We start from the raw sequence: 50,217 nt of genomic DNA on the forward strand, positions 1-50,217 counted from the left end.
CGGGTCCGCGGTCCTCCGGGTCGGGGCCCGCGCGACGGGCGTGGGCCGGGCGCGCCGAGCTGTGGCGGTCCGCCGTGGCGGCATCACCCACCGGTCCGCTCCGGCCGCGGCCGCCTTCCCGCGCGGCCCTCGTGGCGCGGGAGGCGAGGCCGTGACGCCGCCGCCGGGGGCCGTCCTGGCCGGCGGACCGAAGCGGGCCACCGGCACGGGCCCGCGGGCCGTCCGGGCGACCGGGCCGGTGGGCGACCGGGCCGTCCGGGCAGGAGGGCGGGCGCCCGCGCGGGCCGATCGCGCACGGTAGGGGCCCGAGGCGGTCCGACGGGCCCGTACCGTGTCCCCGCCGGGCGGATGGCGGCGTCAGGGCCCGCCCCGACCAGGCGGCCGCGCCCCGGCCCGAGCTGACCGGGGGCCGTGCCGGAGCCCGCCCCGGCCAGGCGGCACACCCGAGCCCGCGCCGACCGGTCCGCGACCGGACGCCGACCGTCCCGCGGCCACTCCGCAGCCGCCCCGCAACCGCCCCCGGCGCCCGGGCCTCGCGCCATGCCGCCGGGCGCGCCGGTGGGCGCCAAGCCCACCGGCGCCCCGCTCAGCTCAGCCGCTCGATGACCATCGCCATGCCCTGCCCGCCGCCGACGCACATCGTCTCCAGGCCGAACTGCTTGTCGTGGAACTGGAGCGAGTTGATCAGGGTCGTGGTGATCCGGGCGCCGGTCATGCCGAAGGGGTGGCCCACGGCGATGGCGCCGCCGTTGACGTTCAGCCGGTCGATGTCGATGCCCAGGTCGCGGTACGAGGGGATGACCTGCGCGGCGAACGCCTCGTTGATCTCCACCAGGTCGATGTCGCCGATCGAGAGACCCGCGCGGGCCAGCGCCCGCTCGGACGCCTCGACCGGGCCGTAGCCCATGATCTCGGGGGAGAGGCCGGAGACGCCGGTGGACACGACCCGGGCGAGCGGCGTCACGCCCAGCTCGCGCGCCTTGGTGTCCGACATGATCACGAGCGCGGCGGCGCCGTCGTTGAGCGGGCAGGAGTTGCCCGCGGTGATGAGGCCGTCCGGGCGGAAGGCGGGCTTCAGGGCCGCCACGCCCTCCAGCGTGGTGCCCGCGCGCGGGCCGTCGTCCTTGGCCACGACCGTGCCGTCGGGCGTGGTCACCGGGGTGATCTCGCGCTCCCAGAAGCCGTTCTTGATGGCCTCCTCGGCGAGGTTCTGGGACCGTACGGCGAACTCGTCCATCTCCTCGCGGGTGATCCCCTTGAGCCGGGCGAGGTTCTCGGCGGTCTGGCCCATCGCGATGTAGGCGTCCGGGACGAGCCCGTCCTCGCGCGGGTCGTGCCAGCCCTCGCCGCCCTGCTCGGCGCGCGCCGCGGTGCGGGCCTCGGCCTCGGCGAAGAGCGGGTTGTGGGTGCCCTCCATGTCGTCCGTGGTGCCCTTGGCGAACCGGGAGACCGTCTCCACGCCCGCCGAGACGAACACGTCGCCCTCGCCCGCCTTGATGGCGTGCAGCGCCATGCGGGTGGTCTGGAGGGACGAGGAACAGTAGCGGGTGATGGTGCAGCCGGGCAGGAAGTCCATGCCGAGCTGCACGGCGACGATCCGCCCGAGGTTGTGGCCCTGCTCGCCGCCGGGCAGGCCGCAGCCGAGCATGAGGTCGTCGATCTCGCGCGGGTCGAGCTGAGGGACCTTGGCCAGCGCCGTACGGACGATCTCGGCGGCGAGGTCGTCGGGCCGTACGTCCTTGAGGGAACCCTTGAAGGCGCGGCCGATGGGCGTACGGGCGGCGGAGACAATCACGGCTTCGGGCATCACGGCTCCAAGGTGCGCGTTGGGAACGCTGGGCTGCCAGCGAAGTTACCCGTAGGTACGACAAGGGTCACGGTGCGCGGGCTGTGATGCGGAACTCTTTTCTAAGCGCCCGCTCAGTCGGGTCCTACCCGTTCGTCCGCCGTTCACGCGTCTCGCTTTCCGGGCGCGCCCCGGGCGTCCCGGGAACCCTCGAAAACCCCGTGCCCGGCCCCGTACGCCCCGGTCGGCGGCCGCCGGGCGGCTCAGGCCGGGTCAGGCGCTCAGGCCCGGTCGGGCGCGGCTCAGGCCCGGGACGCGTCCGCGCGGGCCGGAGCCGCCGCCTCGGCGGGCAGGCCGTGCCGGTGCCTGCGGCGGCGCAGCAGCCGCGCCCACGGGCCGCGGGCCGCCGTCACCTCGGTGCCGCCCTCGGCCGCGGCCTCGGCGGCGGCCTGGGCCACCGGCAGCACGCCCGCCTCCGGGGCCGCCTCGTCCGCCGCGTCCGGCCACAGGCCGAGCGCCGCGCACAGCGACGGCAGCAGCACGGCGGCGACCGTCGCGTACCCCTCGGCCGACGGGTGGTAGCTGTCCGGACCGAACAGCTCGCGCGGGCGCGCCGCGAACTCCGGCCCCAGCAGGTCGCCCAGCGACACCGCCCGCCCGCCCTCCCCGACCACGGCGATGGTCTGCGCGGCGGCGAGCTGGCGGCTCAGCCGCCGGGCCACCCAGCGCAGCGGCTGGTAGACGGGCTCGATGGTGCCCAGGTCCGGGCAGGTGCCCACGACCACCTCGCTGCCCGCGGCCCGCAGGGTCCGTACGGCCTCGGTCAGCAGCCGTACGGACCGGGCGGGCGGGACCCGGTGGGTGACGTCGTTCGCGCCGACCATGATCACGCAGAGGTCGGGGACGCGGGGCCGGAACCCGTCCTCGCCCGCCGCCGACAGGCCGCCGGCCGGCAGCGGGCGGGACTCCGGCCGGCCGGCGGACTCCGGCGGCCCGCCGAGCAGCAGGCCGCCGTACGCCGACCGGCCGCCGGCGGACGCCCCCGGCGCCGCGACCCCCAGGCCCGGCGCGGCCCGGTCCGGCCCGCCGAGCAGCAGCCGGACCTGCCGCTCCAGGTCGTCCGACCGGGCGCCGGAGACCGCCGCGTTCCGCAGGTCGACCGGGCGCTCCGCGACCGCCGCGAGCCCGGTGGCCAGCAGCGCGCCCGGCGTCTGGCCCGGCCGGGCCACGCCCTGCCCGGCGGCCGTGGAGTCGCCGAGGAAACCGAGCAGCAGCGGAGGCTGCCCGGTGCGGCGGGCGAGGGCGTAGCCGTAGCGGCCGTCGGCGTCGGGCGGCGGCGCGTCGGGCTCGCCGATCACCCGCCTGGCCAGGGACATCTCGGTCACGAGCAGCGCGGCGGCGGCACCGCCGAGCAGTCCGATGCCGCCGCCTCCGTAGGCCGCCGCGGCCGCGATCCGCCGTGCGGCCCTCGCCCTGGACATCGACATGGCCCGCCGCCTTCCCCTCGGGACTGGTCCCGGCCGCTGGGTGGTCGTTCTGCGGTGCTGCCGGGACTGACGATTGTCGGGCCTATGGTGCTATTCCTGCTATGCCCGTGAATCAGCTGGTGTGGCGCCGCCGCGCCGGGCGCGTTCCGCTCGCCCGCGCGTGCGCTCGCTTCGGCCGTCGGCCCGCGCGTACGCGTCCGTCCGACCGCCGGCCCGCGCGTACGGCCGCGGGCCCCGCCCGCACCGCCGGCGCCGTACCGCCGAACCCCGCCCGTACCTCCGCACACCAGACGAGCCGCCCGCGCGCGGCGGCGGGGCAATAAGCTGACATGACGGGCCCGCGGCGGCGGCCGCCCCGACCGCGGAGATCCCGCGGTGACCCGGACCGGGAGCAGGCGTGCGGTACTACGAATCCATGATCGAACTGGTCGGCAACACCCCGCTGGTCAAGCTCACGAGCGTCACCGGTGACATCCAGGCGACGGTCCTGGCGAAGGTGGAGTACTTCAATCCGGGCGGATCGGTGAAGGACCGCATCGCGGTGCGGATGATCGAGGCGGCGGAGCGCTCGGGTCAGCTGTGCCCGGGCGGCACGATCGTGGAGCCGACCTCGGGCAACACCGGTGTGGGCCTGGCCATGGTCGCCCAGCGCAAGGGCTACGGCTGCGTCTTCGTCTGCCCGGACAAGGTCTCCACCGACAAGATCAACGTGCTGCGCGCGTACGGCGCCGAGGTGGTCGTCTGCCCGACCGCCGTCGCCCCCGAGCACCCCGACTCGTACTACAACGTCTCCGACCGCCTGGTCCGCGACATCCCCGGCGCCTGGAAGCCCGACCAGTACAGCAACCCGGAGAACCCGCGCTCGCACTACGAGAGCACCGGGCCCGAGCTGTGGGAGCAGACGGACGGCCGGATCACGCACTTCGTGGCGGGCGTCGGCACGGGCGGCACCATCACCGGCACCGGCCGCTACCTGAAGGAGGTCAGCGGCGGCCGGGTGCGGGTCGTGGGCGCCGACCCGGAGGGCTCGGTGTACTCGGGCGGCTCCGGGCGGCCGTACCTGATCGAGGGCGTCGGCGAGGACTTCTGGCCCACCGCCTACGACCGCGACGTGGCCGACGAGATCGTGGCCGTCTCCGACAAGGACGCCTTCCAGATGACGCGGCGCCTGGCGAAGGAGGAGGGCCTGCTGGTCGGCGGCTCGTGCGGGATGGCGGTCGTGGCCGCGCTGCGCGTGGCCAGGCCGCTCGGACCGGACGACGTGGTGGTCGTGCTGCTGCCCGACAGCGGCCGCGGCTACCTGTCGAAGATCTTCAACGACGAGTGGATGGCCGACTACGGCTTCCTGGAGGAGGGCACCCCGGCCCGCCGCGTCGGCGACGTGATGCAGGGCAAGGAGGGCGGCCTGCCGTCCCTGGTGCACATGCACCCGGACGAGACGGTCGGCGAAGCCATCGAGGTGCTGCGCGAGTACGGCGTGTCGCAGATGCCGATCGTCAAGCCGGGCGCCGGGCACCCGGACGTGATGGCCGCCGAGGTCATCGGCTCGGTGGTCGAGCGGGAGCTGCTGGCGGCGCTGTTCGCGGGGCGCGCGGCGCTGACGGACCCGCTGGAGAAGCACATGAGCCCGCCGCTGCCGCACGTCGGCTCGGGCGAGACGGTGGAGGACCTGATGGCGGTGCTCGGCGAGTCGGACGCGGCGATCGTGCTGGTGGAGGGCAAGCCGACGGGCGTGGTGAGCCGGCAGGACCTGCTGTCGTTCCTGGCGAAGACGTCCCGCTGACGCCGGTTCCGTACGCGTCGCGCGTGCGGAACCGGGGTACGGGAAGCGGAGAGGTCCGTACGGGCCGGAAGGCGCGACCGGGGAACGCGACCCGGGAGTGCGACCGGGAGGGCACAGCCTGGGGAGTGCGACCCGGAGGGTGCGGCCCGGCCGCCCTGGCAGCCGGACGCCCTGGCGCCCGGCAGCCCTGGCGTCCGGCAGTCCTGGCACGGCACGGCCGGAATCTCACGATCCGCCAGAAACCGGCGCCCGGCGCCCGCAAAGCCGCCCGGAACCGCCCCGCAATCCCCCGGCCGGGTGATGCGGAAGCCCTGCTCACGGCAGTTTCGACAACCGGTACGTACGTGTCACGTCCTCGCAGCACGGACTTAACACAGGTCCGGCAGATTAGTGGGCGTCGGAAAGGACGACACCGACACCCGAAGTGCGGCGCCAAGGACCTCCGGAGCGGCTCCCGGACCTCCATGGGCGCCCGGACGCGGCAGGTCGGATCTGAACCCGCCCCGCGTCCCCTCGCGGGGACCGCCGTCGTCCCGCCCTCGGTGCTCACACCGGGGTGCGGCGGTCCCCGCGACATCCTCTTTCCTCCCGTGGCCGGGAGGCCGGTAAACCGGGCTCCCACGGAGCCGGGGCAACCGAGACCCATCCGTGATCCGGGCAGGATTCTGCGACGGCCTGCACGACCCGCGCGGGAGCGCGCCCGTGCCACGCGCGGGGACCGCGGAGCGGAAACCCCTCGGACCGCGCGGGAAGCGAACCCCGAACCCCCGAACCCCCCGCGTCAGTCCTCGGACCGCCTGCCGCGCCGGAACCACGGGAACCCGCCGCTGGCGTGCACCGCGTTGACCCCGAAGATCCCGGCCCAGGTGACCAGCAGCCCGGCCAGCCCGGCGTTCACCGCGCCGATGGCGGACAGCGGGATGGACAGCACCAGCGAGACGGTGACGAAGCCGAACCGCTCGCCGACCCCCATTCCCTCGCCCTGCCCGGCCCGGCCGCCGGCGACCTGCGGCCGGCCGCCGCGCGCGGCCGTCATCTGCTGCTCGGCCAGCTGCCGCCGCACATGGCGGTCGGCGGTGTCGTCGAACCGCTTCTCGACCTTCTCCAGGAAGGCCTCGACCAGCTCCGCCTCGTACTCCGGCCCCAGCTCCTTGCGGGTCGCCAGGGTGGCGTCGAGTTCCTTCTTCAGCTCCGTGTCACGGGCGTCCATGGCGTCGACGGTACGGGCGCGCGGCCGGGCTTGTAACGGGGGCTAGCACCCCTATCGGCGCGGTGCTGCCCCCCGTCCCGGGCCGCGGGCACCGGTACGCGCGTGGCCGCCGGTGGGCCCGTTCAGGTTCGTGGGGCACGATGTGTGGCGTCGCGGGGGAGCGGCCCGCGGCCCCGACGTCGCTGAGAAGGAGCTGTCCATGCCCACACCTCTGCTGCCGGCCCTCGCCGGATCCGGCGACGGCGCCGCGTACGCCCCGTACGGCGACGCCCCGGACGCGCTCACCGTGGCGGGCCGCACCGCCTCGCGCGAGGAGCTGCTGGGCGCCGCGGGCGCGGTCGCCGCCCGGATCGCCGGGGCGCCGGTGGTGGCGGTGCGGGCCACGGCGAGCCTGGAGACGGTGGCGGCGGTGGTGGGCGGCCTGCTCGCCGGGGTGCCGGTGGTGCCCGTACCGCCCGACTCCGGGCCCGCCGAACTGGACCACATCCTGCGCGACTCCGGCGCCGCGCTGCTGCTGGGCGCGGCCGAGGACGCGGGGGCGCCGGGCGGCGCTCCGCACGGGGCTCCGGACGGGGTGGAGTACGTGCCGGTGGACCCGGCCGAGCGGGCCGCGTGGTCCAAGCCGGAGCCGGACGCGGACACGACGGCGTTCATCCTCTACACCTCGGGCACGACGGGCGCGCCCAAGGGCGTGCTCATCTCGCGCGGGGCGGTGGCCGCGGGCCTGGACGCGCTGGCCGACGCCTGGGCGTGGACGGCCGAGGACACCCTGGTCCACGGCCTGCCGCTGTTCCACGTGCACGGCCTGGTGCTTGGCGTGCTGGGCCCGCTGCGCCACGGCAGCCGCCTGGTGCACACCGGCCGCCCCACCCCGGCCGCCTACGCGGCGGCGGGCGGCAGCCTCTACTTCGGCGTGCCCACCGTCTGGCACCGCGTCGTCCAGGACCCGCCCGCCGCCCGCGCCCTGTCCGGCGCCCGGCTGCTGGTCTCCGGCAGCGCGCCGCTGCCCGCGCCGGTCTTCCAGCAGATGGCGGACCTGACCGGCCACCGCCCGGTGGAGCGGTACGGCATGACCGAGACCCTGATCACCCTCTCGGCCCGCGCGGACGGCGACCGCCGCCCGGGCTACGTGGGCACGCCGCTGACCGGCTTCGAGACCCGCATCGCCGCCGAGCCCGGCGCGGACATCGGCGAACTCCAGCTCACCGGCCCCACCCTCTTCAAGGGCTACCTGAACCGCCCGGAGGCGACCGCCGACTGCTACACCCCGGACGGCTGGTTCCGTACGGGCGACATTGCCGCGATCGAGCCCGACGGCTTCCACCGCATCGTGGGCCGCGCCTCCACCGACATGATCAAGTCCGGCGGCTACCGCATCGGCGCGGGCGAGGTCGAGAACGCCCTGCTGGCCCACCCGTCCGTCCGCGAGGCGGCGGTGGTCGGCGCGCCGCACGACGACCTGGGCCAGCAGATCGTGGCGTACGTGGTGGCCGACGGCGTGACCGAGCAGGACCTGATCGACTTCGTGGCCGCCCACCTGTCGGCCCACAAGCGCCCGCGCAAGGTCCGCTTCCTGGACGCGCTGCCGCGCAACGCCATGGGCAAGCCCCAGAAGAAGCTCCTGCCTCCGGCCTGACGGCCGCCCCGGCCTGACCCCCTTGGTCGGTCTCCCCGGCGCGCTCCGCGGAATGTCTGATTCCCGCTGTTGGAGCAACGGAATCTGTTGCCGTCCGTGTCTCCCTTCCTTACACTCAGTGACAGATGGGCTTTCGTCCTACCCGTAACCGGGAAGAACAGGTGGGGGAAAAGATGGCGGAACGCGCGTGGGAGGCCGACCCCTCCGCGTCATTAGCACGGCGGCTCGGGAAATCCGCGGCCGAACTGGGCGCCACCGGCGGCCGTAACGGCTGCCCCGACATCTGGCAGCTCGACAACGGCGATATCGCGGTCATCGGCCGCGACCTGACCGGCAGCTACGAGCCCCGCCTGCCGGAGGGCGTCACCATCGCCGCGGACGAGCGGCTGGTCATCATTCCGGGAATCATGCTGAGCGCCGCGAAACCGGATATCCCCGATGCTCAGGCTTGACGGTCTCGACGGTCTCGGCATCGGCACGGCGCGCGGCGAAGTCCTCGATCTCGACACCTACCAGCGCGACTTCGAGGAGCGCCAGTGGGCGATCGACGGCCAGGACTCGTGGAAGCTGGAGCGGCAGCAGACCTTCAAGGAGCCCGGCTTCGACAGCTGGGAGGCGTTCGCCCGGGGCGACTGGGACAAGGCGCTCAGCCTCATCGAGGACGAGCGCGACTACCTGCGCGAGTTCTCCCGGGAGGTGGAGCGGCACCGCGTCACCCTGTACCGGGTGCGCGTGGTGGAGGAGCCCGTCACGCCGTACCTGCAATGGGAGCTGTGGCTGTTACGGCTGCGCGAGCAGTGCGGCGAGCTGATCAGGGTGGTGGGTCCCGAGCACGTCCGGGACCTGGAGCGCGGCGAACCCCTGCCCGAGCTGCTGACTCTCGGGGACCGTACACTGTACAAGATCCTGTACACGGACCAGGGAATCCTCGACGGAGCGGTCCGGTTCACGGACGCCCGTACGGTCGCCCGGTGCGCGGAGCTCACCAGAGAGCTCTATGAGGCGGGCGAAGACCTGAGTTCCTATTTCGACCGCAAAGTAGCGCACCTGCCGCCCCCACATCCGGAGTAGCAGATCAACGAGGGAAACGAGCGAAAAGAAGACCACGGCACCCATTCCGAGCTCTCGGGTTCCGCGGGCGATGTCGTGCAGGCCCGGGACGTCAGCGGTGGTGTCCATTTCCACCACGGCGGCCGTCCCGGGCAGCCGGACAACCCGAAGCCGCGGCAGCTGCCCGGAGACGTACGGGAATTCGTCAACCGTGCCGACGAGCTCCAGCGCCTCAACGCCGTCCTGACCGACGACGGCGGCGAGCCGCTCGTCGTCTCGGTGTACGTCATCGCCGGCACGGCGGGCGTCGGCAAGACGTCCCTGGCGCTGCGCTGGGCGCACCAGGCGCAGCAGTACTTTCCGGACGGCCAGCTCTACGTCAACCTGCGCGGCTACGACCCGGGGACGCCGGTCACCGCGCAGGAGGCGCTGCACCGGTTCCTCACCGCGCTCGGCGTGCCGCCGCGCGGCATCCCGGCCGACCAGGAGGCCGCCGCCGCCCTCTACCGCTCGCTGCTGGCCGGCCGGCGCATGCTGGTCGTCCTGGACAACGCCGCGACGGCCGCGCAGGTCCGCCCGCTGCTGCCGGGCGCCGCGGGCTGCCTGGCCGTCGTCACCAGCCGCAGCACCCTGTCCGGCCTCGCCGTGCGCGACGGCGCCCGCCGGATCACCCTGGGCACGCTCACCGAGACGGAGGCCGTCGCGCTGCTGCGCGCCGTCACCGCCGACTACCGCCCCGCGGACGACAGCGAGAAGCTGGTCGAGCTGGCGCGGCTGTGCGCCCGCCTGCCGCTGGCCCTGCGAATCGCGGCCGAGCGCGCCGCCAGCCGTCCGCACCTGCGGCTGGACGACCTGATATCCGATCTGCGGGACGAGTCGGCGCTGTGGGACGCGCTGAGCGTGGGGGACGACGAGGAGGCCGAGGCGGTGCGCACGGTGTTCGCCTGGTCCTACCGCGCGCTGTCCGCGGACGCCGCGCACCTGTTCCGGCTGCTGGGGCTGCACCCCGGGCCCGAGTTCAGCGCGTCGGCCGCCGCGGCGCTGGCCGGGGTGCCCGCCGGCCGGGCCCGGCACCTGCTGGACGTCCTGGTCGGCGCCCACCTGCTGGAGCAGACCGCGCCGGACCGCTACGAGTTCCACGACCTGCTGCGCGCGTACGCGACCGACCAGGCGCGGCACGAGGAGCCGGCCCAGGAGCGGGAGGCGGCCCAGCGGCGGGTCCTGACCTGGTACCTGCACACCGCCGACGCCGTCCAGACGCGCGTCAATCCCGCCGAGGCCCACATCCCGCTGGACCCGGCGGAGGACGGGGTCACGCCGTCGGCCTTCTCGGACTACGAGGAGGCCATGAGCTGGTACGAGCAGGAGCGTGTCAACCTGCTCGCGGCCGTCCGCGCCGCCGAGGCCGCGGGCCTGGACCGGATCGCCTGGCAGCTCCCGGCCGTGCTGCGCAGCGTGCACATGCTCGTCAACCCCTTCGAGGAGTGGCTGACCATGGGCCGCATCGGCCTGGCGGCCGCCCGCAGGCTGGGCGACCGCGTCGGCGAGGCCGAGCTGCTGGAGAGCCTGGGCATGGCCTGCACCCAGTCGCACCGGCTGGCGGAGGGCGAGGAGTACCACGAGGCCGCTCTGGCCGCGCGCCGCGAGACCGGCGACCGGCTGGGCGAGGCGCTGGCGCTGAACGACCTCGGGCTCATCTGCCTGCGCGGGCGGCGCCTGGCCGAGGCCCGCGCGCGCTTCGAGCAGGCCAGGGAGGTCTTCGGGGAGATCGGCGCCGTGCACTGGGAGGGCGTCGCGGCGTCGAACCTGGCCGAGGTCACGTACGAGTCGGAGGAGCTGGCGCAGGCCGCCGAGTGCGTCCGGCAGGCCCTGGCCATCCACCGGGAGCGGGGGGACAAGGGAGAAGAGGGCAACGCCCTGCGCATACGGGCCGCCATCCAGCGGGAGAGCGGCGAGCCGGAGGAGGCGCTGCGGTCCGTGCAGGCCGCCATGGACATCGCCCACGACCACCGCAACCTGGTGTGGGAGGGCTACTGGCTGCTCGAACTGGGCCGGACCCAGCAGGCCCTCGGCCGCGCCGAGGACGCCCTGGTCTCCTACCAGCGCGCCGCCACCCTCCAGCGGCGCCTGGGCGACCGGACCCGCGAGGCCCGCGCCTGGCACGCGGCCGGCGCGGCGTACGGGCAGCTGGGCCGCCACGAGGAGGCCGCCGACTTCCACCGCAGGGCCGCCTCGGTGCACCGCGAGCTGGCCGACGACTGGCCGCTGGCCCACGCGCTCGACGGCCTGGCCACCGCCCTGCACCACGGCGGCAAGGAGGAAGAGGCGCGAGCGCACTGGGCCGAGGCGCTCGACCTGCTCGCCGCCTGGGACGACCCGCGTGCCCGGCCGATCCGGGTCCGTATCCAGGACCGGCTGGACGAGGCGCCGCGGGACTGAGCCGCCCGGCCGGCGCCCCGCGCTCGCCCCGGCACGGGCCACAGGGGCCGGTCAGCCCAGGCTCCGGGCGGGCCGGACGAACGGCGGCCGGTCCGCGGGCGGGTCCACCGGCTCGGTCTCCACGACCCACAGCGGGCCGTCCGCGCACGCCACCCGCACCGTCCCGCCGCCGCCCGGCGGGGCGGTGGTGCCGGTGCGCAGCAGCGCCACCCAGCGGCCGTCCACCTCGGCCAGCGGCCCCGGCGGACCCGGCACGCCGAACTGGAACGTACGGACCTGGTTGTGCACCTCGCGCGCGGTGCGGGACCAGTCGACGAACGAGAAGTCCTCCTCCATCCACCCGGCGTAGCTGGCCCCCGCCTCGTCCTGCGGCTCGCCCGGGAAGCCCGCGGCGACCCGGTCCAGGGCTGTCGCGAGCACGTCCCGCGACACCTGGTCCAGCCGCCGCAACAGCCCGTCGGGGTCCAGCTCGTCGCCGATGGGCACCCCGCCCCGCGCCGCGATCACCGGGCCGGTGTCGAAGGTGTCGTCCATCCAGTGGACCGTGACGCCGGTCTGCGCGTCCCCGTTGCGGATCGCCCAGTGCACCGGGATCGGCCCGCGGTACCTCGGCAGCAGGGACGGGTGCACGTTGACGGCGCCCAGCCGGGCCACCGCGCGCACGCGCTCCGGCAGCCGCCAGGGGAAGCCGTTGCACACGATCAGGTCGGGCCGGTAGCCGGGTAACGCGCGCAGCAGACCCGCCGCGCTGCCCGGCAGCAGCAGGTCCAGGCCGGCGGGCAGCGCGCCGACCAGATCCCCGGCCGATTCCACGGCGTACGGGTCGGTGGGCCGCCGCGGCCGCAGCGAGCGGGCGTAGGCGTAGGCGACCGGGAGGTGCCCGGCGGCCTCGCAGGCGCGCCGCACGACGGCGAAGCCGCTCGCGGACGGTGCGAGTACGACGACGCGTAACTGGTCCGTCATGGCTCCCCCCGGTCAGGCGTCACCGATCCGCCGCTGTCACCCTGTGCCGGCGCACGACCCTACTGTGTCGCGGGCCGAAGCGGTGTGTCGAGCGACGGCGGCGCCGGGTCAGGGGAACAGCGTGGCGCCCAGCGGGCGCCGCCGGTCGAAACCGGGGAGTATCAGGAAGGTCGCACTGGCGGTGGTGGTGGTGAATCCCAGCAGCGCGTCGGAACTGTCCATGTGGGTCAGGGTCTTGGTGAAGGTGCGCAGGTCGTTCTGGAAGCTGGTGAACAGCAGACCGGGGGCGGGCTCGTCGGTGCTGTAGGAGCGGCGGAGCATGAGACCGACGCCGATCACGTTGGAGTGGGCTCTGCGGACGTGGGCGTCTGCCGGGATGAGGTAGCGCCCGTCCGGCGTCTTGGCGCCGAGGTCCGGGTCCGAGGCGGCGGTGCCGCCGGAGAGGGGGACGCCGGTGGCCCGGTGCCGGCCGACGACCGCCTCCTGGTCGGCGACGGACAGCGTGGCGAACCGGGTCAGGTCGAGTTCCATGCGGCGTAGTACGGCGATGGTGCCGCCGGCGACCGGGGCCGGCCCGGTCAGCCACAGGTCGCGTTGCTGCTCGGCGGTGGTGTTCGGCCCCACGATGCCGTCGACGAAACCGAGCAGGTTCCGGGGCGCGGAAAGGCCCTCGGCCACGGGGACGTTCGCGCCGCGGCGCCCGGACTGCCGCCAGCGTTCGCGTATGCGGTCACCAGCCCGGTCCGCAAGCGCGGCGGCGGCGACCGGTAATACCAGGGCGTCGCTCGCGCAGATCTGTATCAGCAGGTCGCCGCCGCGCGCCTGCGGGGCGATCCGCTCGCGGGAGAACCGCGGGAGGTCGGCCGCGCCGGGCAGGGCAGGACCGGCCGTGCGCACCAGTCGGGGGCCCACCCCGATCGTCACGGTGAGATCGCCCGGCGGCAGGCCCATCAGCCGCGCGTCGGTCCCCGCGGTGAGCCTGGCGACGGCCTGGCCGAGTTCGGCCAGTAACGGGCCGACGGCCACGTCGGCGCCGACGTCGGCCACCACGGCCAGCAGGTTGTGCTGGGCCGGCTGCGGGAGGGTGACGCCCGCCTGATGCCGGCCCGTCGGCGGCACCGGTGTGGCGGAGACGGGCGCGTCGCGCCGGTCCGGCCGGGCGGAATGCGATTCGCACCCGGCGGTGAGGCCGACGGCCACCATGGCACCGGTGGCATCGAGGAGGGCGCGGCGTGACGGGTGGCGATCGGCTCGACGCATGGCATGGAGAGTGCCATAGCGGCTCCGCCGGGGGCGAACCCGGGCGTCCTTCAGCCGGGTCGGGCCGCCCGGCTTTCCGAGCCGGGTCGGAAAGCCCGGTTCGCGGGGTGCAACTGCCCTGAATGGACGCGGAATTCGGGCCATGCGAAACTGGGATCATGCCTCGATTAGGTCTTCGCAAGATCGTTGCGGTGCTGGGCACGCTGACGGTGCTGGGGACACTGACCCTGGTGACGGGATGCGGCGCCGACGACGACGGACCGGACCGGGGCCGGCGGCCGTCCGGCGCGCACGTGACGATCCACGTGCCGGCCGACGCCCCGATGATCTCGGCCGCGGTGTCCCTCGCCCACCCCGGTGACCTCGTGCTCGTCGCACCGGGCGTGTACCACGAGTCGGTGAAGATCGGCACGGCCCGGGTCACCCTGCGCGGCGAGTCCCGGGACAAGGTCGTCATCGACGGGCGGCTGCGGCAGCCGAACGGTGTCGTCGTCGCCGCGCCCGGGGTGGCCGTGGAGAACCTGACCGTGCGGAACAACACGCAGAACGGGGTACTGGTCACCGGTTCGGCGAAGGCGGTCGCCGGACTGCCGGGGCGCAGCGGCGGCTATGACACCGGCGACGAGCCCGTCAGCTTTCTCAAATCGTTCCTGGTGTCCCATGTGACCGCGACCCGGAACGGGCTGTACGGCATCTACGCGTTCTCCGCGCAGGACGGCGTCATCGAGCACTCGTACACGTCGGGCTCGGCGGACTCGGGAATCTACGTCGGACAGTGCAAGCCGTGCCGCGTCGTGGTGCGGGACAATGTCGCCGAGCTCAACGCGGTCGGTTACGAAGGCACCAACGCCAGCGGCGACATGTACGTGGTCGGCAACCGCCTTGTCGGCAACCGGGTGGGACTCACCACCAACTCCGACCACCAGGAGAAACTGCTCCCGCAGCGGGGCGCCGTCATCGCCGGCAACCTGATCGCGGAGAACCAGCAGACGCTCACCCCCGCCCAGGCCGACGGCGGGTGGGGCATCGGTATCGGCGTCGACGGCGGCAGCGACAACCGGTTCGTCCGCAACCGCGTCGCCCACAACCTCTACGCCGGGCTGGTGATCACCGCGACCGTCGACATTCCGCCCGACGGCAATCAGATCGTGGAGAACACCTTCGCCGCCAACGGCGTCGACGTCGGTGGGACGTTCCCCACCGCCACCCGCGGAAAGGGCAACTGCCTGCGCGGCAACGAGCTGCGGACGACCGCGCCCGCCCGGCTCGCGGCGACCGCGTCCTGCCCCGTCTCCGCCACCTCGGCCACGCCGTCCGGCACCTGGGAGAGGCCGACGGCGCCTGGCGGTGTCCCGTTCACCGACGTGGCCGCTCCTGGCCCGCAGCCGCAGTTCCCGCATGCCGCCACCGCCGGCCCGACCGTCGTACCGGCCGTTCCGGCGCTGCCGGACACCGCGGGCGTCCGGCTGCCGTCGGCGTCGCTGCTCGCCGGCAGCGCGCGGGTGCGGACGTCCTGAGCGGCGGCGACCGACCCGGGGCGACTCCCGGCTCCCGGCTTCCGGCTCTCGCGCCGGGGTCCCGGCTACCGCGCCGGGGTGACTCCGGGGACCGGCCGTACCGGAACGTAGCCCTGGGTGTCGAAATCGACGGTCACCGGCCGTGACTCGGAGGCCACCTCGGCCCGCATCCGGTACATGGTGCCGTCCGGGCCGAGCCAGTAGCGCACGGTGCCCGACGAACCGGCCTTGGCGCGGGCGTCCGGCCCGGTCATGATGTCCACGCGGTGGCCGTGCAACCGGGCCTTCCCCAGCCAGGCGGCGCCGTTCTGCCGCACCAGTTCGGCGTTGTCCGGCCGGTCGCTGCCGAGTCCGAGCGCGATGGCCAGCGACGTGTCCAGGGAGCTGCCGGACGTCTCCAGCGGGCGGCTGTACCAGCCCGACCCGGGCGGCGACGCCGGTGCGGTCGCCGGGGCGTCCGCCGTGGGGTGGACCGACACGGTGCCGGCCGACCACGCGATCAGCCCGTCGCTGGACGTGTCGCGCCCGGAGCCGTGCACCACCCCGTAGCCGCGCTTGGCGCGGTAGTCGACGGACGCGGTGACGACCAGCTCGCCGGCGGTGCCCGGCACGGTGATCGTCACCGCGCGGCCCGTGGCCTGGTAGTTGAGAAACCGCGTGATCGCCAGCCGGTTCGCCTCGTCCGCGGTCAGCGCGCGCCGGCCGGCCGGGCCGCCGCCGTCGCCGACAGCCAGAAAGATGGCCAGAAAAGCGGATAACGCGGCAGCCGCGACGCCGACGGCGATTGCCACCCACCGTGGCCGTGGCAGCGACCACCGGCGCCGGTCCGCCGCACGCCGTAAGGGACTTTTTCGCTTCCTCATACTCCGCACGCGGCGGGATGCTAACAGGCTCCCAACAAACCTCTCGGTTCCCATCGTGTGACGGACCGTCAATCTGTACGGTAGGGGGGCTATTCACTGGGCGATGAAGCGAAGGGAGACCCATGCCGATACCTAGGTTGGCGCGGGCGGGGTTATCCGGTCTGCTGCTGGTCGGCGGCGCCATGGGCACGATGGCGACAGGCGCCGGCGATGCCAGCGCGTCGGCCGCCGACGGCGCGGTGACGGTCCAGGTGCTGCGGGACTTCTTCGGCACCGGCGTGATCAACGCGACCATGGACGTGCCGCAGCGGGGCATGAAGGTCGACGTCTCCGACGCGGCGGGCCATCACGTCACCGGCACCACGGACGCGACCGGGAAGGTCATCGTGCCGCCGTCGAGCGCGCTGACCGGCGGCCGGTACCGCGTCGACGTCACCGTCCCGGCGCCGTACAGCGACTATCTGCGGGCGGCGCCGGCCTCGACGGCGGAGAACCACTTCGACAGCTTCACGTCGTTCGTGGACGTGTCGGACGGGAAAGACGCCTCGGTGATCACCGGGGTGTGGGACGCGGCCGACTACGCGCTGCCGGACTCGCGGTACTACGTGCCGGTCCAGAACGGCCCCGGCGGGACCGACCCCCGGGCGCTGGTGGCGTTCGGGACGAATGCCCGGGGCACGTGTCCCGCCGACGTGGCGTGCCCGGTCACGCTGACCACGCAGGCCCAGGTGGGCACGACGTACGGGCTGGCGTACGACAAGTACCAGGGCCGGCTGTTCCAGAGCGCGTTCGCCCGCCGGTACGCCGCGTACGGGCCGGAGGGCGGTGGCGCGATCTACACGGTGCCGGTCAGCGGCTCCGAAGCGCCGAAGCTGTTCGCGCGGGTGCCGGACGCCGCGGTGACGCCGCACGACAGCGCCAACATGATCAAGGACCCCGGGTTCGTCGACGCACCGGGCAAGGAGAGCATCGGCAGCATAGCCCTGTCGGAGGACGGCTCCACGCTGTACGCGGTGAACCTGCGCACCCGCAGCCTGGTGAGCTTCGACGCCACAGGGGCCACCGCATCGGCGCCCAGGTCGACGGTGCCGATCCCGGACCCGGGGTGCGCGAGCCCCGGTGACTGGCGGCCGTCCGGTCTCGAAGTCCACAACAACACGCTGTACGTCGGCGGCGTGTGCAGCGCGGAGAGCACGCAGCAGCGCGCGGACCTGAAAGCCGTCGTCTACACCTATGACGGCAAGCGGTTCACCCCGGTGCTGGACCACCCGCTCACGGCCAAACGCGGCGCCGTCATCAGCAGTGTCGCCAATGTCGAGCAGGCCACCCACTGGAACCCGTGGAACACCAGCCTGGACAGGTGGGACGAGAAGAGCCCGGGCGGCGCCTTCATCGAGCCGCAGCCGGAGCTCACCTCGCTCGCCTTCGCCCGCGACGGTTCGATGATCCTGGGCTTCCGCGACCGGTTCATGGACGTGCTCGGCTGGGGAGGGCTGGACCCCCGCCCGGGGAACAACACGCCGGAGTCCGGCATGGCCGGTGGTGACATCGTCATGGTCTGCGCCACTCCCACCGGTGCATACGACTGGGAGGGCACCGGGAGCTGCCCCAACCACGCCACTCCCGCCAACAGCGGTGGCCAGGGCGCCGACGTCGCCGAGTACTTCCCGGGCGACTACTTCGCCGGCCCGCACCAGGAGACCTCGCTGGGGTCGGTGGCCTACATTCCGCAGCAGCAGTGGGTCGTCAGCACGGAGTTCGACCCGGTCGTCGACGTCGCGACCTCCGGCACCGGGTACTTCGACATCACCACCGGCCAGGGTCCGGGCAACGCTCCGAAGGCCAACGGATACCAGTTCGTCAGCCGGGACCAGGGCGGGTTCGGCAAGGCCGGCGGGCTCGGCGACATCGCGTACGCGGCGGCGAACGCGCCGATCCAGATCGGCAACGTGGTGTGGTTCGACGGCGACCACAACGGCATCCAGGACGCCGGGCACGTGCTGCTCCCGGACGCGACGATCAACCTGCTGGACGCCGACGGCAAGCAGGTCGCCACGACCAGGACGAACGCCGCCGGCGAGTACTACTTCGGCGGGGTCGGCGCCGCCTACGAGCTGACGCCGGGCGCGAAGTACACCGTGCAGTTCGACGTGTGCACCGCGGACACCAGCAAGGTGCCGGGCCAGCCGACGGCTGACGAGTTGCGGTTCACGCTCCCGCGGGCCGGTGCCGACCGGGCACACGACTCCAACGTGACCCCGCCGACCACCGGGCGGCTGTGCGACGGATACGCGCCGGTCACGGCGCCGACGAAGCCGGGAGGGGTCGACCACACCATCGACGCCGGCGTGTACGTCCCCGAGCCGACACCGCCGACGTCCCCGCCGCCGACGTCCGAGCCGCCCACCTCGCCGCCGCCGGCATCCCCGTCACCCGGACCGGTGCCGTCGGCATCGGTGCCGCCGGCGCCCCAGGTGCCGAACGCCCCGGACCCGGACGGCGGGTCGCTCGCCCACACCGGTACCCCCGGCATGTGGGAGATGCTCTCCCTCGCCGTCCTGGCGGTCGGTTCGGGCGCGGCGATAGCGATGGTGAGCCGGAGGTATCGCCCCAGGCACCGCTGAAACCAGGCGCCGCTGAAAGACGGGCTGAATCCAGGGCACCGCTGAAAGTCGGGCGGCCCGCCCGCTGACGGGTTCCGCCCGGCCCCCGGCCGCCCGCCCGCCGCCCCGGTACGCCGGGCGGCCGGGCGGGCGGCTGCCGTCTTTACGGGGGCGTGGCGGCCTCCGCCTGGGCTGCATATAGTCATGCAACGCCCCTGGGCCGTGAATATAACGGTCGGGGCGGCGCGTCGGGTGGCGCGCGTACGGCTGGGAGCGGGCCAGGAGGAAGCGATGGGCGGCACGCCGGACACACGGCCGGAGGGCCGGGAGCCGGAGCCCTCGGCGCGGCCGTCGACGGACACGGCGGGGCCGACGGCGATGACCGGGCCGACGGCGACGACGACCGACGAGCCGACGACGACCGACGAGCCGACGACGACCGACCGGGCGGCGACGACCGACCAGACGGCGACGACCGGCCAGACGGCGACGACCGGCCAGACGGTCGGCGCGGCCCGCCTACAGCGCCTCTTCGAGGGCCACCGGCTCACCCCCACCCAGCGCCGCATCGCCCACTGCATGGTGCGCCGGGCGGCGGACGCGCCGTTCCTGTCGAGCGTGGAACTGGCCGAGCTGGCCGGGGTCAGCCAGCCGTCCGTGACCCGCTTCGCGGTCGCCCTCGGCTTCGACGGCTACCCGGCCCTGCGCAGGCACCTGCGGGAGGTCCCGCCCGCCGCCGACCAGGCCCCGGAGGGCTCGTACAACGCGTACCAGCAGGCCGTACGCGCCGAGATCGACAACCTGCGCCACCTCGCGGCCCTGCTGGCCGACCCCGCCCCCGTCGTACGCGCGGGCCGGATGCTCGCCGCCTCCCGCCCGCTGCCCGTCCTCGGCCTGCGCGCCGCCGCCGCTCAGGCGGGCGGCTTCGCGTACTTCGCCCGCAAGGTGCACCCGGACGTGCGGCTGCTGGACGAGGGCGGCAGCATGCTCGCCGACCGCCTGGACGCCGCCGCCCGCGCGGGCGCCACCGCACTGCTGTGCTTCGCGCTACCGCGCCACCCGCGCGAGGTGGTCGACGCGCTGTCGTACGCGCGGGAGGCGGGCCTGACGGTGGTGACCGTGGCGGACAGCGCGTTCGCGCCGGTCGCCCGGCACAGCGACCTGCTGCTGCCCGCCGCCGTGGGCACCGGCCTCGCGTTCGACACCGCGTGCGCGCCGATGCTGCTGGGCCGGGTGCTGCTGGAGGCCATGTGCGACGCGGTGCCGGACGCGCAGGCGCGCATGGAGGAGTTCGACGCGCGGGCGGCGGAGCGGGGGCTGTTCGTGGAGTGAGCCGAATACGGGCGCCGGGTCAGACCAGCGCGGTGAGGTCCCCCGCGTGCCCGCCGCCGCTCTCCGCGACGATCTCCTCGACGGTCTGCTGCGCCCGTACGGTCGCGAAGCGGACCTCGCCGTCCGGCGCGACCGCATACCCGTAGACGCCGGGCCGGGGCAGGCTGTTGTACGCGAAGTGGTTGGAGAAGTAGTACGCGCCGGTGTCCAGCAGGCCCACCAGGTCGCCCGCCGCCAGCCGGGGCAGCGGCCGGTTCTCGGCGACCAGGTCGCCCGCGAAGCAGCACGGCCCCGCCACGTCCTGCGCCACCGGCCCCTCCGGCCCGTCCGCCCTGGGCGCGCCCTCCGCGTCGTACGCCGCCACCCGCAGCGGCCAGGACGCGGGCGCGAACACCGTGCGCGTGGCGAGCTGCGCGCCCGCGTGGGTGACGGCGATGGGCCGCCCGCCCGCCGACTTGGCGTACTCCACGCGGGCCAGCACCGTGCCCGCCTTGGCCAGCAGCGACCGGCCGAACTCGGTGACCAGCCCGTACCGCCCGTCCAGCAGGCCGGGCACGGTGGCGCGCAGCAGCTCGGCGTACGCGCGGTAGGTGGGCGTGGTCTCGTCGGAGGCGAAGTTCACGGGCAGGCCGCCGCCGATGTCGAGGGTGTCGATCTGCCGCCGTCCGGCCGCCGCGTTGACCTCCTCGGCCAGCTCGTACGCCGCCCGTACGCCCGCCGCCATCAGCTCCAGCGGGATGCCCTGCGAGCCGGTGTGGGTGTGCAGCCGGGTCAGCCAGGGCCGGTCCAGGAAGGCCCGCACGACCCACTCGCGCGCGCCCGGGTCGAGCAGCGCCACCCCGAACTTCGAGGTCGCCGTCGCCGTGCTGAGCGCGTCGATGCTGCCGCCGCCGACCTGCGGGTTGACGCGCAGGCCGAGCGGGGAGGCGGTGGGCCCGGCCGCCACGAGCGCGTCGAGGCGGGCCAGCTCCTGCGGGTTGTCGGCGTTGACCGCGACGCCCAGGTCCAGGGCCTCGCGCAACTCGGCGGGGGTCTTGGCGGGCGAGTCCAGCACGGTCCGCTCCGCCGGTACGCCCGCGGCGCGGGCCAGGGCCAGCTCGCCGGGGCTGGCCACCTCGCAGCCCAGGCCCTCGTCGGCGAGCAGCCGCAGTACGGGCACGAGGGCGGCGGCCTTGACGGCGAAGGCGTGCAGCACCGGCGTGCCGGGTGCCGCGACCGCCGCGAACGCCGCCCGCAGGTCGGCGGCCTGCGCCCGTACGGCCGCCACGTCGAGCAGCCCGAGGACGGGCTGGTCGGGGCCGATCAGCCCTTGGGCGACGGCGGCCCGTACGGCGCGGTCGCGGCGGTCGGCCAGGGAGGCGGCGGCCGTGGCCGGGTTGCCTGTCATGCGCACCCAGGGTACGGACCCGAACGGTGGTCGGCTCAGCGCAGCACGCGCTTGCCTGCCAGGAAACCGGCGATGTCCGGGACGGAGAGGACCCGTACGCCTTCGGGAGACCCCGCCAGAGCGTCCCGGTACGCTGCGAGATCGCGCGGGTCGGAGGTGACCAGGACCGCCTCGGCGTGCCGGGCCGCGATGACCACGGCCAGCGCGTCCACCGCGTCTGGCCGCTTCTCCTCGGGCAGCGCGGCCACGGCCAGCAGTCGGCCCGCCCGTTTGGCGTCCTCCTCGACGTGCCCGGCCTGGCAGACCCCGCAAGGCGGTGACTGCGGCGTGCGGGCGCCGAAGACGACGCACTGCGGAATGACGCGGGTCAGCGGCGTCCACCGGCCAGGTCGCCACGCCTGCGCCAGCACAGGCAGGGGAATGACCGGAGGGTGCGCGTACTCGCTGAGTACCGTGTGCAGGACGAGCGCCGACCTCTCCTGTCGTTCCAGGGCGATCAGCATCCCCGCGTCGTACACGAAGACCGTTGAGGTCACGCGGCCTCTTCCGCCGAGGGCGCCAAGGCCCTCGCCATTCCGGCGCGGGCGGCTTCCAACTCGGCCTCGTCGATCAACGGCTCGGCACCGGCGGGAGGCCGCATCGCCTCGGTGGCCGCGATCGCGGCGTCGACCTCCGCGAAGCGCTGCGCGACCAGCGCGTCCTCCGCCAGCTGGCGCCGTACGGACGCCGTGATGTAGGCCGACACGTCAAGGCCCATCGCTTCGGCGCGCTCTCTGAGCGCGGCGCGGACAGCCGGGTCCATGCTGATGCTGAAGCGCTCTTTGGCGGTCATGAGAGAATCGTAGCACGGTGTGTTACGGCGCTGGCGTGGACGGCGAGGAGTCCCCGGCCGTCCACGCACGTTGAGCGCGCGGCCGTGCGGTGTCGCGCGATGCGGCCCGCTCAGGCGGCAGCGGGCTCCGGCGCGGGCTGCTGGAGGTCGGCCGGGTCGGGCGCGGGGAGCCAGAGCAGCTTGGCCGAGACCGTGCCGTCCCCCTTCGGCCGGCTGTACCAGCACACCGCGCGGTCGGGCGACGCGAGGGTGAGACTCCCGGTGCCGTCAGCCCCGACCACCCGCACCGGCCCGTCCTCGAAGGCCATGCCCCAGGCCGCGACGGCGGCGTCGTTCACCCCCGGCTCCACCTCGTACTCCTGGACGATGACGAAGAAGCGGGGCGCGAGCGCGACGACGAGGCCGCGCAGCTCCTCGTCGTAGGTCTCCGGGGAGATCTCCCAGGGGGTCAGGTTCGGGGCGGCGGGCTGAGTGGTCGGTGTCTCCATGCGGACCTCCGCGAGGTGTCGGGCCTCCTGCGGGCATGCCGGGGGCAGGGCAGGAGGGATGGAGGGCGGCAGTACGCTGCCGAATGGCCGCCGTCACTGTGTGACGAGCGTGACACGCACAGTACGCCACAACCTTGCGGCGCCACAAGATTGTGGCGATGGCTCGTTGGAATCTGGTTGGATCGGTGCGGCGTGCGCCTGGCAGGCTGTCAGGGGCGAGGAGGGAGGGATGCATGGCGCTGAGGAGTCATCCCACGGCGCGTCAGGAGCGGCTGGGCGCCGAGCTGCGCAAGATGCGCGAGGCGGCGGGCATGACCGCCCGCGAGGCTGCCGACCGGGTCGGAACGACTGCGGCGCAGATGAGTCACATGGAAGCGGGGCGGACGGGCGTCAGCGAGGAACGGCTGCGGCGGATGGCCGCTGAGTACGCCTGCTTCGATGGGGCGTTGATCGATGAGTTGGTCGCGATGGCCACCGACCGTGGCAAGGGGTGGTGGGAGAAGTATCGCGGGGTCCTGCCTCACGCGGCTCTGGACCTTGCCGAGCTGGAACATCACGCCGCCTACCTCCGCATGTTCGAGGCGGCCTATGTGCCGGGTCTGCTGCAAACCGAGGCATACGTCCGTGCTCTCTTCGCCTACGGTCTTTCTGAGTCGTCGCCGCAGGACCTCGCGCCCCGAGTGTCCTTTCGGCTACAGCGCCGGGATGTCCTGGATCGGGACCCAGTGCTCCCGTGGGAGGTGCTCATCCACGAAGCTGCCCTCCGAACCCGGGTCGCCGACCGGAAGGTCCAGCGGGAGCAGCTTGCGTTTATCCTGGAACGGTCCGATCACCCGCACGTCACCGTTCGGGTCGTCCCCTTCGATGTCGACGGGTTCGGTGGTGCCGGGAACTCCATGCTCTACGTGGGCGGACCGGTGCCCGAACTGGACACTGTGCGGCTCGACGCTTCCTGGCCCGCCCCATTGCAGATCGACGCGAAGTCCCAGCTCGTGAGATACCGATTGCTCCTTGACAAGGTGGTGCGGTTCTCCTTGTCGGCGGGAGAGTCCCGTGATTTCATTCGCCGTGTCGCACAGGAAATTTGAAGGTAAAGATATGCTCGGTCCGATTGTTTGGCGTAAGTCTTCGTTCTCCGGTCATGACGTGATCGATCATTGTATCGAACTCGCTGCCGCTGGCGGACGTATCAAGCTACGGGAGAGCGACACTCCGGCCGAGGTCATCATCACCACCCCCGCCCGGCTCCGGGAGTTCATAAGCGCGGTCAAGTCCGGCCAGCTCGACCACCTCACCTGAGTCCCGGGCCGCGCAGGGACGACCCGTTTCCCGTTCCCTCGACCGGAGGCGCTGACCCTCCGAGCATGAGGAAGGCCCGCGGCGCGCCGCCGTGGGCCTTCCTCATACCGCCAAAAGCTAGGCGAATACCTTCTTCCAGGCCATCCCGCCGAAGATGAACACGAAGAACACATAGCCGGTGTACAGGGCCCAGATCAGCAACAGTCCGCCCCACTCGCCCCACGTCGTGGCCACCCCCACCACGGTGAACAGCGCCAGAAGAGCAAACGCCAGCCCGGCTCCCGGCCAAAAGTCGGAGCGCAGACCGTCATAGTGCCGGAAGGCCGCCACCACGCCGACGACCTCACCGGCCACCAGCAGCGGCACCAGCGCCATCCGGGTACCGAACGTCAAGAACAGCCCGTCCGACTCCTGCGAGAACCCCAGCAGTATGGTCGTCGCCGTAGCGAGCAGCCACGGCACCACGGCCACCCAGACGACCAGCGGAAGCACCACACGCCTGACCGGCATCTCAGTACACCCTTTGACAGTAGGGATCACGAAACGCACCCTACCCCGCCCCGTCACAACGCAAGGTGCCCGCAAGCGACTGCCATCCGGTACCCGAAAGACCGGGCTGATACGCTCACGCGGGATCCCGTTCCTTACGGCCGAGGCTCGCCGAGTTGCGGCTTGAGCACCGATGGGCCGGGGAAGTCCTCTGGGATGGCATCCATGAACACGTGGTCCACGACTTCCCCAAGCCAGTAACCAGAGTTCCGGCGTCGGCCGATCAAGGCGAATCCGGCCTTTTCGTAGGCGCGGATTCCAGCCGTATTCGGGGCCAGTACCGAAAGATAGATATTCCGCAGGTTGGTGATGTGGAAGCCGTAGTCCAGTGTCAGGCGGATCGCCTCGGTTGCCAGACCTCTTCCCCGCCCCTCCTCGCCGAGGAGAATGACGAGTTCGCCAGTCCGCGTCCTGTTGTCCACAATGATGTTGCTCATCCCGATCGGGACAGGACGCTCGCCGGTGACATCGTAGATCGTGAAGTACGGGTTCCCGTCCCTCGACTGACTCGTGAACACGTCGTCCCGGGTCTCGACAGCTTCCGGGTACTGCTGCCCGTAGCCGAGCAGCGCACGCGGGTCCGTTTCCCAGCGCCAGTACACGGGTACCAGGCGGCGGACGTACGGGCCCAGTGCGACCTCGTCGCCGCGCAGCCACCAGCCGGGCGCGGCCGTATCGTTGTTTTCAGTGCTGATTGTGCTGTCTCCGTTTCTCATATCAGATCGTACGAAGCGGGGTGTAGCGCGTAATGGACTCCGGTTCGGCGACAGGCTGACCGCCGACCTGAACCCATGCGTGCAGACGTATCGGATCACCCGCCACGCCGTGGCACCACGTAACGCGTTCGCGGGAGGCGGCCAGGGTCACAACAGCGGCGGCCGACTCCTCAAGGCACGCCACCCGGCCGGGAACCAGCACAGCGGCCTGTCGAACGGCGTGGACCGCCTGGCGCGCGCGACCGACAGTAGCCGGACGGACTGTCCGTCGTGGAGGGCCGGATTCGACGCCGTCACGGCCGTGGTTGTACCGCCTCCCGATGGAAAGCCGGTGGGAACGCTTCTCGTGCGCGCCCAGGCGGCGGGCGGAACCGGGTGAGGGCGGCCCCCGGGCCGCTCAACGGGTCGGCGTCCTGGACGGTCGGGGCACCGGCGTCCGCCGTGGCCGGACCTGTGGAGAGGAGAGAGTGCCTGCCCATGTTGACTGAGTGTATTCAGCGTTGAAGTATGTGAATATGTTGATCCAGTAGCGGGATCGGCCCGGCGGTGGCAGGAAGGCGGACGTCTCAATGTCAGGACCGCGACCCGTGCGGGCCCCGCGCGGCACGGAGCTCAGCGCGCGGGGCTGGCCGCAGGAGGCCGCGCTGCGCATGCTCCAGAACAACCTCGACCCGGAGGTCGCCGAGCACCCCGACGAGCTGGTCGTCTACGGCGGTACGGGCAAGGCGGCGCGCGACTGGCGTTCGTACGACGCGCTGGTGCGGACCCTGCGCACGCTCGGGTCCGACGAGACGCTGCTCGTGCAGTCCGGGCGTCCGGTGGGGGTGATGCGGACGCACGAGTGGGCCCCGCGCGTGCTGATCGCCAACTCCAACCTGGTCGGCGACTGGGCCACCTGGGAGGAGTTCCGGCGGCTTGAGGCGCTGGGCCTGACCATGTACGGGCAGATGACCGCGGGTTCGTGGATCTACATCGGCACGCAGGGCATCCTCCAGGGCACGTACGAGACGTTCGCGGCCGTGGCGGCGAAGCGGTTCGGCGGGAGCCTGGCCGGGACGATCACGCTGACGGCCGGGCTCGGCGGCATGGGCGGCGCGCAGCCGCTCGCGGTGACCATGAACGGCGGCGTCGCCGTCTGCGTCGACTGCGACCCGCGCGCCATCGAGCGGCGCATCGGCCACGGCTACCTCGACCTGCGCGCCGACTCCGCCGACCACGCCCTGCGGCTCGCCGTGGCCGCGCGCGACGAGCGCCGGGCCCTGTCGGTCGGCGTGCTGGGCAACGCGGCCGAACTGCTGCCGCGGCTGCTCGCGTCCGGCGCGCCCGTGGACATCGTCACCGACCAGACCAGCGCCCACGATCCGCTGTCGTACCTGCCGGTGGGCGTGGCGCACGCCGACATGGCGGCGTACGCGGCGGCCAAGCCCGCCGAGTTCACGCGGCGGGCCCGCGAGTCCATGGCCGCGCACGTGGAAGCCATGGTCGGGTTCCAGGACGCGGGCGCGGAGGTCTTCGACTACGGCAACTCGCTGCGCGGCGAGGCGAAGCTGGCGGGCTACGCGCGGGCGTTCGACTACCCCGGCTTCGTGCCCGCCTACATCCGGCCGCTGTTCTGCGAGGGGAAGGGGCCGTTCCGGTGGGCGGCGCTGTCCGGGGACCCGCGCGACATCGCGGCCACCGACCGGGCCGTCCTCGACCTGTTCCCGGAGAACGCGTCGCTGGCGCGCTGGATCCGGCTGGCCGGGGAGCGGGTGCGCTTCCAGGGGCTGCCCGCGCGGATCTGCTGGCTCGGCTACGGCGAGCGGGACCGGGCGGGCGAGCGGTTCAACGCCATGGTCGCCGACGGCACGCTCGCAGCGCCGCTCGTCATCGGACGGGACCACCTGGACTGCGGTTCGGTGGCCTCGCCGTACCGGGAGACGGAGGCGATGCGCGACGGCTCCGACGCCATCGCCGACTGGCCGCTGCTGAACGCCATGGTCAACGTCGCCTCCGGCGCCTCCTGGGTGTCGATCCACCACGGCGGCGGCGTGGGCATGGGCCGCTCGCTGCACGCGGGGCAGGTCACGGTCGCCGACGGCACGCCGCTGGCGGGCGAGAAGATCCGCCGCGTGCTGACGAACGACCCGGGCATGGGCGTCATCCGGCACGTCGACGCGGGCTACGAGCGGGCGGAGGCGGTGGCGGGGGAGCGCGGGGTGCGGGTCCCGATGCGCGAGGACGGCCCGGCGCCGCCGGGGGCCGATCCGGCCGGGGTACGGGCGGTTCCGCCCGGCCCGGACCGGGAAGGCCGCGGGCCCGTCCTGGGCGGGACGGCGTGACCGGCGACCGGGGCGCCGCCGACGCCCAGACCGCCGGAGCGCCGCCCGGTGGTGGCTGCGGACAGGAGCCGGGCGCGGGGCCCGGTGCCGGTACGGGCGTGGGCGGCGGCGACAAGGGCCCGGGGAACGGCCCGGCCCCGGCGGCTGCGGACTCCTCGCGCCCCGAAGGTTCCCGCTCGGCGGGTGAGCGGGCCGGGAACGGAGCAGGCGCGCAGCCCCGAAGGTCCGCGGCCGCCCGGCCCGCCGGTGGCGCGGGCGGCAGCGGCCCGGGCGGGGTGGACCGCGGCCGGGACTCGGCGGACCGCCCGGGCCCGGAGGCCGACAGCCGGGCCGGGCACGGCGGCGGTGCGGGGAGCGCGGGGGCTGCCTCCTTCCGCGCCATGTGGCGCGAGCTGCTGCCCATCGGCCGGAACGCCGACACCGGCGGCTACCGGCGGTACGCGTGGACGGAGGCGGACGCCGGGTGCCGGGCCTGGTTCCGGGCGCAGGCCGAGGCGCGCGGGCTGCGCTACGAGACGGACCGCAACGGCAACCAGTGGGCCTGGCTCGGCGACCCGGACGCCGGAGACGCCGTGGTGACCGGCTCCCACCTCGACTCGGTGCCCGACGGCGGCGCCTTCGACGGACCCCTCGGCGTCGTCTCCGCCTTCGCCGCGCTGGACGAGCTGCGCGTCCGGGGCGCCCGGCCGAGCAGGCCGCTGGCCGTGGTCAACTTCGGCGACGAGGAGGGCGCCCGCTTCGGGCTCGCCTGCGTCGGCTCCCGGCTCGCCGCCGGACAGCTCGAACCCGAGCGGGCGCGGGCCCTGCGCGACGCCGACGGGATCACCCTGGCGCAGGCGATGAAGCGCGCCGGGTACGACCCGGACGCCATCGGCCCCGACCCGGAGCGGCTGGCCCGCATCGGCGCGTTCGTGGAGCTGCACCTGGAGCAGGGCCGCACGCTGGCCACCCTGCCCGACGAGGGCGAGGGCCCGGCGCCTGGCGGCCCGGGAGCGGCCACCTGGCCGGACGGGTCCGGTCGGCCGGGGGACGGCCTGGCTGAAGCAGCCGCAGCCGGATCCGGGCGCGATTCCGGGGCGGAGGGCCCGGGAACGGCGCGCCGCCCGGGCCTCGGAGCCGAGGCGGGGCCGGGGGCCGGGACGGGCAGCGCGGGCGCCGGGCGGCACCCGGGCCCCGGGACAGCCCCCGGCACCGCGGCCGGAGCCGCCGAGGCCGCCGGAACCCCGGGAACCGCCGGAGCCGCCCCCGGCGCCGAGGCCGCCGGACCCGCCGGGATCTCCGGACCCGCCGGGACGGCCGGTGCCGCCGTCCCCGCCGGGCCTGCCGGGGCCCAGGTCGGGGCCCGGGCCGCCGGGACCGCCGGACCCGCCGGGACCGGCAGCGCGGGCGCCGGAACCCCCGGAGCCCCCGCCCCCGCCAGGACCCGGGCCCCGGCCGGACAGGCCGTGGGCGTCGCCTCCGCCATCTGGCCGCACGGCCGATGGCGCTTCGACTTCCACGGCGAGGCCAACCACGCCGGGACCACCCGGATCGACGACCGCCGCGACCCGATGCTCACCTACGCCACCACCGTGCTGGCCGCGCGTAAGAAGGCCCGCCTCGCCGGGGCCCTCGCGACCTTCGGCAAGGTCGCCGTCGAGCCGAACGGCGTCAACGCCATTCCCTCCCTCGTACGCGGCTGGCTGGACTGCCGGGCGCCGGACGAGGAGACCCTGGCCGCCGTGGTCGCCGCGATCGAGCAGGCCGCGGCCGAGCGGGGGCGCCGAGACGGTGTGGCCGTCCGGGTCACCCGGGAGTCCTTCACGCCCGTGACCGACTTCGCCCACGGCCTGCGCGACCGGCTCGCCGTGCTCCTCGGCGGGGCTCCCGTCCTCCCCACCGGAGCGGGCCACGACGCGGGCATTTTGTCGGCATCCGTCCCAACTGCGATGCTGTTTGTAAGGAACCCCACCGGCGTGTCCCACTCGCCCGCCGAGTCGGCTGACGAGGACGACTGCCTCGCCGGGGTGACCGCACTTGCCGACGTACTGGAGGCGCTGGCGTGTCGCTGACGGCGCAGACCTACTGGGCGGAGCACGCGTGGCTCGACGGCGCCGTGGAACGGGGCGTGGTGATCGTCACCCGGTCCGACGGGCGGATCGCGGCCGTACGGACCGGCGCCTCCGGCCCGCCCGTCGGCGGCGTCGAACTGCGCGGCCTGACCATCCCCGGCCTGGCCAACGCGCACAGCCACGCCTTCCACCGCGCCCTGCGCGGCACCGTCCAGGGCGCGGCCGCCGGGCCCGCGCGGGGCGGGGAGGACGGCCGGGACACCTCCGCACCAGGGCCGGGCGCCCCCGCGGGCGGCGTCTACGCGGGCGGCGCGGCCGACGGCGGTGCGAAGGCGGTCGGGCCCGAGGCCGGGCCGGGCGCGGGTGGGCAGGGATCCGGCGCGCCGGGACCTGGGGCGCCGGGCCTCCTCGGGCCGGGCCCCGTCCCCGTGGGCGGGCGGCGGGCCCCGGGTTCCTTCTGGGCCTGGCGGCAGGTGATGTACGCCGTCGCCGACGCCCTCACCCCCGAGAGCTACTTCGCGCTGGCCCGCGCCGCCTACGCCGAGATGGCCATGGCCGGGATCACCTGTGTGGGTGAGTTCCACTACCTGCACCACCCGCCCGGCGGCGGGCGCTACGACGACCCGAACACCATGGGCAAGGCCCTGATCGCGGCCGCCGCCGCAGCCGGCATCCGCATCACCCTCCTCGACACCTGCTACCTCTCCTCCGGTTTCGGCGCCGCTCCCGACCGGCACCAGCTCCGCTTCTCCGACGGCACCGCCGACGCCTGGGCCGAGCGCGCCGACGCGCTCCGCGGCGACGGCAACACCCGGGTCGGCGCCGCCGTGCACTCCGTGCGCGCCGTGCCCGCCGACCAGCTCGCCACCGTCGCCGCCTGGGCCGCCCGGCGATCCGCCCCGCTGCACGTCCACCTGTCCGAGCAGACCGCCGAGAACGACGCCTGCGTCGAGGCCCACGGCTTCACCCCCGCGCGGCTGCTCGCCGACCACGGCGTGCTGGGCGAGCGCACGACCGCCGTGCACGCCACGCACCTCACCCCCGGCGACATCCGGCTGCTGGGCGAGTCGGCCACCGGCGTGTGCGTGTGCCCGACCACCGAGCGGGACCTGGCCGACGGCATCGGCCCCGCCGCCGAACTCCGGCGGGCCGGATCCGCGCTGTGCCTGGGCAGCGACAGCCACGCGGTCGTGGACCTCCTGGAAGAGGCCCGGGCCCTGGAGCTGGACGAACGACTGCGCACCCGGGCCCGCGGCCACTGGACGGCGGCCGAGCTGCTGCACGCCGCCACCGCGGCCGGGCACGCCGCCCTGGGCTGGGGCGACGACGCGGGCCGGATCGCCCCGGGAGCGCTCGCCGACTTCACGACCGTCGCGCTGGACTCGGTCCGCACCGCCGGGCCGCCGCCGGGACTGGAGGTCGAGACGGCGGTGTTCGCGGCGACCAGCGCGGACGTGCGGCATACGGTGGTCGGCGGCCGCCACGTCGTACGGGACGGCAGACACCAGCTCGTGCCGCGCGTCCCCGAGGCGCTGGCCGAGGCCGTGGCGGCCGTGCGCGGCGCCTGAGGGCCCGGAGCGGCGGGCCGGCCGACGGTCCCGTAAGCGGCCCGGGCGCCCCGGGCGACGGCGGTCCCCGGAGCGACGGCGGAACCGCGCGACGGCGGCCCCCGACGGCCGCACCCCGCACCGGTGACGCCCCCCGCGCGACGGCAGCGGCGAAGGAGAAGCAAAAGCAGAAGGAGAAGGGGAGGACACCGGGATGAGGTCCCAGGAACCGGGCCGTGAGCAGGGCCGCGACCCGTCGGCGGCGGCCTCCGCCCCGCCTCCGGCCGGCTCCGGCCCGGGCCCGGCCGCCCAGAGGCCCGCCACGGCCGCGGAAACCGCCGCGCCCGCCACCCCCCCGAACGCCGCCGCCACCGCCTCCGCGACCTCGGGCCATCCGGCCGCCACAGCTGCCGCCACCACGAGCACCCTCGTCACCAACATCGCCGCACTCGTCACCAACGACCCCTCCCTGGGCGCGGGCCCCCTCGGTCTGATCCAGGACGCGGCCGTCGTCATCGACGGCGACCGCATCGCCTGGGTCGGTACGACAAGCAAAGCACCCGTCACTGACAGTCACCTCGACGCCGCCGGTCGCGCCGCCGTCCCCGGCTTCGTCGACTCCCACTCCCACCTGGTCTTCGCCGGCGACCGCGCCGAGGAGTTCGCCGCCCGTATGGCCGGTCGGCCGTACGCGGCCGGAGGCATCCGCACCACGGTCGCGGCCACCCGGGCGGCCGGTGACGACGCGCTGCGCCGCACCGTGGCCCGGTACGTCCGCGAGGCCCTGCTCCAGGGCACCACCACCATCGAGATCAAGTCCGGCTACGGCCTCACCGCCGAGGACGAGGCCCGCTCGCTGCGCGCCGCCGCCGCTCACACCGACGAGCTGACCTTTCTCGGCGCCCACGTGGTGCCGCCCGAGTACGCCGCCGATCCCGGCGCGTACGTCGGCCTGGTCACCGGTCCGATGCTCGACGCCTGCGCGCCCCACGCCCGCTGGATCGACGTCTTCTGCGAGGCCGGAGCCTTCGACGGCGACCAGGCCCGCGCGGTCCTCGCCGCGGGAGCCGCGCGCGGCCTGGGCCTGCGCGTGCACGCCAACCAGCTGTCCGCCGGCCCCGGCGTGCGGCTGGCCGTGGAACTGGGCGCCGCCTCGGCCGACCACTGCACCCACCTCACCGACGCCGACGTCGACGCCCTGGCCCAGGGCGACACCGTCGCGACCCTGCTGCCCGGCGCCGAGTTCTCCACCCGCTCGCCCTACGCGGACGCGCGCCGCCTGCTGGACGCGGGCGTCACCGTGGCGGTCTCGCCCGACTGCAACCCGGGGACGTCCTTCACCAGCTCCATGCCCTTCTGTATCGCGCTGGCCGTGCGCGAGACGCGGATGACCCCGGACGAGGCCCTGTGGGCGGCCACCGCGGGCGGGGCGGCGGCCCTGCGCCGCCAGGACGTCGGCCGCGTCAGCCCCGGCGCCCGGGCCGACCTGGTGCTGCTCGACGCCCCGAGCCACACGCACCTGGCCTACCGGCCCGGCGTGCCCCTGGTCGCGGCCGTCTGGCGCGGCGGCGTCCGCCGCATCTGAGCGGGCCGCGCCCGCCGCGCCCTTCCGACACCGGCGGCGCGGCTCAATGGAAGGCGGGAGTCCACAGCCGCGCCCGGGTGAACACCGCCCCCGGTCGCGTACGGCCGAACAGCGGCCTGCCGTGCCCGTCCAGGAAGTCCACGGTGGGCGAGCCCCACCCGTGCGGCGGCCTGCCCTCGGCCCGCACCCGCACCCGTATGCCGCTGGGCTGGCTCACGTACGACGCCACCCCCCGCCCGGCGTCCACCTCCCGGCAGGTCATCGTCGCGAGGTCCAGCCGGTACACGCCGGACGTGCCGGTGAGCCACAGCGCGTCCTCGTCCCCGTACACGGGCTGGAGGTCGCGGCCCGCGTCCGGCAGCTCGACCGTGCCGGTCGCCGTCAGCTTGGTGGCCTCGCCGCGGCCGGTGACCCGGTAGCACAGCAGCCTGCCGTCGCCCAGCGCCCACAGGCTGGTGCGCCTCGGGTCGTACAGCACCCCGCGCGCGCCGGGCAGGGGCACGGCCCTGAACGGAGCCGTGTGCGACGCTCCCGCGTACAGCCGCAGGCTGCCGGCGCCGCCGCAGGCGGTGACCAGGACGCCGCCGGCCAGCCGCTCGACGGCGAGCGGCGGCTCGCCGGGCGGCTCCAGGGCCTGCCAGACGACCCGCTTCGTGGCCTGCCGCACCATCGCCGCGCGGCCGCAGGCCATGGCGACCAGGACCACCGTGCCGTACGCCTGCGTGGCGCGCACCCGCACGTCCGCCAGCTCGCCCCACCGCGGCCCGCCCTCGCCCGCGCGCGGTGCGCTCCAGCGCCACTTGACGGCCGCGCCCGTGCTCCAGTCCTCGGCCTGGTCCAGGACGAGGATCTCGTTGCGCACGCGCTCGGTCGTCACCACGTAGTGATTCCGGGCGGCCGGGGCCCCCGCGCGCGGCGGCGCGCCGGGCCGCAGCGGCGCGGCACCCCGCTGGGCCGGCACCCGGTGGGGCCCCGCCGCGCGGCGCGGCAGCGCCTGGAACTCGTGCGTCATGCCGGTCCCCCGTCCCCCCTGCGTCCACCGGCCCGGTGGCCGGTACTTGTCACAGGTCAAACGGGTGGCGCTGGCGGGCGAGTTCCCGGCCGGGGCGTTCCCGCCGAAAGCGTGCAGGGTACGCGCCCCGGTGCTACCGGCGGGGACAGGCCCCGGGCTACCGGCGGGGACAGGCCGCCGGGCGGGCGTCCGGTACGGCCCGGCGGGCGCCCGGCGCCGTCCGCCGCGCGGCCCGGGCGCCGACGCCGTCCTCGTGCTCCTCCTGTCCTCGGCTCACTCCTCGACCATCAGCCCCTTGCGGAGCCGGGTGAGTGTCCGGGACAGCAGCCGGGAGACGTGCATCTGGGAGATGCCGAGCTCCTCGCCGATCTCCGACTGGGTCATGTTCGCCACGAACCGCAGTGACAGTATCTTCCGGTCGCGCGGCGGCAGCTCGGCGATGAGCGGCTTCAGCGACTCGACATACTCGATGCCTTCCAGGCCGTGGTCCTCGTAGCCGATGCGGTCGGCCAGCGCGCCCTCGCTGTCGTCCTCCTCCGGCTGGGCGTCCAGCGAGCTGGCGGTGTACGCGTTGCTCGCGGCCATGCCCTCGACGACCTCCTCGGGCGTGATGCCCAGCCGCTCGGCCAGCTCGGCGACGGTGGGCGCCCGGTCCAGCCGCTGGGCCAGCTCGTCGCCCGCCTTGGCCAGGTCCAGCCGCAGCTCCTGGAGGCGCCGTGGCACCCGCACCGACCAGCTGGTGTCGCGGAAGAAGCGCTTGATCTCACCGACGATGGTCGGCATGGCGAACGTGGGGAACTCCACGCCGCGGCTCAGCTCGAAGCGGTCGATGGCCTTGATAAGGCCGATGGTGCCCACCTGGATGATGTCCTCCATCGGCTCGCTGCGGGAGCGGAACCGGGAGGCGGCGAACTTCACCAGGGCGAGGTTCAGCTCGACCAGCGTGTTGCGCACGTACGCGTACTCGTGCGTGCCTTCTTCCAGGACGGTCAGGCGGGCGAAGAGGGTCTTGGACAGCGCCCGGGCGTCCATGGGACCGATCTCGTCGGGTGCCGGGATCTCGGGAAGGCCGGGCAGGGCCGCCAGCTCGGTCGGATCCGCCGACTCGGGCAGGTCGTCCGCCGCGGGCAGCGGGCCCCGCGGCGCACAGCCGCCCCACGCCTCCCAGTCGCCCGTGCCCTGGTCCTGAACAACACAGACGTCCGACGAGGTTTCGGCACGCGATTCGTCGAGCTGGGGTGACATGCTGTCCTCCATCATTCTCGGCAACGGCTACCGATGCCATCGACCTTGCTGCCCTGGGCGGCGCCTTTCGAGACCGGGCATCCTTCCCCCCGTTACCGGGCCATCCTTCCCCCTACCCCATCTACGCCTACTCGCACTCCCCCCAAAATGGCAAGCCCTTGGTATTGATATGGGACGGTTTGTGCATTTCGTTTGGGTACCGAACCTTCTGGCGAGGGCGTAGGGTTCTTGGCGCGCTGTCGACAGCACAGCAGCACAGCACAGCAGCGACGAGACACCAGAAGAGGTGCGCCCATGGACCGCGGCACAGTCGGCAGTGCCAGCAAGGGCCGGCTTGAGGTCGGGGTCGGCCACCACGGCGTGAGCGCCGTCCTGACGCCCGCGGGAGAGCTCGACCACCACACGGCCGCGCTGCTGAGGGAGCCGCTGGAGCAGTGCCTGGCGGACGGGCGGACGCGGGTGGTCGTGGACTGCTCCGCGCTGGAGTTCTGCGATTCCACCGGGCTGAACGTGCTGCTCGCCGCGCGGCTGAAGGCGGAGGCGGCGGGCGGCTCGGTCCACCTGGTCGGCATGCGTCCCGCGGTGGCGCGCGTGTTCACCATCACCGGCGCGGAGACCGTCTTCACGGTGCACGAGACGCTGGACCAGGCTCTCGTGGAGTGAACGTTACCTCTGGTGTTACCGGAGCGTGACCCGCGCGTCTGCTCCGTCTTGCCCGCCTGGTGCGATCCATCCCCAAGTGGTTGGTGTTCCCACGCCCGGGACGGGCAGGAGACAGGCTGAAACCGTCCGAGAGATCACACCGGCCATCGAAAGAGGTCCCACGGCCCCGGTCCCGTCCGTTCGTCGGCAGGAGCTTGAGCGCCCCTCGGCTCCCGCCCGCTTCCGACATGCCTGACAAACAGACGTCCGTCAAACATTCCACATCGGTGAATCGGTGAGGTGAAGCGCTGATGAGCACCACCCGCCCGTACCCACCGGGCGACCCCGGCCCCGAGCCGGACGGCGGTGCCGCCTCCGCCAGGCCGCCCGTGGGGGAGGTCCGCAGGCTCCAGCTCGTCGGGGCCAGCGGGGCCGTACCCCGCGCCCGCGACTTCACCCGCGAGGCGCTGCGCGACTGGGGGTGGCTGCCCGCGGCAACGGCCGACCAGCGGGCGGCGGCCGAGGACGCCCTGCTCGTGGTCTCCGAGCTGGTCACGAACGCGTGCCTGCACGCGGGCGGCCCCGAGGAACTGCGCGTCAGCCACGCCGCCAAGGTGCTGCGCCTGGAGGTCGTCGACCTCGGCGGCGGTACGCCCGCCCCGCGCGTGCCGCACCGGGCGGGGCGGCCGGGCGGGCACGGCATGTTCATCGTCCAGCGGCTGTGTCTGGACTGGGGCGTCGTCCGCCATGCCGACGGGACCGGCAAGACCGTATGGGCGGAGATGGCCGCGCCCGCGTGACGCCTGGCGCCCCAGGCGTCACGCGAGCACGGCCAGACTCAGCCGACGCGCACACGGCGCGGGCCGGGCCCCGGCAGGGACCGCCCCCCCGGCGCGGACCAGCCCGAAGGCGGCGGCCTCAGTGCACGTCGCCCATCATCTGTACGACCCTGCGGCGGTACGTCCAGACCGCCATCCCCGCGAGCGTGGCCGCCGTCGCCTCCAGCGCGATGACCCCCTCGCCGCTCATGTCGACGCCCGCGATCGACAGCAGGCCCGTGGTGCAGTCACCGGCCGTGACGGCCAGGAACCACACGCCCATCATCTGGCTCGCGTACTTCGCCGGCGCCATCTTCGTGGTCACCGACAGGCCGACCGGGGACAGGCACAGCTCGCCCATGGTCTGGACGCCGTACATCGCCACCAGCCAGCCCGGGCTGACCGCCGTGCCGTCCGAGGCCATCGACATGGGGACGATGAACAGGAAGAACGAGGCGCCGATCAGCACCAGCGCCGCGGTGAACTTCTGCATCGTCCCCGGCTCCCGGCCCCGCCGCGCCAGGGCCAGCCACATCGTGGCGAAGACCGGGGCCAGGGCCATCACCCACAGCGGGTTCACCGACTGGAACCACGAGGACGGGAAGTGGATGCCGAAGACCGAGTCCGCCGTCTTGGTCTCGGCGAACGCGGACATGGTCGAGCCGCCCTGGTCGTAGATCATCCAGAAGACGGCCGCGGCCACGAAGATCCAGATGTAGGCGCTGACCCTGGCCTGCTCGGCCGCGGACAGGTCCCGGTCGCGCTTGATGCGCACCAGCACCGCGGTGGGGATCAGCAGGCCGGCGACGGTGATCGGGATCAGCGCCCAGTTGAGGGTGAAGTGCCCGCTCCAGGTGACCGCGGTGTAGAAGACCGCGGCGACGGCCAGCCACGCCAGGCCCCGTCGCAGCCACATGCGCCGCTCCTCGGCGGCCAGCGGGGTCGGCACGACGCTGCTGACCGGGTTGAGGTGGCGGGTGCCGACGAGGAACGCGATCAGGCCCAGGCCCATGCCGATGGCCGCCATCGCGAAGCCGAGGTGCCAGCTCACCTCCTGGCCCACCGTGCCGATGGTCAGCGGGGCGGCGAAGGCGCCGATGTTGATGCCGATGTAGAAGATCGTGAAGCCGCCGTCCCGGCGCGGGTCCTGCGGGCCGTTGTAGAGCTGTCCGACCATCGTGGAGATGTTGGACTTCAGCAGCCCCGAGCCGAGGGCGACCAGCCCCAGGCCGGCGAAGAACGGGCCCTGGCCGGGCAGGGCCAGCGCCAGGTGGCCGGACATGATCACGCCCGCCGCGACGGCCACCGTCTTGCGCGGCCCCCACACCCGGTCGCCGAACCAGCCGCCCGGCATGGCCAGCAGGTACACCGTGGCCACGTACACCGAGTAGATGGCCACCGCGTCGCCCTCGGACATCCCGAGGCCGCCGCCCTGGCTGCCGTGCTTGGCGTCCGGGCCGCCCGAGATCAGGTACAGCACGAGCAGGGCGCGCATGCCGTAATAGCTGAAGCGCTCCCACATCTCGGTCAGGAAGAGGGGGGCCAGGCCGATGGGATGGCCGAAGAAGGTCCTGCCGCCGGGCGCAGGGGTCTCCTGGCCGGCCGCGTCGCCCTTGGTGAGGCTGGACGCCATAGTGGTTCCTCGGATGCGTCGGCACGGGACGCGGCAGCGCGTACGGCGGCGTACGAACGGGGCGCGTCCGTGTGGGGGGTGGCGGTGGCGGTGGCGCCGGCCCGCAGGGAGCGGGGGGTCACCCGCCTCCGGCGGCCACGGACGCACCGGAAACCTCCGGCGCCGTGCGGAACCGAAGGTCTCAAAATGAGTTTTACAGACGTTCTCCTGGACGATACCGTCTCTGCCAAGTCGTTGTCTCCGCGTGTAGATAACGCCTCGGGTGAGAGATGGATCACGATCGGGACACGTGACTTCCCGTGTTCCCCACGCGGCTGCCTGTGCGCTCCGCGGGCATATCCCCTCGGACTACCATCGCCTCCATGACCCGAGTACTGCTCGCCGAGGATGACGCTTCCATCTCGGAGCCGCTGGCCCGCGCCCTGCGTCGCGAAGGGTACGAGGTCGAGGTGCGCGAGGACGGACCGACTGCGCTGGACGCGGGTCTCCAGGGCGGCGTCGACCTCCTCGTCCTGGACCTGGGCCTGCCGGGCATGGACGGCCTGGAGGTCTGCCGACGGCTGCGCACCGAGGGCCACGGCTTCCCGGTGCTCGTGCTCACCGCCCGCGCCGACGAGGTGGACACCGTCGTCGGCCTGGACGCGGGCGCCGACGACTACGTGACCAAGCCCTTCCGGCTGGCGGAGCTGCTGGCGCGGGTACGGGCGCTGCTGCGCCGCGGCGCCGTGGAGACCCACGCGCAGGCCCCGGCCACCCACGGCGTGCGCATCGACGTCGAGTCGCACCGCGCGTGGATGGGCGAGGAGGAGCTTCAGCTCACCGCCAAGGAGTTCGACCTGCTGCGGGTGCTGGTGCGGGACGCGGGCCGGGTCGTCACCCGCGACCAGCTGATGCGCGAGGTCTGGGACACCACGTGGTGGTCGTCCACCAAGACCCTGGACATGCACATCTCCTGGCTGCGCAAGAAGCTGGGCGACGACGCCGCCAACCCCCGCTACATCGCGACCGTACGGGGTGTGGGCTTCCGATTCGAGAAGAACTAGTCACCGCCGGGCCGGCGGGACCGGCTGCCGGGGAACGGGGGCACGGCCGCGCCGCACCGGGCCCCGGGCCGTGACCCGGAGCCGCTCGACCCCCGGACCCCCCAAGGACGCACTATGCGCCGTCGCCTGATCAACTCCACGCTCGCCGTGGTGCTCGTCGTCATCGCCGTCTTCGGCATCTCGCTGGTCATCGTGGAGACGCGCACCATCGAGAACAGCGCGCGCGAGAGCGTGGACTCCGACGCGCTGCGCCTGGTGAGCATCGTCGACAGCAGGCTGGTCGGCCGCGAGGGCGTCAGCTCGCGCGTGCTGCGCGACCAGATCGGGCACGGCCGGTACGCGCGGATCGACATCCCCGGCCAGCCCCCGGTGGAGATCGGCGTGCGCCCCACCGGCGGCGTGATCTCCACCGAGGAGAAGGGCGACCAGGGCGAGACCGTACGGGTCGAGGCGTCGCACTCCACGGTGAGCCGCGAGATCGGCCGCACCATGCTGGTCATCCTCGCGGTCGCGCTGCTGGCCGTGCTGGCCGCGGTCGCCCTCGCCGTACGGCAGGCGCACCGGCTCACCGCGCCGCTCACCGACCTCGCCGAGACCGCCGAACGGCTCGGATCGGGCGATCCGCGGCCCCGGCACCGCCGCTACGGCGTGCCCGAGCTGGACCGGGTCGCGGACGTGCTCGACGCGAGCGCCGAGCGGATCGCGCGCATGCTGACCGCCGAGCGGCGGCTCGCGGCCGACGCGTCCCACCAGTTGCGCACGCCGCTGACCGCGCTGTCGATGCGCCTGGAGGAGATCACGCTCACCGACGACCCGGAGACCGTCAAGGAGGAGGCGACCATCGCGCTGGGCCAGGTCGAGCGGCTGACCGACGTCGTCCAGCGGCTGCTCACCAACTCCCGCGACCCGCGCTCCGGCTCCGCCGTCACCTTCGACCTGGACGAGGTCGTCAAGCAGCAACTGGAGGAGTGGCGTCCGGCCTCGCGCAGCGAGGGCCGCGCCCTCGTGCGCTCGGGCACGCAGCGGCTGCGGGCGGTGGGCACGCCGGGCGCGGTGGCCCAGGTCATCGCCACACTGATCGAGAACTCGCTGATGCACGGCGACGGAACCGTCTCGCTGCGCACGCGCGTCACCGGCAACCAGGCGGTCGTGGAGGTCTCCGACGAGGGTCCCGGCGTGCCGCCCGACCTCGGGGCGCGGGTCTTCGAGCGGACGGTCAGCGGCCGGAACTCCACCGGGCTCGGCCTCGCGGTGGCCCGCGACCTGGCGGAGGCGGACGGGGGGCGGCTGGAACTGCTCCAGCAGCGGCCGCCGGTGTTCGCGCTGTTCCTGAGCCGGGAGGCGGAGGACTGGAAGTCCGGCGGCTGAGGCGGCGCGGGACGGCCGAGCGCCGCGGGGAAAAGCCGTATGAGTCAAGCCGGGCCGGTCAGATCAGGCGGTCGGCACGGATTCCCCGGAAGTGACGATGAGAAATCGATCAGTTGCTGGCCGTACGTGAAGCCTGGGCTTCGATCTCGGCCTCGGTAAGAAAGGATTCAGCGGCCTCGACGGCCTCCCGCGCGGGAATCGCGCGGAACACCCAGGTCCGGTAGGACCAGAAGCGGAAGAGGGTGGCGACGCCGATTCCGAGGAACTTGAAGATGTTGCTCTGCAGCGAACCGTCCCAGCCGAACCCGTACGTGGCCGTGAACAGCACGCCGTTTTCGATCACCAGGCCGATGGCGCTGAACAGCAGGAACAGCCCCATCTCCTTGGTGCGGCCGCTCTTGTCCCGGTCCCGGTAGGTGAAGTACCGGAACCCCACGTAGTTGAAGGCGATGGCGACCACGGTCGCCACGACGCTCGCCCGCACCACCGGCAGGTCCGTGGTGTGCCGGACCAGGTTGAAGGTGACGAGGTTGACCAGCAGCCCCGCCCCGCCCACGGCGCCGAACTTCGCGATTTCCCGGGTCAGCTGCTGCGTGCGCGCGCGCAGCGAGCTCGATGTACGCCATTCACTCATCGTGCGCGCTCAGCCCCGTCCGTGGTTGGTGTGATGGATGTGTGTTGTTGGTCAGCACAACACGGTCATGCTAACGGGGGCCTCGGCGGTCCGCCTCCGCACCTGCGAGACAAGAGGCCCGGACGCAGCTGTCCGTTCCCGCCAATCCAAACCGTTTTGCCGCCGTGACGGACGTCACGCGTCCGTCAACGCTCCGGCCGCACCGCACCGTCCCGCGGGGCGGGCGGCCACGGCACATTCGGGTCCCCGATACCCTGGCAAGGTGACATTTCCGGTAGTCGGCATGGTCGGCGGCGGCCAGCTCGCCCGCATGACCCACGAGGCGGGCATCGCCCTGGGTATCCGTTTCAGGCTGCTCAGCGCCTCTCCTCAGGAGTCGGCGGCCCAGGTGGTCCGCGACGTCGTCGTCGGCGACCACCGCGACCTGGACGCGCTGCGCGCCTTCGCCCGCGACTGCGACGTGGTCACCTTCGACCACGAGCACGTACCTCAGGAGCACCTGCGGGCCCTGGAGGCCGAGGGCGTGGTGCTGCGGCCCGGGCCCGACGCGCTGCGGTACGCGCAGGACAAGGGCGCGATGCGGGCCAGGCTGACCGAGATCGGCGTGCCGTGCCCGCGGCACCGCGTCGTCGCCGACCCGGCCGACGTCGCCCGCTTCGCCGCGGAAGGCGCCGCGGAGGGCGCCGCGGAAGGCGCCGCGGACCCCGCGGAGGGCGCCGCCGGGGGCCGGGGCTTCCCCGTCGTGCTGAAGACCGTGCGCGGCGGCTACGACGGCAAGGGCGTCTGGCTGGTCCGCGACGAGCGGGAGGCCGCCGAGCCGTTCCGCGCCGGGGTGCCGGTCCTGGCCGAGGAGAAGGTCGACTTCGCCCGCGAGCTGGCCGCCAACGTCGTACGGTCCCCGCACGGCCAGGCCGTGGCCTACCCGGTCGTGGAGTCCGTCCAGGTCGACGGCGTGTGCGACACCGTCGTCGCGCCGGCCCCCGGCCTGCCGGGCGAGCTGTCGGCCCGCGCGCAGGAGCTGGCGCTGACCATCGCGCGCGAGCTGGGCGTCGTCGGGCACCTCGCGGTCGAGCTGTTCGAGACCCGGGACGGCCGCCTGCTGGTCAACGAGCTGGCCATGCGCCCGCACAACTCCGGCCACTGGACCCAGGACGGCGCGGTCACCTCCCAGTTCGCCAACCACGTGCGCGCCGTGCTCGACCTGCCGCTCGGCGACCCGCGCCCGCGCGCCCCGTGGACGGTGATGACGAACGTCCTGGGCGGCGACTACCCCGACATGTACCAGGCGTACCTGCACTGCATGGCCCGCGACCCGGCGCTGAAGATCCACATGTACGGCAAGGACGTGAAGCCGGGCCGCAAGGTCGGCCACGTCACCACCTACGGCGCCGACCTGGCCGAGGTGCGCGAGCGCGCCCGGCACGCCGCCGACTACCTGCGAGGGACCATCACCGAATGACCAGCGCCGCCGCCGGCCCCGTGGTCGGCATCGTCATGGGCTCCGACTCCGACTGGCCCGTCATGGAGGACGCGGCCAAGGCCCTGGACGAGTTCGAGATCCCGTACGAGGTGGACGTGGTCTCCGCCCACCGCATGCCGCGCGAGATGGTCGCCTACGGCGAGGAGGCGGCCGGCCGCGGACTCAAGGCGGTCATCGCGGGCGCGGGCGGCGCCGCGCACCTGCCCGGCATGCTCGCCTCGGTCACCCCGCTGCCGGTGATCGGCGTGCCGGTGCCGCTGAAGTACCTCGACGGCATGGACTCGCTGCTGTCCATCGTGCAGATGCCCGCGGGCGTGCCCGTCGCCACCGTGTCGGTCGCCGGGGCCCGCAACGCCGGCCTGCTGGCCGCCCGGATGCTCGCGGCGCACGACCCCGCCCTGCTGGAGCGCATGCGCGACTTCCAGCGCGAGCTGAACGAGCAGGCGGCCGAGAAGGGCAGGCGGCTGCGCGCCAAGACGCGGAGCGCGGGCGGCTTCGGCTTCGGCGGCGCCTGACCCGTACGCCCGGACCCGTACGCCCGGACCCGTACGCCTGGGCCCGTACGCCTGGCCCGTACGCCTGGGCCCGTACGCCTGAGGACGGCCGCCTGCCACGCGGGCGTGCCCGTCGTCCCGCGCGTACGGGCGGCTGTCCCGCGCGTGCGGGCGGTACCCGGCGTCCGGGCGGCTCTGTGGCGGCTGTCCCGCGCGTGCGGGCCGTACCCGACGCCCAGCGGGCCCTACCGGGCCCGGTACGGGCGCGGGCGCGCGGCCGGGTGAGCGCGGCCGGAATCCGCGTGACAGGCGCCCCCGCGGCGGGCGACGATACGACGGTGACCGATCACCTCGCACAGGCCCGCGCGCTGCTCGCCGACCACCCCGTCGTGGACGGGCACAACGACCTGCCGTGGGCGCTGCGCGAGCAGGTGCGCTACGACCTGGCGCGCCGCGACCTCGCCGCGGACCAGCGCGGCCACCTGCACACCGACATCCCGCGGCTGCGCGCGGGCGGCGTGGGCGCGCAGTACTGGTCGGTGTACGTGCGCTCCAGCCTCGCCGGGGACGCGGCGGTGAGCGCCACGCTGGNGCTCCAGCCTCGCCGGGGACGCGGCGGTGAGCGCCACGCTGGAGCAGGTCGACGCCGTGCTGCGGATCGTCGGGCGCTACCCGGCCGACCTGCGGCTGGCGCGGACCGCGGACGAGGTGGAGCAGGCGCGCGCGGCGGGCCGGATCGCCTCCCTGATGGGCGCCGAGGGCGGGCACAGCATCAACTGCTCGCTGGCGACGCTGCGCGCCCTGTACCGGCTCGGCGTGCGCTACATGACGCTCACCCACAACGACAACGTGCCGTGGGCGGACTCGGCGACCGACGAGCCGAAGGCGGGCGGCCTCACCCGGTTCGGCGAGGAGGTCGTGCGGGAGATGAACCGGCTGGGCATGCTCGTGGACCTCTCGCACGTCGCCCCGGCCACCATGCGGCGCGCGCTGGCCGTGACCGAGGCGCCCGTCGTCTTCTCGCACTCCTCCGCGCGCGCCGTGTGCGACCACGTGCGCAACGTGCCCGACGACGTGCTGGAGGCGCTGCCGGGCAACGGCGGCGTGGCGATGGCGACCTTTGTGCCGCAGTTCGTGCTGCCCGCGGCCGCCGCGTGGTTCGAGGGCGCGGCGGCCAACCAGCGGGCCCACGGCTTCCACCCGCTGGACAGCGGGCCCGAGGCGATGGCGGTCTTCGGCGCGTACGAGGAGGAGCACCCGCGCCCGGTGGCCACCGTGGCCACGGTCGCCGACCACCTCGACCACATGCGGGAGGCGGCCGGCGTCGACCACGTCGGGATCGGCGGCGACTTCGACGGCATCGCCCACACGCCCGAGGGGCTGGCCGACGTGGCGGGCTATCCGAACCTGATCGCCGAGCTGCTGCGGCGCGGCTGGTCAACGGCCGACCTGGCGAAACTGACCTGGGGCAACGCGCTGCGGGTGCTGCGCGCCGCGGAGGACGTGGCCCGGGACGCGAGCGCGACCCGCGGCCCGTCCGACGCCACCGTCGAGGACCTGGACGGCTGAGCGCGCCGCCACGTCGGCCCGGCGCCCCGGCCAGGCGGCCGTACGGGCCGGTACAGACCCTGACCCGGGGCGTCAGGCGCTGCCCGGCCTTATCCGGCCATAGATGGGCCGCGTCAGGCTTTGACCAGGCAGAACGGGTGCCCGGCAGGATCCGCGTAGACCCGAAAATCGCGCCGCCCGCCGTCGTCGTCCACGTCCAGCGGCCGTGCGCCGAAGGCCAGCACCCGCTCCTCCGCCTCCGCCACGTCGGGCACGTCCAGGTCGAGGTGGAGCTGCTGCGAGGCGTCCTCGCGCGGCCAGCGCGGCGGCACCAGGTTCTCCGCCCGCTGGAACGCCAGCCGCTGCCCGCCCGGCAGGTACAGGTCGACCCAGTCCTCGCCGTCGTCCTTGATCTCCCCGCCCAGCAGGCGCTCGTAGAAGCGGGCCAGCCCGGTCGGGTCCGGGCAGTCGAGGACGATGACGCTCAGCGTGGCGATGGGCATGGTGTCTCCTCCGGTCCGTCGGGGCCGGCCTCAGGGGCCGGCCTCAGGGGAGAGGTGACCCGGCAGCGCCCGGGCAAACCTCACCGCCGCCCCGGCCGTCCGGCCGCGTGGGGCACCGCCGCGTACGGGCGCAGGCCGGACCGGAGCCCGGCCCGGGACGGGTCAGGCCGCCGGGCGGCCCATCGTGCGGAAGTGCCAGCCGGTCTCCCGCCACCGCTCCGGGTCGAGCGCGTTGCGCCCGTCCAGCACGCGCCGCTCCGCGACCACCTCGCCCAGCGCGGCCGGGTCCAGCTCGCGGAACTCGCGCCACTCGGTGAGGTGCAGCACGACGTGCGCGCCGTGCGCCGCCTCCAGGGCGCTCGGCGCGTAGGACAGGGTCGGGAAGAGGGCGCGTGCGTTGTCCATGGCCTTGGGGTCGTAGACGGTGACCTGGGCGCCCTGGAGGTGGATCTGCCCGGCGACGTTGAGGGCGGGGGAGTCGCGCACGTCGTCGGAGTCGGGCTTGAAGGAGGCGCCGAGCACGGCCACCCGCTTGCCGAGGAAGCCGCCGCCGACGGCCGTGCGGGCCAGCTCGACCATGTGGCCGCGCCGCCGCATGTTGATCGAGTCGACCTCGCGCAGGAAGGTCAGCGCCTGGTCCGCGCCCAGCTCTCCGGCGCGGGCCATGAAGGCGCGGATGTCCTTGGGCAGGCAGCCGCCGCCGAAGCCGATCCCGGCCCGCAGGAACTTCCGGCCGATCCGCTCGTCGTAGCCGATGGCCTCGGCGAGGCGGACCACGTCGCCGTCCGCCGCCTCGCACACCTCGGCCATGGCGTTGATGAAGGAGATCTTGGTGGCGAGGAAGGAGTTCGCGGCGGTCTTCACCAGTTCGGCGGTGGGGTAGTCGGTGACGACGAACGGCGTGCCTTCTGCGAGCGGCGCCGCGTAAACCTCCCGCAGGAGCTTTTCCGCCCGCTCGCCGGCCACGCCGACGACGATGCGGTCGGGGTGCAGGGTGTCCTGGACGGCGAAGCCCTCGCGCAGGAACTCCGGGTTCCAGGCCAGCTCGGCGTCCGCGCCGACCGGGGCCAGCTCGGCGAGCCGGGCCGCGAGCCGGGCGGCGCTGCCCACCGGCACGGTGGACTTGCCGACGACCAGCGCGGGGCGGCGCAGCCGGGGCGCCAGGGACTCCACGGCGCTGTCCACGTGGCTCATGTCGCACGCGTACTCGCCGCGCTTCTGCGGCGTGTTCACGCACAGGAAGTGCACGTCGCCGTACTCGCCGGCCTCGTCGTAGGACGTGGTGAAGCGCAGCCGGCCGCTGGCGCCGGGCAGGCCCGCGACGTGCCGCCGCAGCAGCTCCTCAAGGCCCGGCTCGTACATCGGCACCCGGCCCGCCGAGAGCGCGTCGACCTTGTCCTGGGCCACGTCCACGCCCAGCACCTCGAACCCGAGCTCGGCCATGGCCGCCGCGTGGGTCGCGCCCAGGTAGCCGGTGCCGATCACGGTGATCTTGAGGGCCATACGCGCTCCAGAAGCCTGCGGGGGAGGACAGCGGCCCGAGCATAGCCGGGGCCGTGCGCGGGGGGCGCGGACCCGCTGTCGTCAAGTTCACCTATGACTTGCCCGAAGGCGTGCCTACAATTCTGTTACTTAACAGTAGTTAGCGTTGTGGGGAGACCACCTTGTCGGGAACGACGGACTTCGACCTGTACCGGCCGTCCGAGGAGCACGACATGCTCCGCGACTCGGTGCGCGCGCTCGCCGAGGCCAAGATCGCGCCGTTCGCCGCCGCGGTCGACGAGGAGGGGCGCTTCCCGCAGGAGGCCCTGGACGCGCTGGTGGCCAACGACCTGCACGCGGTGCACGTCCCCGAAACGTACGGCGGCGCGGGCGCCGACGCGCTGGCGACCGTGATCGTCATCGAGGAGGTTGCACGCGTGTGCGGCTCGTCCTCGCTGATCCCGGCCGTGAACAAGCTGGGCTCGATGCCGGTCGTCCTGTCCGGCTCGGAGGAGCTGAAGAAGAAGTACCTGGGCCCGCTGGCCAAGGGCGACGCGATGTTCTCGTACTGTCTGAGCGAGCCGGAGGCGGGCTCGGACGCGGCGGGGATGAAGACCCGCGCGGTGCGCGAGGGCGACACGTACGTGCTCAACGGCGTCAAGCGGTGGATCACCAACGCGGGCGTGTCGGAGTTCTACACCGTCATGGCGGTCACCGACCCCGAGCAGCGCTCGCGCGGCATCTCCGCCTTCGTGGTGGAGAAGGGCGACCCGGGCGTGTCCTTCGGCGCGCCGGAGAAGAAGCTCGGCATCAAGGGCTCGCCGACCCGCGAGGTCTACTTCGACAACGTGCGCATCCCCGCCGACCGCATGATCGGCGCCGAGGGCACAGGCTTCGCCACCGCCATGAAGACCCTGGACCACACCCGCGTCACCATCGCCGCGCAGGCCATCGGCATCGCGCAGGGCGCGCTGGACTACGCCAAGGGGTACGTGCGCGAGCGCAAGCAGTTCGGCAAGCCGATCGGCGACTTCCAGGGCGTGCAGTTCATGCTGGCCGACATGGCCATGAAGCTGGAGGCGGCCCGTCAGCTGACCTACGCGGCCGCCGCCCGGTCCGAGCGGGTGGCGCTCGGCGCGACCGTCGGCGAGGAGGCCCTGACCTTCTACGGCGCCGCCGCCAAGTGCTACGCCTCCGACGTGGCCATGCAGATCACCACCGACGCCGTGCAGCTCCTCGGCGGCTACGGCTACACCCGCGACTACCCGGTCGAGCGCATGATGCGCGACGCCAAGATCACGCAGATCTACGAGGGCACGAACCAGGTCCAGCGCATCGTGATGGCCCGCAACCTCCCGTAGCCCGCCTTTCGCCGCGCGCGGTGGCGCGTCCGTACGCGCGTACGGACCCGCGCGTACGGACGCGGACAGCGCAGAGGCCCCCGCCGGTGGCGGGGGCCTCTGCCATGCGGGGAGCGGGTCAGACGAGCCAGCCCAGAACGAGGGCGTAGTGCGCGAGGATCTCCGACAGCATGGCGACTCCTAAGGGGATCGGAACAGGTGCCACGGACGTTCCCGGGTGTCGCCGTGACGGGGACGCGATAGGTCTAACACCCGGCATATGCCGCCTCAATGCAATGCGCGGAAATTTGTCCGCTCCTGCGCAAAAGCGGAATGATCTTGTGCTGTTTTCTTCGTCCGTGACCGGGTGCGGTGCGTCCCTCCGGCCGTCCTCCGATCGCTCCTTCGCCCGCCCGGACGCACGACGGGGCCCCCGCCGCGAAACGGCGAGGGCCCCGTGCGTAAGCGGCTCAGATGAGGCAGCCCACGAGCAGGATGAGGTTGGCCAGGGCTTCGGTCAGCATGGGGACTCCTTCTTGTCGAAGGTGGTGTGCCACGGCCGTACCCGGGATGCCGCCGTGACGGGGACGCGACAGATCTAACCCCCGGCGTATTTCGCGGCACCGACCCGTGCGGAAAATTCATCCGATCTTGCAAAATCCGTACGGATCTTGGGTGGCACACTGCCCGAAACTCCGCTGAAATGTGCGCAGTTGGGGCCTGGCCGCCGTCAGCCGGTGCCGCCGGCGACGGTCACCTTCTCGTCGTTCTCCAGCTCCTTCACCAACTGCTTGACCTTGCCCATGTTCCACAGGACGGCGCTGCCCTTGGCCGTCGGGTAGCCGGGGTTGGCGACCGGCATGTTCATCTGCCGGCCCTTGCCACCCGAGACACCCTTCATCGCCCAGAACATCGAGCGCAGCTTCCACAGGCTCATGTCCTTGTCGACAATCAGCGAGTCGAGGCCGGCGCCGAGGGTCGGGTAGAGCTTGAAGGGGTTCAGGATCGTGCTCGGCGTGGCCGCCTTGTCGGCCAGCGCGGACAGGAACTTCTGCTGGTTCTTGGTGCGGTCCAGGTCGCCGCCGGCCAGGCCGTAGCGCTGCCGGACGAAGGCCAGGGCCTCCTGGCCGTTCAGCGTCTGCCGGCCCTTCTTCAGGTCCGTCCCGGCGTGCTTCTCCTTCATGTCCTGCGGCACGTCGATCGTGACGCCGCCGACCGAGTCCACGATCTTCGCGAAGCCGTCGAAGCCGATCTCCGCGTAGTGGTCGACCCGCAGCCCGGTGTTGTACTCCACCGTGCGCACCAGCAGTTCCGGGCCGCCCATGGCGAACGCGGCGTTCAGCTTGTTCTGCGAGGCGCCGTACCGCTTGCCGGACTCCGGGCCGGTGAACGCCGGGATGGTCACCCACGAGTCGCGCGGCAGGCTGATCATGGTGTTGCCGTTGCCGCCGGTGTGCAGCAGGATCACCGAGTCGGTGCGCCTGCCGTCCGCCGAACCGGTGTGCAGCTTCTTCTTGTCTTCCGCGGACATGCCCTCGCGGCTGTCCGAGCCCACGATCAGGTAGTTCGTGCCCTTGCCGCCCGACGGGCGGTCCTCGACCGCGCTCAGGTCCACCTCGCGGCGCAGCTTGGAGTCGGCCCAGAAGTACGTGCCGACGCCGACCCCGATCACGACCACCAGGAAGACGGCCAGGCCGATCAGGATGCGCTTCTTCCAGTTCGGCCGGGCCAGCGGGCGCGCCCCCGGGCCGCCGTCACCCCCGGGGCCGCCGGGACCGCCCGGGCCGTTCGGCGTGCCGCGGCCGTAGACCTGGCCGGTGTTGTAGCCGTCCTGGCCGTCCGGGCCCTGCTGCCCCTGCCCCGGGTAGCCCGGCCCGGGGTGGCCCTGGGCGTACGGCTGGCGCCGCTGGGACGGTACGGGGCCGCGCGGCGACAGCTCCGGCGGCAGCGGCGGCTCGGCCGGGTGCCGCGGGCCGCCCACACCCCCCGGGCCGCCTGCCGCCGAGCCCCCGCCGTCGTCGCGCCGCACGTGCCGCATCCTGCGGGCGGCCTCGGGCTCGGGGCCGCCCCCGTACCCGTCCCCGCGGCCGCCTGTCCACCCCTCGGGCCATTCGTTCATGGGGGGAAGTGTGCCCGGTCGGCCGGTACCGCTTACAGGGCGGGTGCGGGATCGGGCCGGGCCTGTTGCATATCTGATGCAAAGGGCGCGGCGCGCGGCCGGACGCCCCGCTCACCGGTGCTTCGCCGCGCGCCCGCGCGGGGGCGGCCGGG

The 50,217-nt window shown here is 73.8% G+C and carries 41 protein-coding genes and 1 pseudogene; 22 read left to right on the plus strand and 20 right to left on the minus strand.

Features of this window, described 5'->3' with window-relative positions; all coding sequences use genetic code 11:
- Nucleotides 1–586: 586 nt before the first annotated feature.
- Nucleotides 587–1,807 carry an acetyl-CoA C-acetyltransferase gene (locus RKE29_RS04040; RefSeq protein ID WP_312003612.1) on the minus strand — a complete coding sequence of 407 codons (1,221 nt, stop codon included), beginning with the start codon at nt 1,805–1,807 and terminating at the stop codon, nt 587–589.
- A 281-nt stretch (nt 1,808–2,088) separates the two neighbouring features.
- Nucleotides 2,089–3,273 carry an SGNH/GDSL hydrolase family protein gene (locus tag RKE29_RS04045; protein ID WP_312003613.1) on the minus strand — a complete coding sequence of 395 codons (1,185 nt, stop codon included), beginning with the start codon at nt 3,271–3,273 and terminating at the stop codon, nt 2,089–2,091.
- A gap of 397 nt (nt 3,274–3,670) precedes the next feature.
- Between RKE29_RS04045 and RKE29_RS04050 the strand changes: the two genes are divergently transcribed.
- Nucleotides 3,671–5,056 (plus strand): cystathionine beta-synthase, encoded by a 1,386-nt coding sequence (locus RKE29_RS04050; protein ID WP_312003614.1) that lies wholly within the window; start codon nt 3,671–3,673, stop codon nt 5,054–5,056.
- Between the two features lie 781 nt (nt 5,057–5,837).
- On the opposite strand, the gene RKE29_RS04055 is transcribed toward RKE29_RS04050, so the two are convergent.
- A complete protein-coding gene (locus tag RKE29_RS04055) occupies nt 5,838–6,266 on the minus strand; it encodes a hypothetical protein (protein WP_312003615.1) in 429 nt (142 codons plus the stop codon).
- 199 nt (nt 6,267–6,465) lie between these two features.
- Between RKE29_RS04055 and RKE29_RS04060 the strand changes: the two genes are divergently transcribed.
- The 4 genes from RKE29_RS04060 to RKE29_RS04075 all read left to right on the plus strand — a co-directional run bounded on the left by RKE29_RS04060 (nt 6,466) and on the right by RKE29_RS04075 (nt 11,391).
- Complete coding sequence (locus tag RKE29_RS04060; protein WP_312003616.1) at nt 6,466–7,902, plus strand: acyl-CoA synthetase; 1,437 nt, start codon at nt 6,466–6,468, stop codon at nt 7,900–7,902.
- A gap of 173 nt (nt 7,903–8,075) precedes the next feature.
- On the plus strand, nt 8,076–8,354 hold the full coding sequence (locus tag RKE29_RS04065; RefSeq protein WP_312003646.1) for a hypothetical protein: 279 nt from the start codon (nt 8,076–8,078) through the stop codon (nt 8,352–8,354).
- Nucleotides 8,341–8,973 carry a DUF6879 family protein gene (locus tag RKE29_RS04070; RefSeq protein ID WP_312003617.1) on the plus strand — a complete coding sequence of 211 codons (633 nt, stop codon included), beginning with the start codon at nt 8,341–8,343 and terminating at the stop codon, nt 8,971–8,973. The genes RKE29_RS04065 and RKE29_RS04070 overlap by 14 nt, the downstream gene beginning before the upstream one ends.
- 75 nt (nt 8,974–9,048) lie before the next feature.
- Nucleotides 9,049–11,391: a tetratricopeptide repeat protein gene (locus tag RKE29_RS04075; protein ID WP_312003618.1), complete on the plus strand. Its 2,343-nt coding sequence runs from the start codon at nt 9,049–9,051 to the stop codon at nt 11,389–11,391.
- A 51-nt stretch (nt 11,392–11,442) separates the two neighbouring features.
- Here RKE29_RS04075 and RKE29_RS04080 read toward each other — a convergent pair whose 3' ends face one another.
- Together RKE29_RS04080 and RKE29_RS04085 are read right to left on the minus strand one after the other, a co-directional pair.
- Complete coding sequence (locus RKE29_RS04080) at nt 11,443–12,354, minus strand: formyltransferase family protein (protein WP_312003619.1); 912 nt, start codon at nt 12,352–12,354, stop codon at nt 11,443–11,445.
- A gap of 108 nt (nt 12,355–12,462) precedes the next feature.
- Nucleotides 12,463–13,614 (minus strand): Dyp-type peroxidase, encoded by a 1,152-nt coding sequence (locus RKE29_RS04085; protein ID WP_312003620.1) that lies wholly within the window; start codon nt 13,612–13,614, stop codon nt 12,463–12,465.
- A 158-nt stretch (nt 13,615–13,772) separates the two neighbouring features.
- Between RKE29_RS04085 and RKE29_RS04090 the strand changes: the two genes are divergently transcribed.
- A complete protein-coding gene (locus tag RKE29_RS04090) occupies nt 13,773–15,131 on the plus strand; it encodes a right-handed parallel beta-helix repeat-containing protein (protein WP_312003621.1) in 1,359 nt (452 codons plus the stop codon).
- Between the two features lie 65 nt (nt 15,132–15,196).
- Here RKE29_RS04090 and RKE29_RS04095 read toward each other — a convergent pair whose 3' ends face one another.
- The gene (locus RKE29_RS04095; RefSeq protein WP_312003647.1) at nt 15,197–15,877 is read right to left on the minus strand and encodes a hypothetical protein; all 681 of its coding nucleotides are present in this window, start codon (nt 15,875–15,877) and stop codon (nt 15,197–15,199) included.
- A 308-nt stretch (nt 15,878–16,185) separates the two neighbouring features.
- On the opposite strand from RKE29_RS04095, the gene RKE29_RS04100 reads away from it, so the two are divergent.
- On the plus strand, nt 16,186–18,618 hold the full coding sequence (locus RKE29_RS04100; RefSeq protein ID WP_312003648.1) for an SdrD B-like domain-containing protein: 2,433 nt from the start codon (nt 16,186–16,188) through the stop codon (nt 18,616–18,618).
- A gap of 270 nt (nt 18,619–18,888) precedes the next feature.
- Nucleotides 18,889–19,929, plus strand: a complete 1,041-nt coding sequence (locus RKE29_RS04105; protein ID WP_312003622.1) for a MurR/RpiR family transcriptional regulator — start codon at nt 18,889–18,891, stop codon at nt 19,927–19,929.
- A gap of 19 nt (nt 19,930–19,948) precedes the next feature.
- Here the strand turns inward: RKE29_RS04105 and RKE29_RS04110 are convergent, their stop codons facing one another.
- The 4 genes from RKE29_RS04110 to RKE29_RS04125 form a co-directional block, all read right to left on the minus strand.
- Nucleotides 19,949–21,316, minus strand: a complete 1,368-nt coding sequence (locus RKE29_RS04110; protein ID WP_312003623.1) for a diaminopimelate decarboxylase — start codon at nt 21,314–21,316, stop codon at nt 19,949–19,951.
- A gap of 35 nt (nt 21,317–21,351) precedes the next feature.
- Nucleotides 21,352–21,852 (minus strand): hypothetical protein, encoded by a 501-nt coding sequence (locus RKE29_RS04115; protein ID WP_312003624.1) that lies wholly within the window; start codon nt 21,850–21,852, stop codon nt 21,352–21,354.
- Nucleotides 21,849–22,148, minus strand: a complete 300-nt coding sequence (locus RKE29_RS04120) for a hypothetical protein (protein ID WP_312003625.1) — start codon at nt 22,146–22,148, stop codon at nt 21,849–21,851. Before RKE29_RS04120 ends, RKE29_RS04115 begins: the two co-directional genes overlap by 4 nt.
- Before the next feature lie 110 nt (nt 22,149–22,258).
- Nucleotides 22,259–22,636 (minus strand): hypothetical protein, encoded by a 378-nt coding sequence (locus tag RKE29_RS04125; protein ID WP_312003626.1) that lies wholly within the window; start codon nt 22,634–22,636, stop codon nt 22,259–22,261.
- A gap of 233 nt (nt 22,637–22,869) precedes the next feature.
- On the opposite strand from RKE29_RS04125, the gene RKE29_RS04130 reads away from it, so the two are divergent.
- Together RKE29_RS04130 and RKE29_RS04135 are read left to right on the plus strand one after the other, a co-directional pair.
- Nucleotides 22,870–23,724: a helix-turn-helix transcriptional regulator gene (locus RKE29_RS04130; protein WP_312003627.1), complete on the plus strand. Its 855-nt coding sequence runs from the start codon at nt 22,870–22,872 to the stop codon at nt 23,722–23,724.
- A 10-nt stretch (nt 23,725–23,734) separates the two neighbouring features.
- Complete coding sequence (locus RKE29_RS04135) at nt 23,735–23,935, plus strand: DUF397 domain-containing protein (RefSeq protein WP_312003649.1); 201 nt, start codon at nt 23,735–23,737, stop codon at nt 23,933–23,935.
- Between the two features lie 117 nt (nt 23,936–24,052).
- Here the strand turns inward: RKE29_RS04135 and RKE29_RS04140 are convergent, their stop codons facing one another.
- The 3 genes from RKE29_RS04140 to RKE29_RS04150 form a co-directional block, all read right to left on the minus strand.
- The gene (locus RKE29_RS04140) at nt 24,053–24,430 is read right to left on the minus strand and encodes a hypothetical protein (protein WP_312003628.1); all 378 of its coding nucleotides are present in this window, start codon (nt 24,428–24,430) and stop codon (nt 24,053–24,055) included.
- A gap of 149 nt (nt 24,431–24,579) precedes the next feature.
- On the minus strand, nt 24,580–25,200 hold the full coding sequence (locus tag RKE29_RS04145) for a GNAT family protein (protein WP_312003629.1): 621 nt from the start codon (nt 25,198–25,200) through the stop codon (nt 24,580–24,582).
- Nucleotide 25,201: 1 nt separating this feature from the next.
- Nucleotides 25,202–25,558: a lasso peptide biosynthesis B2 protein gene (locus tag RKE29_RS04150; protein WP_312003650.1), complete on the minus strand. Its 357-nt coding sequence runs from the start codon at nt 25,556–25,558 to the stop codon at nt 25,202–25,204.
- Nucleotides 25,559–25,769: 211 nt separating this feature from the next.
- Between RKE29_RS04150 and hutU the strand changes: the two genes are divergently transcribed.
- The 4 genes from hutU to hutI all read left to right on the plus strand — a co-directional run bounded on the left by hutU (nt 25,770) and on the right by hutI (nt 32,704).
- Nucleotides 25,770–27,521: a urocanate hydratase gene (gene hutU / locus RKE29_RS04155; RefSeq protein WP_312003630.1), complete on the plus strand. Its 1,752-nt coding sequence runs from the start codon at nt 25,770–25,772 to the stop codon at nt 27,519–27,521.
- Nucleotides 27,522–27,901: 380 nt separating this feature from the next.
- Nucleotides 27,902–29,572, plus strand: a complete 1,671-nt coding sequence (locus RKE29_RS04160; protein ID WP_312003651.1) for a Zn-dependent hydrolase — start codon at nt 27,902–27,904, stop codon at nt 29,570–29,572.
- Nucleotides 29,563–31,140, plus strand: coding sequence for a formimidoylglutamate deiminase (locus RKE29_RS04165; protein WP_312003631.1), 1,578 nt, complete (start codon nt 29,563–29,565; stop codon nt 31,138–31,140). Before RKE29_RS04160 ends, RKE29_RS04165 begins: the two co-directional genes overlap by 10 nt.
- Before the next feature lie 193 nt (nt 31,141–31,333).
- On the plus strand, nt 31,334–32,704 hold the full coding sequence (hutI, locus tag RKE29_RS04170; RefSeq protein WP_312003632.1) for an imidazolonepropionase: 1,371 nt from the start codon (nt 31,334–31,336) through the stop codon (nt 32,702–32,704).
- 43 nt (nt 32,705–32,747) lie between these two features.
- Here hutI and RKE29_RS04175 read toward each other — a convergent pair whose 3' ends face one another.
- Both RKE29_RS04175 and RKE29_RS04180 read right to left on the minus strand, forming a co-directional pair.
- Nucleotides 32,748–33,716 carry a DUF6528 family protein gene (locus tag RKE29_RS04175; protein WP_312003633.1) on the minus strand — a complete coding sequence of 323 codons (969 nt, stop codon included), beginning with the start codon at nt 33,714–33,716 and terminating at the stop codon, nt 32,748–32,750.
- 273 nt (nt 33,717–33,989) lie between these two features.
- Entirely contained in the window at nt 33,990–34,973 is a 984-nt protein-coding gene (locus RKE29_RS04180; protein WP_312003652.1) for an RNA polymerase sigma factor SigF, read from the minus strand.
- 282 nt (nt 34,974–35,255) lie between these two features.
- Here RKE29_RS04180 and RKE29_RS04185 point away from each other — a divergent pair, with 282 nt between their 5' ends.
- On the plus strand, nt 35,256–35,624 hold the full coding sequence (locus tag RKE29_RS04185; RefSeq protein WP_312003634.1) for an STAS domain-containing protein: 369 nt from the start codon (nt 35,256–35,258) through the stop codon (nt 35,622–35,624).
- A 290-nt stretch (nt 35,625–35,914) separates the two neighbouring features.
- Complete coding sequence (locus RKE29_RS04190) at nt 35,915–36,403, plus strand: ATP-binding protein (RefSeq protein ID WP_312003635.1); 489 nt, start codon at nt 35,915–35,917, stop codon at nt 36,401–36,403.
- A 118-nt stretch (nt 36,404–36,521) separates the two neighbouring features.
- Here RKE29_RS04190 and RKE29_RS04195 read toward each other — a convergent pair whose 3' ends face one another.
- Nucleotides 36,522–38,054: an oligopeptide:H+ symporter gene (locus RKE29_RS04195; protein ID WP_312003636.1), complete on the minus strand. Its 1,533-nt coding sequence runs from the start codon at nt 38,052–38,054 to the stop codon at nt 36,522–36,524.
- Nucleotides 38,055–38,416: 362 nt separating this feature from the next.
- Here RKE29_RS04195 and RKE29_RS04200 point away from each other — a divergent pair, with 362 nt between their 5' ends.
- Nucleotides 38,417–39,097 (plus strand): response regulator transcription factor, encoded by a 681-nt coding sequence (locus RKE29_RS04200; protein ID WP_312003637.1) that lies wholly within the window; start codon nt 38,417–38,419, stop codon nt 39,095–39,097.
- Between the two features lie 114 nt (nt 39,098–39,211).
- Nucleotides 39,212–40,465: an ATP-binding protein gene (locus RKE29_RS04205; protein WP_312003638.1), complete on the plus strand. Its 1,254-nt coding sequence runs from the start codon at nt 39,212–39,214 to the stop codon at nt 40,463–40,465.
- A gap of 109 nt (nt 40,466–40,574) precedes the next feature.
- Here the strand turns inward: RKE29_RS04205 and RKE29_RS04210 are convergent, their stop codons facing one another.
- Entirely contained in the window at nt 40,575–41,099 is a 525-nt protein-coding gene (locus RKE29_RS04210) for a GtrA family protein (RefSeq protein WP_312003639.1), read from the minus strand.
- Nucleotides 41,100–41,361: 262 nt separating this feature from the next.
- On the opposite strand from RKE29_RS04210, the gene RKE29_RS04215 reads away from it, so the two are divergent.
- From RKE29_RS04215 to RKE29_RS04225, 3 genes and pseudogenes are all read left to right on the plus strand, one after another.
- Nucleotides 41,362–42,558, plus strand: a complete 1,197-nt coding sequence (locus RKE29_RS04215; protein ID WP_312003640.1) for a 5-(carboxyamino)imidazole ribonucleotide synthase — start codon at nt 41,362–41,364, stop codon at nt 42,556–42,558.
- Complete coding sequence (gene purE, locus RKE29_RS04220) at nt 42,555–43,094, plus strand: 5-(carboxyamino)imidazole ribonucleotide mutase (protein ID WP_312003641.1); 540 nt, start codon at nt 42,555–42,557, stop codon at nt 43,092–43,094. The genes RKE29_RS04215 and purE overlap by 4 nt, the downstream gene beginning before the upstream one ends.
- A gap of 317 nt (nt 43,095–43,411) precedes the next feature.
- Nucleotides 43,412–44,642: pseudogene (locus tag RKE29_RS04225) on the plus strand (dipeptidase).
- A gap of 113 nt (nt 44,643–44,755) precedes the next feature.
- Here RKE29_RS04225 and RKE29_RS04230 read toward each other — a convergent pair.
- Nucleotides 44,756–45,124 (minus strand): VOC family protein, encoded by a 369-nt coding sequence (locus RKE29_RS04230; RefSeq protein WP_312003642.1) that lies wholly within the window; start codon nt 45,122–45,124, stop codon nt 44,756–44,758.
- 162 nt (nt 45,125–45,286) lie between these two features.
- On the minus strand, nt 45,287–46,627 hold the full coding sequence (locus RKE29_RS04235) for a UDP-glucose/GDP-mannose dehydrogenase family protein (RefSeq protein ID WP_312003643.1): 1,341 nt from the start codon (nt 46,625–46,627) through the stop codon (nt 45,287–45,289).
- A gap of 161 nt (nt 46,628–46,788) precedes the next feature.
- Between RKE29_RS04235 and RKE29_RS04240 the strand changes: the two genes are divergently transcribed.
- Nucleotides 46,789–47,967 (plus strand): acyl-CoA dehydrogenase family protein, encoded by a 1,179-nt coding sequence (locus tag RKE29_RS04240; protein WP_312003644.1) that lies wholly within the window; start codon nt 46,789–46,791, stop codon nt 47,965–47,967.
- A 709-nt stretch (nt 47,968–48,676) separates the two neighbouring features.
- On the opposite strand, the gene RKE29_RS04245 is transcribed toward RKE29_RS04240, so the two are convergent.
- Nucleotides 48,677–50,065 (minus strand): LCP family protein, encoded by a 1,389-nt coding sequence (locus RKE29_RS04245; protein WP_312003645.1) that lies wholly within the window; start codon nt 50,063–50,065, stop codon nt 48,677–48,679.
- Nucleotides 50,066–50,217 lie beyond the last annotated feature (152 nt).

This window comes from Streptomyces sp. B1866 (assembly GCF_031932565.1).
Lineage (GTDB): Bacteria > Actinomycetota > Actinomycetes > Streptomycetales > Streptomycetaceae > Streptomyces.

Coding starts and splice junctions, on each gene's coding strand:
- RKE29_RS04040 (WP_312003612.1), bottom strand. CDS start 1,807: ATGCCCGAAGCCGTGATTGTCTCCGCCGCCCGTACGCCCATCGGCCGC.
- RKE29_RS04045 (WP_312003613.1), bottom strand. CDS start 3,273: ATGTCGATGTCCAGGGCGAGGGCCGCACGGCGGATCGCGGCCGCGGCG.
- RKE29_RS04055 (WP_312003615.1), bottom strand. CDS start 6,266: ATGGACGCCCGTGACACGGAGCTGAAGAAGGAACTCGACGCCACCCTG.
- RKE29_RS04060 (WP_312003616.1), top strand. CDS start 6,466: ATGCCCACACCTCTGCTGCCGGCCCTCGCCGGATCCGGCGACGGCGCC.
- RKE29_RS04065 (WP_312003646.1), top strand. CDS start 8,076: ATGGCGGAACGCGCGTGGGAGGCCGACCCCTCCGCGTCATTAGCACGG.
- RKE29_RS04070 (WP_312003617.1), top strand. CDS start 8,341: ATGCTCAGGCTTGACGGTCTCGACGGTCTCGGCATCGGCACGGCGCGC.
- RKE29_RS04080 (WP_312003619.1), bottom strand. CDS start 12,354: ATGACGGACCAGTTACGCGTCGTCGTACTCGCACCGTCCGCGAGCGGC.
- RKE29_RS04085 (WP_312003620.1), bottom strand. CDS start 13,614: ATGCGTCGAGCCGATCGCCACCCGTCACGCCGCGCCCTCCTCGATGCC.
- RKE29_RS04090 (WP_312003621.1), top strand. CDS start 13,773: ATGCCTCGATTAGGTCTTCGCAAGATCGTTGCGGTGCTGGGCACGCTG.
- RKE29_RS04100 (WP_312003648.1), top strand. CDS start 16,186: ATGGCGACAGGCGCCGGCGATGCCAGCGCGTCGGCCGCCGACGGCGCG.
- RKE29_RS04105 (WP_312003622.1), top strand. CDS start 18,889: ATGGGCGGCACGCCGGACACACGGCCGGAGGGCCGGGAGCCGGAGCCC.
- RKE29_RS04110 (WP_312003623.1), bottom strand. CDS start 21,316: ATGACAGGCAACCCGGCCACGGCCGCCGCCTCCCTGGCCGACCGCCGC.
- RKE29_RS04120 (WP_312003625.1), bottom strand. CDS start 22,148: ATGACCGCCAAAGAGCGCTTCAGCATCAGCATGGACCCGGCTGTCCGC.
- RKE29_RS04125 (WP_312003626.1), bottom strand. CDS start 22,636: ATGGAGACACCGACCACTCAGCCCGCCGCCCCGAACCTGACCCCCTGG.
- RKE29_RS04130 (WP_312003627.1), top strand. CDS start 22,870: ATGGCGCTGAGGAGTCATCCCACGGCGCGTCAGGAGCGGCTGGGCGCC.
- RKE29_RS04135 (WP_312003649.1), top strand. CDS start 23,735: ATGCTCGGTCCGATTGTTTGGCGTAAGTCTTCGTTCTCCGGTCATGAC.
- RKE29_RS04145 (WP_312003629.1), bottom strand. CDS start 25,200: ATGAGAAACGGAGACAGCACAATCAGCACTGAAAACAACGATACGGCC.
- hutU (WP_312003630.1), top strand. CDS start 25,770: ATGTCAGGACCGCGACCCGTGCGGGCCCCGCGCGGCACGGAGCTCAGC.
- RKE29_RS04160 (WP_312003651.1), top strand. CDS start 27,902: ATGTGGCGCGAGCTGCTGCCCATCGGCCGGAACGCCGACACCGGCGGC.
- hutI (WP_312003632.1), top strand. CDS start 31,334: ATGAGGTCCCAGGAACCGGGCCGTGAGCAGGGCCGCGACCCGTCGGCG.
- RKE29_RS04175 (WP_312003633.1), bottom strand. CDS start 33,716: ATGACGCACGAGTTCCAGGCGCTGCCGCGCCGCGCGGCGGGGCCCCAC.
- RKE29_RS04180 (WP_312003652.1), bottom strand. CDS start 34,973: ATGGAGGACAGCATGTCACCCCAGCTCGACGAATCGCGTGCCGAAACC.
- RKE29_RS04185 (WP_312003634.1), top strand. CDS start 35,256: ATGGACCGCGGCACAGTCGGCAGTGCCAGCAAGGGCCGGCTTGAGGTC.
- RKE29_RS04190 (WP_312003635.1), top strand. CDS start 35,915: ATGAGCACCACCCGCCCGTACCCACCGGGCGACCCCGGCCCCGAGCCG.
- RKE29_RS04195 (WP_312003636.1), bottom strand. CDS start 38,054: ATGGCGTCCAGCCTCACCAAGGGCGACGCGGCCGGCCAGGAGACCCCT.
- RKE29_RS04200 (WP_312003637.1), top strand. CDS start 38,417: ATGACCCGAGTACTGCTCGCCGAGGATGACGCTTCCATCTCGGAGCCG.
- RKE29_RS04205 (WP_312003638.1), top strand. CDS start 39,212: ATGCGCCGTCGCCTGATCAACTCCACGCTCGCCGTGGTGCTCGTCGTC.
- RKE29_RS04210 (WP_312003639.1), bottom strand. CDS start 41,099: ATGAGTGAATGGCGTACATCGAGCTCGCTGCGCGCGCGCACGCAGCAG.
- purE (WP_312003641.1), top strand. CDS start 42,555: ATGACCAGCGCCGCCGCCGGCCCCGTGGTCGGCATCGTCATGGGCTCC.
- RKE29_RS04230 (WP_312003642.1), bottom strand. CDS start 45,124: ATGCCCATCGCCACGCTGAGCGTCATCGTCCTCGACTGCCCGGACCCG.
- RKE29_RS04235 (WP_312003643.1), bottom strand. CDS start 46,627: ATGGCCCTCAAGATCACCGTGATCGGCACCGGCTACCTGGGCGCGACC.
- RKE29_RS04245 (WP_312003645.1), bottom strand. CDS start 50,065: ATGAACGAATGGCCCGAGGGGTGGACAGGCGGCCGCGGGGACGGGTAC.